Source organism: Citrobacter sp. CK195 (assembly GCF_030333365.1).
Taxonomy (GTDB): domain Bacteria; phylum Pseudomonadota; class Gammaproteobacteria; order Enterobacterales; family Enterobacteriaceae; genus Citrobacter_B; species Citrobacter_B koseri.
Window position 1 is genome coordinate 57,672 of record NZ_JAOWGB010000006.1, and the last position, 57,671, is coordinate 115,342.

Consider the following 57,671-nt stretch of genomic DNA (forward strand, 5'->3'; position numbering starts at 1 on the left):
CGCCCATGATGACCACGTAGCTTGGCAGAGCGACATACAGCGGATCGACGCCGAGCGCGGCAGCGGCTTCATGCATCGGTTTGGCGGCGTTCATCGCAAAGGACATCCCGGCGGAGAAAATACCGCACATCACCGCCAGCAGCAGACCTTTTTTCAGGTTGAACTCCTCGGCGGTGATCCCCATTTTGCGCTCTTTTAACTGCCCGGCGCGGGTGACGATGCCAACGCCGATCAGCGCCACCAGGACGCCCAGCAGCGTCATTCGTCCGCCTTCGGTATTGATCAGCACATCAAAGTTTCCATTGATGATGGGGGTCATCAGGGTGCCGACGATCAGCGTAATACCAATCGCGATGCCGATCCCCATCGACATGCCGAGATAGCGCATGGTCAGGCCGTAGTTAATATTACCGATGCCCCACATTGCGCCGAACAGAAATACGGGCAACAGGGTGGATAGGTTGAAGGAACTGTAATAGGCCCAGAAATCCGGGAGCAGCAGGGCGCTGATGGTCCAGGGCAGGATAAGCCAGGAGACAATCCCACCGATTGACCACATGGTTTCCCAGGACCATTGTTTAACTTGTTTGAACGGGGCATAAAAACAGGCTGCACTGGCCGCACCTATCAAATGCCAAAAGATACCCATCGTAATCGCGTTACTCATGACTTAATCCTCATCGTTTTTATTGCCGGTGTGACCCTCCCGACCTGATGAGTGTAAAAATTGCGCAGTTGATTAACCTTTTGAGGATTGCCGACATTTCTTCCTTCCTGGCAACCAGCACGTTATACGGGTGATTTGGCTCACATATTCAAGAACATAATGAAAAGTTATATCCTTATTAAAACTACGGCATTGATAAGCATTTTCAATATCATTTAATTAACTATAATGAACCAACTGCTTACGCGGCATTAACACTTCAGCCGCTCGACAATAATGGAGATGATTATGAGTTATACACTGCCATCCCTGCCGTACGCTTATGATGCGCTGGAACCGCACTTCGATAAGCAGACGATGGAAATCCACCATACCAAACACCATCAAACTTATGTCAACAACGCTAACGCGGCGCTGGAAAACCTGCCTGAATTCGCGAACCTGCCGGTTGAAGAACTGATCACCAAACTGGATCAGCTTCCGGCGGACAAAAAAACCGTACTGCGCAACAACGCGGGCGGCCACGCTAACCACAGCCTGTTCTGGAAAGGCCTGAAAAAAGGCACTGCTTTGCAGGGCGACCTGAAAGCGGCTATCGAACGTGATTTCGGTTCCGTTGATAACTTCAAAGCGGAGTTTGAAAAAGCGGCGGCAACGCGTTTCGGTTCCGGTTGGGCCTGGCTGGTGTTGCAGGGCGACAAACTGGCGGTTGTCTCTACCGCTAACCAGGACTCCCCGCTGATGGGCGAGGCCATTTCCGGCGTTTCCGGTTTCCCAATCCTGGGTCTGGACGTATGGGAACACGCTTACTACCTGAAATTCCAGAACCGTCGCCCGGACTACATCAAAGAGTTCTGGAACGTGGTGAACTGGGACGAAGCTGCTGCGCGTTTCGCGGCGAAAAAATAAGTCTTTTTGCCTGATGGCGCTGCGCTTATCAGGCCTACGAAGAGGATTTGTCGATTTGTAGGCCGGATAAGGCGTTAGCCGCCATCCGGCACAGAGTTACAATTTGTAGGCCGGATAAGGCATTAGCCGCCATCCGGCATTGAATTCAGCCCCCGCAGGCATAACCTGCGGGGGCTTTCTTTTAGGCGCTTTTGGGCTTGCCTGGTGTGACTTACGTCAAATTAAAAACATCAATCCATAAAAAATGAAACATAGTTTTGTTATGTGGTTGGGATCACTTTTATTGTTCGAATGAATGTCTATCGTTTCTTCATCAACGCGGGTGTGCCTCAAAGTAAGGCGCATTCGCCCATAAAAATTGCCCGTTTTTATGTCTACAGGTGAAGGAAATGCAGATTAAACGCACGATAGAAAAAGTCCCGGGTGGCATGATGCTCGTTCCGTTGTTCCTCGGCGCGCTATGCCACACCTTCGCGCCCGGCGCAGGGAAATACTTCGGCTCATTCACAAACGGTATGATCACCGGTACGGTGCCGATTCTGGCGGTCTGGTTCTTTTGTATGGGCGCGTCGATCAAACTGAGCGCCACAGGCACCGTGCTGCGTAAATCCGGGACGCTGGTGGTGACCAAAATTGCGGTTGCCTGGGTGGTGGCCGCTATTGCGTCACGCGTTATCCCGGAACATGGGGTGGAAGCGGGCTTCTTCGCCGGGCTGTCGACGCTGGCGCTGGTGGCCTCTATGGACATGACCAACGGCGGGCTGTATGCCTCCATCATGCAGCAGTACGGCACCAAAGAAGAGGCCGGGGCATTTGTCCTGATGTCGCTGGAGTCAGGGCCGCTGATGACGATGGTTATTCTGGGAACCGCCGGGATTGCCTCGTTTGAACCGCATGTATTTGTGGGGGCGGTATTGCCGTTCCTGATTGGTTTCGCGCTGGGGAATCTCGACCCGGAACTGCGGGAATTCTTCAGCAAAGCGGTACAGACGCTGATCCCGTTCTTCGCCTTCGCGCTGGGCAACACCATTGATTTGAGCGTGATTGCACAGACGGGCGTGCTGGGGATTCTACTGGGTGTGGCGGTCATTATTATCACCGGCATCCCGTTAATCATCGCTGACAAGTTTATCGGCGGCGGTGACGGTACGGCAGGTATTGCCGCCTCAAGTTCTGCGGGCGCCGCAGTAGCCACGCCCGTGCTGATCGCAGAGATGGTTCCGGCGTTTAAACCGATGGCGCCCGCCGCGACCTCGCTGGTTGCCACATCGGTTATCGTGACTTCGATTCTGGTGCCGATCATTACCTCAGTCTGGTCGCGGAAGGTGAAGGCCAGAGCGGCGGAAATCGATATTCGCGGTACGGTGAAATAAACCCGTTTTGCCGGATGACGGCTTATGCCTCATCCGGCGCTTCCGGTCAGAATTAACGGCCAAACACCTCATCAATTGTGCGACGCTCGTGCTCGTTCAGTTCTCCTCCCGCATTACGCGACACGCCGGTACAATAGCCGAACTTACGCGATACCACGGTTTTAATCGTGGTTACAAAATCCTCGCCAATCGCGTAAATGGACATAAACGTGCCGATTTTCTCCTGGATATCGCGCAACGTTTGCAAATCACCCTGCTTAAACGCCTCCCGCGCGCTGACAAACAGCTCCGGCATCACGTTGTTTAAGCCGGAAATAATGCCTGCGCCGCCTGCCAGCAGGTTGGGAATGTAATACTCGTCATAGCCGGAGAGCACGGCAAAATCGTCGCGTACCGCGCGGGTGGTCTGAATCATGCTGCGGGTATGGGACTGGCAGTCGACGGTATCTTTAATCCCGGCAAAATTCGGGAATTCGGCGGCAAGGGTCGCCACCAGATCCGGCGTTAAATCGCAGCCGGTGCGTGCCGGGAAATTGTAGGCGAACCATTTGCCGCTCAGGGCGTTGCCAAGCTGGCGGAAGTAGCTCAGAAGCTGCTTCGACGTCTGCCCGTAGTAATACGGTGGCAGAATCATCACCGCATCGTACCCGACGCGGTACGCTTCCTGCGCCATAAGCAAGATGTCGCCGGTGCAGGTGGAGGAGACATTGGCAACCATCTTCAGCGAACTCATCGCGCGGGCCTCGCGGATCAGCATCAGCCGCTCTTCCAGCGTGAAAGACGCAAATTCGCCAATGCTGCCCATCAGCAAAATAACATCAATGTTGGCCTCGGTAAGGCGTTTGAGATGCTGGCTCAGGCCGTTGAGATCGACTTTTCCGTCATTGTCCATCGGCGTAATGGAAGGACACCAGACGCCAGCAAACTGCGATTGTACTGTCACGTTGTTGACTCCTTATTATGAAATGGCGTTTCAAAATCACTTTAATTGATAGCACGTCTGCTGGCGCATCATGTGAACCCGGCTCTCATTTTGAGCGGCTGAGACAAAATAAATATGCTCTAATGAGGATTATTTGTCGGGAGAGGGAAGCTGATGCGATATCCGGTCGAGGTGTTTACGGGCAAAATTCGGGACTATGCGGGAAGTCGTCCCAGCGCCATTGCGAAAATCCAGGTTGATGGCGAGCTGATGCTTAACGATCTGGGCCTTGCCGGTGATGAGCAGGCAGAGACGAAAATTCACGGCGGGCCCGATCGCGCGCTGTGCCATTATCCCCGTGAACACTATCTGCACTGGGCGCGTCAATTCCCGGCGCAGGCGGATCTGTTTGTCGCGCCCGCGTTTGGCGAAAACCTTTCGACCGACGGTCTGACCGAGCAAAATGTTTTTATCGGCGATATTTTTCAGTGGGGAGAGGCGCTGATTCAGGTGACTCAGCCACGTTCGCCGTGCTTTAAGCTCAACTTCCATTTCGGCATTAGCGATATGGCGACGCAGATGCAGAACGCCGGGAAAACCGGCTGGCTGTACAGCGTTATCGCGCCGGGGCAGGTATCGGCGGATGCGCCGTTAATTCTGGCGTCGCGCGTCAGCGATGTGAGCGTACAGGAGGCGATTGCGATAGCCTGGCATATGCCGTTTGACGACGGCCAGTATCATCGTTTGCTGTCGGCGGCGGGGTTATCGAAAAGCTGGACCAGAACGATGCAGAAGCGCCGTTTGAGCGGCAAAATTGAAGATCAGTCACGACGTTTACGTGGATGATGTAATGCCCGATGGCGCTGCGCTTATCGGGCCTACAGCGTGCGGTTTCCGTAGGCCGGATAAGGCGTTTACGCCGCCATCCGGCGTAACGCCCGATGGCGCTGCGCTTATCGGGCCTACAACGTGCGGTTTCCCGTAGGCCGGATAAGGCATTCACGCCGCCATCCGGCGTAATGCCCGATGGTGCTGCGCTTATCGGGCCTACAGCGTGCGGTTTCCGTAGGCCGGATAAGGCGTTCACGCCGCCATCCGGCACCACAGCGAGACTTAAGAACGCTTATACAACGGCAGCCAGATCACCAGCCGTAAGCCGCCCAGCGGACTGTCTTCGGCTTTCACCCAACCGCGATGCTGCTGGATCGCGGTCTCAACGATGGCCAGCCCCAACCCTGTTCCGCCGGACTCCCGATCGCGCGCTTCATCGGTACGATAAAACGGGCGGAAGATCTGTTCGCGGTCTTCAGGGCTAACGCCCGGGCCATCGTCATCAACCGTTATCGTAATGCCGTCTTTATCCACCGCGAAGCCGACTTCAATCTTCGTGTGTGAATAGCGCAGGGCGTTACGGACAATGTTCTCCAGCGCGCTTTCCAGGGTGCTAGGGTTGCCGTATAACGGCCACGGCCCCGGCGGGAAGTTCACCGTTAACGATTTGCCCATCTGCTCGGCTTCGAAGGCGGCGTTATCCAGCACGTCTCCCCACAAATGATTGGCTTTCATCGTTTCGCTGACCAGCGCGTTTTTCTGTTGATTACGCGACATCACCAGCAGGTCGTTGATCATGCTGTCCAGCCGCTGCGCTTCGGTCTCGATGCGCTCCAGCTCTTTACTCTCGCCGCTACGACGACGCAGCAGCGCGGTGCCCAGTTGCAGACGCGTAAGCGGAGTGCGTAGCTCGTGCGAGATATCCGACAGCAGACGCTGCTGCGTGGTCATCATACGTTCCAGCGCAGTCACCATCTGGTTAAAGCTGGCGCCAGCCGCAAGAAATTCCTGCGGGCCTGCTTCCAGTTCTGGATGTTGTCGCAGATTACCCTGAGCCACTTCGTCCGCCGCATTTTTCAACTTACGCGCCGGTTTCGCCAGGCTCCAGGCCAGCCAAAGCAACAGAGGCGAACTGACCAGCATGGTGACGATCAGCAACAAGAGCGGGCGGTCAAACAGCAGATTAATAAAATCGGATTGGGAGCTGCTGGCCGGTCGAATCAGATAAAGCTGGTAGTTATCTTCCCCGTCTCTGACAGAGAACGGGCCTACCATCTCAACGCGGCCATATTTCTTCTTCTGCGGATGATCGGCGTTATCCGCCTGACCAATAAAGTTACGAATGATCTGCATTTCGCTGCGTTCTGCGCCGATCACGCGTCCTTCAGTGGTCACAAGCAATAACCGCTGTCCTGGCGGCGCCCACTTGTCGATCGCACGGAACAGGCGACGCCACCACATTAAATCGTTGGGTGGATCGTTCGCGAGTTCAGCTTCTACATGTTGCTCAATCATCAACCCCTGGCGCTGTTCGCTGTCCAGTAGCTCGGTCATCTGGCGTGAGTCGAGCTTGGGTAACATCAATACCAACATCAGCACCAGCGCCAGCGTCAACCAGAAGATGGCAAAGATGCGCGCGGTTAAACTGCCTATCATGAAGCGGAAACCATCAAATAACCGCGACCACGCAGGGTTTTAAACCACGGGTGCCCGTCTTTACGCTCCGGCAGCTTACGACGCAGGTTGGAGATATGCATGTCGATCGCGCGGTCGAACGGCGTCAGGCGTTTACCCAGCACTTCCTGGCTCAAATGTTCACGCGAAACCACCTGGCCGAGATGCTGCGCCAGCAGATAGAGCAGGGTAAATTCGGTGCCGGTTAACTCCAGGGTTTGACCATCGAAGCTGGCCTCCTGGCGACCCGGATTGAGGCTTAACGCATCCACTTCCAGCGTCGGTGAGCCATTGTCGTTATTCTGCTGCTGTTCGCTCCAGTGCGAGCGGCGCAGAATCGCACGGATACGCGCGACCAGTTCACGGTCGTTAAACGGTTTAGGTAAATAATCATCCGCGCCCAGCTCAAGGCCGAGTACGCGATCCAGTTCGCTGCCGCGCGCGGTCAGCATAATGACAGGGGTCTGGTGTGTCTGGCGAAGCGCTTTCAACGTATCAATACCGTTTTTCTTCGGCATCATGACATCGAGCAAAAGTAAATCAATGCTGTCGTCCAGAAGCTCAAGCGCCTGCTCCCCGTCATGGGCAACCAGCACATTGAAGCCTTCCATTTCGAGCAGCTCCTTTAACAGGGAAGTTAGCTCTCGGTCATCATCAACTAACAGGATTTTATTCATTGTTTAAGTACCTCCGAGGCAGAAATTACGTCATCAGGCGTCGCTAATCCATGACTTTACGTTGTTTTACACCCCCTGACGCATGTTTGCAGCCCGAATCGTAAACTGTCTCTCGTTGAATCGCGACAGAAAAGATTTTGGGAGCAAGTGATGCGCAAAGTTACCGCTGCCGTCATGGCCTCAACGCTGGCACTCAGTCCTTTAAGCCACGCTGCTGAAGTCGTTACAGGCGATAACTGGCATCAAGGTGAAGGACTTACGCAGCGCAGTACGCAGAGCCATATGTTCGACGGCATAAGTTTAACCGAACATCAGCGTCAACAGATGCGAGATCTGATGCAGCAGGCAAGACACGAACAGCCTCCTGTTAATGTTAGCGAAATGGAGACAATGCATCGCCTTGTCATCGCAGAAAAATTTGATGAAAACGCTGTGCGCGCTCAGGCAGAAAAAATGGCGCAAGAACAGGTTGCCCGTCAGGTCGAAATGGCCAGGGTTCGCAACCAGATGTATCGCCTGTTAACGCCGGAGCAGCAAGCGGTTTTAAATGAGAAGCATCAACAACGAATGGAGCAACTGCGCGATGTGGCGCAATGGCAAAACGGCTCCTCGTTGAAGTTATTGAGTAGTAGCAACTCACGTTCCCAGTAACAAACCCTGTTTTCCTTGCCATAGACACCATCCCTGTCTTCCCCTCCATGATGGAGGGGTTTTTTTTGTCCAAAATTTGTCATCCGGTTATTGCCTTACTGTTTTACTCCATCCGTTATACTACCGGCATGGAAAGGCAGGAGTGTTTATGAATCAAACCTATGGGCGACTGGTCAGCCGGGCGGCAATTGCCGCGACAGTGATGGCGTCACTGTTACTTTTGATCAAAATTTTTGCGTGGTGGTACACCGGGTCGGTGAGTATTCTGGCTGCGTTGGTTGACTCGCTGGTGGATATTGCCGCGTCGCTGACTAACCTGTTAGTGGTGCGCTATTCGCTGCAACCGGCGGATGATGAACACACCTTTGGACACGGCAAGGCAGAGTCGCTGGCGGCGCTGGCGCAGAGCATGTTTATTTCCGGCTCGGCGCTGTTTCTGTTTTTGACCGGTATTCAGCATCTGATTACCCCTACGCCAATGAACGAACCGGGCGTCGGGGTCGTGGTGACGCTTATCGCCCTGGTTTGTACGATTATTCTGGTCACGTTTCAGCGTTGGGTTGTGCGCAAGACGCAAAGTCAGGCAGTACGGGCAGATATGCTTCATTATCAGTCTGATGTTATGATGAACGGAGCGATTCTCGTTGCGCTTGGGCTGGCCTGGTATGGCTGGCATCGCGCGGACGCCTTGTTTGCGTTGGGAATCGGCATCTATATTCTATACAGCGCACTACGTATGGGGTATGAGGCAGTGCAGTCGTTACTGGATCGCGCGCTGCCCGATGAGGAACGTCAGGAAATTATTGATATCGTGACATCGTGGCCGGGCGTCAACGGTGCTCACGATCTTCGCACGCGGCAGTCAGGGCCGACCCGCTTTATTCAGATTCATTTGGAAATGGAAGATAATCTGCCGCTCGTTCAGGCGCATCTGGTGGCTGAACAGGTAGAGCAGGCGATTTTGCGGCGTTTTCCGGGTTCGGATGTCATTATCCACCAGGACCCCTGTTCAGTCGTACCCAGGGAAGGCAAGAGGTTTGAGCTTTCGTAATTCGTTGTAAAAAAGTGAGCAAGGCCAGCATTTTGTGTATAAATTACCGCCGTTTGGCCTGACCTGAATCAATTCAGCAGGAAGCGGTTGTTATACTATCTGCATATTCGTTGGATCATCCCGATGTGCAGTAACAGTATCGGCTTCCGGCAACAGATTTCATTTTGCATTCCAAAGTTCAGAGGTAGTCATGATTAAGAAAATCGGTGTGTTGACAAGCGGCGGTGATGCGCCTGGCATGAACGCAGCAATCCGTGGTGTTGTACGCGCAGCGTTGACGGAAGGACTGGAAGTAATGGGTATTTATGATGGCTACCTGGGTCTGTATGAAGACCGTATGGTTCAGCTCGACCGTTACAGCGTGTCCGACATGATCAACCGTGGCGGTACTTTCCTCGGTTCCGCGCGCTTCCCGGAATTTCGCGATGAAAATGTTCGCGCAGTGGCTATCGAAAACCTGAAAAAACGTGGCATCGACGCGCTGGTTGTTATCGGCGGTGACGGTTCCTATATGGGTGCAAAACGTCTGACTGAAATGGGCTTCCCGTGCATCGGTCTGCCGGGCACGATCGACAACGACATCAAAGGCACTGACTACACCATCGGCTATTTCACCGCGCTGGGTACGGTAGTGGAAGCGATTGACCGTCTGCGTGACACCTCTTCCTCTCACCAGCGTATTTCCATCGTTGAAGTGATGGGGCGTTACTGCGGCGACCTGACCCTGGCGGCGGCTATCGCTGGGGGCTGTGAGTTTGTTGTGGTGCCGGAAGTGGAATTCAGCCGTGACGATCTGGTTGCGGAAATCAAAGCGGGCATCGCGAAAGGTAAAAAACACGCGATTGTCGCGATCACCGAACATATGTGTGACGTTGATGAACTGGCGCACTACATCGAGAAAGAGACTGGCCGTGAAACGCGTGCGACCGTACTGGGTCACATCCAGCGTGGCGGCTCTCCGGTGCCTTACGACCGTATTCTGGCTTCCCGTATGGGCTCATATGCCATTGAACTGCTGCTGGAAGGCTTTGGCGGACGTTGTGTGGGCATCCAGAACGAACAACTGGTTCACCATGACATCATCGACGCTATCGAAAACATGAAGCGTCCGTTCAAAGGTGACTGGCTGGATTGCGCTAAAAAGCTGTACTGATCGTTGTGTGTATTGTGCCGGGTGGCGGCTTCGCCTTACCCGGCCTACAACAGTACGGCCTGTAGGCCGGATAAGGCGCTAGCCAGCATCCGGCAATATCCTTCATTTATTCCCTCAAGTTATAGCCAATCTTTTTTTATTCTTTAATGTTTGGATTCCTTTCTGGCACGCTTTACTCATCACAACACTACATAAGAGAGCTGGGCGATGAATAAATGGGGCGTGGGGTTAACATTATTGCTGGCATCGACCAGCGTTCTGGCGAAGGATATTCAGTTACTTAACGTGTCTTACGATCCAACGCGCGAGCTGTACGATCAGTACAACAAAGCGTTTAGCGCGCACTGGAAACAAGAAACGGGCGACAACGTGGTGATCCGTCAGTCGCATGGCGGTTCCGGTAAGCAGGCGACGTCAGTCATTAACGGTATTGAGGCCGATGTGGTGACGCTGGCGCTGGCTTATGACGTTGATGCCATTGCAGAGCGCGGCCGTATCGACAAAAACTGGATCAAACGTCTGCCGGACAACTCCGCGCCGTACACGTCCACCATCGTCTTCCTGGTGCGTAAAGGCAATCCGAAGCAAATCCATGACTGGAACGACCTGGTAAAACCGGGCGTGTCGGTGATTACGCCGAACCCGAAAAGCTCTGGCGGCGCACGCTGGAACTATCTGGCTGCGTGGGGATACGCCCTGCACCACAATAACAACGATCAGGCCAAAGCGCAGGACTTCGTAAAAGCGTTATTTAAGAACGTGGAAGTGCTGGATTCTGGCGCGCGCGGTTCAACCAACACCTTTGTTGAGCGTGGGATTGGCGACGTGCTGATCGCCTGGGAGAACGAAGCGCTGTTGGCGACGAACGAACTGGGCAAAGATAAATTTGAAATCGTGACGCCGAGCGAATCAATTCTTGCAGAACCGACCGTCTCCGTGGTGGATAAAGTCGTGGAGAAAAAAGGGACGCAAGCCGTGGCGGAAGCCTATCTGAAGTATCTCTACTCGCCGGAAGGGCAGGAAATTGCGGCGAAAAACTTCTATCGCCCACGCGACCCTGAAGTGGCGAAGAAATATGAAAATGCATTTCCGAAGCTGAAACTCTTCACCATTGACGAGGAGTTTGGCGGGTGGACGAAAGCGCAGAAAGAGCATTTCTCTAATGGCGGTACGTTCGACCAAATCAGCAAACGCTAATGTAAATTGCTTTTCCAGCCCGGTGGCATCGTGCGACCGGGCTTTTTTATTTGTCATCATTTTGCGTTACTCTTGCACGTCAATAAGAGACAGGGAATGAGTAATGAAAAAAACAGGTTATTTTTTGCTGGCGGTTGTGATTGTTGCCGCCGTCGCGGGCATTGGCTACTGGAAGCTGGCCGCTAATCCGAACGCATTGCGGGATATTGTTCTGCAACAATGCGTACCGAACCAACTGCAACAGCAAAATCCTGCGCCATGCGCTGAAGTGAAACCGGATGCCGGGTATGTCGTGTTTAAAGATCGTAATGGCCCGTTGCAGTATCTGCTGATGCCGACGTACCGCATCAACGGTACGGAAAGCCCGCTGCTGGTGGAGCCCTACACGCCGAACTTCTTCTGGCTAGCCTGGCAGGCGCGCAGCTTTATGAGCCAAAAGTACGGCAAAGATATTCCAGACAGCGCCATTTCGCTGGCGATTAACTCACGCTCCGGGCGGACGCAAAACCACTTTCATATCCACATCTCCTGCCTGCGCCCTGATGTGCGAGCGAAACTGGATGATAATCTGGCGAAAGTGAGTACCCGATGGCTGCCGCTGCCGGGCGGATTGCGCGGGAATGAATATCTGGCGCGTCGGGTGACGGAAAGCGAGCTGGCGCAACGCAGCCCGTTCATGATGCTGGCGGAAGAAGTGCCGGATGCGCGTGAGCACATGGGCAGCTATGCGCTGGCGGTGGTGCGCCAGAGCGACGACTCTTTTGTTTTGCTGGCGACGCAGCGCAACCTGCTGGCGTTTAACCTCGCTTCCGCTGAGGAAATTCAGGATCATCAATGTGAGATTTTGCAGTAACCCCACCTAATCTGGCGTTTACTCCACCTGCCTGTCTCCGTATTCTTGTTGAAAAAAACAACAGGAGACAGGCATGTCGCTCTGGCTTACACACCCTCTGTTCATTCCTTCGCTGGTGGTCGGCGTGACCATTCTGCTCTGGGCAACCTCGCTGTTGCCGGAGTTTATTACCGCGCTGCTGTTCTTTACCGTGGCGATGGTGGCGAAGATCGCGCCGCCGGACGTCATTTTTGGTGGTTTTGCCTCGTCGGCTTTCTGGCTGGTTTTTAGCGGTTTTGTGCTGGGGGTGGCGATCCGCAAAACAGGGCTGGCAGACAGGGCGGCGCGCGCCTTATCCGCCAGACTGACTGACTCATGGCCGCTGATGGTGGCAAGCGTGGTGCTGCTCAGCTATGCGCTGGCGTTTGTGATGCCGTCCAATATGGGGCGTATCGCGCTGCTGATGCCCATTGTCGCGGCGATGGCGAAACGTGCCGGGATTGCCGATGGCACGCGCGCCTGGTACGGACTGGCGCTTGCGGTGGGCTTTGGAACCTTCCAGCTCTCCGCGACCATCCTGCCTGCTAACGTACCTAACCTGGTGATGAGCGGGGCGGCGGAAGGCTCGTACGGCATCCACCTGAACTATCTGCCGTATCTTCTGCTGCATACGCCTGTTCTGGGCTGGTTGAAAGGTGCGCTGTTAATCGTCCTTATTTGTTGGCTGTTTCCCGGTAAACCGCATGCGCCTCGCGACCTGACGCCGCCTGCGCCGATGAGCCGTGCGGAGAAACGGCTGGCGTGGATGCTGGCGGTGGTGCTGGCGATGTGGGTCAGCGAAAGCTGGCACGGTATTGGCCCGGCGTGGACCGGGCTGGCGGCGGCGGTGATCACGCTGTTGCCGCGCGTGGGGTTTATCAACGGGGAAGAGTTTTCCAGCGGCGTGAATATCCGCACCTGTATTTATGTGGCAGGCATTCTGGGGCTGGCGATCACCGTGACGCAAACCGGCATTGGCAATGCGGTGGGCGAGGCGCTGCTGCATGTCATGCCGCTGGACCCGGAAAAGCCCTTCACCAGTTTCCTGGCGCTGACCGGCATTACCACCGCGCTGAATTTTATTATGACGGCGAACGGCGTTCCGGCGCTGTATACCACGCTGGCGCAGAGTTTTTCCGACGCAACCGGTTTTCCGCTGCTGTCGGTGATCATGATTCAGGTATTGGGATACTCCACGCCGCTGCTGCCGTATCAGGCATCGCCGATTGTGGTGGCGATGGCATTAGGGAAAGTCCCGGCAAAACCAGGCATGACGCTGTGTCTGGCGCTGGCGCTGGCAACGTATCTGGTGCTGTTGCCGTTGGATTACATGTGGTTTAGTTTACTGGGGCGTTTGTAAAAAAAGCCCGGTGGCGTTAACGCTTACCGGGCCTGTGATTTTATGTGGCGGGGTAAGCGCACACGCCACCCGCCACAACAGCATTAAGCTTGTTTAGCCGCTTCCGCTGCTTTAACGATCACCGCGAACGCGTCAGCTTTCAGGGAAGCACCGCCAACCAGCGCGCCGTCGATGTCCGGCTGAGCGAACAGTTCTGCCGCGTTAGCTGCGTTTACGGAACCGCCGTACTGGATGATCACTTGCTCAGCGATTTTCGCGTCAGCTTTGGCGATATGGTCACGGATGAATTTGTGAACAGCCTGCGCCTGCGCCGGAGTGGCGGATTTGCCAGTACCGATCGCCCATACAGGTTCGTAAGCGATAACCACGCCTTCAAACGCCGCAGCGCCCTGAGTTTTCAGTACCGCATCGATCTGACGAGCACAGACTTCTTCAGTTTTGCCGGCTTCGTTTTCTGCTTCGGTTTCACCGATGCACAGAACCGGAGTCAGACCCTGCTCTTTCAGCACGGCGAATTTCTTCGCGATCAGCTCGTCAGACTCTTTGTGGTAAGTACGACGCTCAGAGTGGCCGATGATGATGTACTGCGCGCCGATATCCTTCAGCATTTCAGCAGAAGTTTCACCGGTGAATGCGCCAGACAGGTTCAGGTCAACGTTCTGCGCGCCCAGAATGATGTGGCTACCGGCAGCGGCGTGTTTCGCCATGTCGATATACATTTCCGGCGGTGCAATCGCAACTGCACAGCCAGCAACGCCAGCCAGTTCTTTACGCAGGTTAGCCACCAGCTCGTTTACCATGTGGCGGCTGCCGTTCAGTTTCCAGTTACCCATCACTAAAGGATGTCGCATTTCATTTCTCCACGCTTTGTCAGCGAATTAAGGAAGATGGCCGCCCTTCAGGGACGGCATGGTCTGTGAAACAGTATAGAGATCCCTCCCTCGAAAGGCTTTGCTTTTTGTCACTTAATTCAGCCCTTCCAGATTCTCCGATAGCGCTAGCTTAATCGGTTCAACAGCGAAGGTCAGCCCTTTTTCCCCGTTGTCTGCGACAACATAGCGAATCGCGCCTTCCGTTTCAGCGTAGTAGTGCTTATTCTTGCCCGCTGTGAGTAATTTTTGCAGTTTTTGCTGGCTTTGCTCTTTTGTCAGAAGCGGGGCGACGGTGCGGATCACCGCCGCCATGTATTCCTGCGCTTTGGCTTTGGCGGCTTTTTGCTCGGGCCCCTGAATGGGAAGCCAGGTAATCTGCATACTTTTGATTTTTAACGTACCGCGCTCCAGCGCCGTTGAGGCGTACAGATTTTCATTGATCTTGCTGGCGGCGCGGGTCAGGTTCGCCCTGTCGCGGCTGCTGTCGATAGCACGAAATTCGTTCAGTGGAAGCCGGGGATTTTGCTGATTAAAGTTTTCGCGAAACTGGCTGATGGAGAGATCAAACGTCGGCGCGCCAGCCAGCAGGTAGGGCGCGGTCGTCGCAGACGGCGATGCCTCCGCCAGCACCGTTGTGCTCGCAGTTATGGCGGAAAACAATAATAAAAACAGTGTACACCCTGGCTTCATCAATCTTACCTTTCGTTAGGACTGCTCACGATTAAAACGATAACTGTCGGGCTTGTCAAAAGGGTAAACTGACAGCGAAGGCAATAATAAAGGAACTTACATGACCATACAGCAGTGGTTATTCTCATTTAAAGGGCGTATTGGACGCCGTGATTTCTGGATCTGGCTCGGTTTCTGGTTTGTCGGCATGCTGGTGCTGTTTTCGCTGGCGAGCAAGAACTTACTCGATATCCAGACGGCGGCATTTTGTCTGGTGTGTCTGCTCTGGCCCACGGCGGCGGTCATGGTTAAGCGTTTGCATGACCGGGGGCGCTCCGGCCTGTGGGCGTTATTGATGATTCTGGCGTGGATGCTGCTGGCCGGAAATTGGGTGATGTTGCCGGGAATGTGGCAGTGGGTCGTGGGGCGCTTTGTCCCGACGCTCATTCTGGTCATGATGTTTATCGATCTGGGGGCGTTTGTCGGCACTCAGGGCGAGAATAAGTTCGGCAAAGAAACGCAGGATGTGAAGTTTAAAGCAGAGCCTCAGGCAGGCGATAAACCGTAGGCCGGATAAGGCGTTTATGCCGCTATCCGGCAGAGCGCCCGGTGGCGCTGGCGCTTACCGGGCCTGCAACCGTGCTTACCAGTAGTGCTCAGCGGTCATGTGCCCAGGACGACGACGCAGGTGTTTGGTCATGTGCCGGGTCTCCTTCAGCAGCTGTTGCGTATCACGCACCATCTGCGGATTTCCGCACAGCATCACATGGCTGGTCTCGGTGTCCATCGGTAAACCGACCGCCGCTTCCAGCGCGCCGCTTTCAATCAGCGCGGGGACGCGCCCGGTAAGCGAGCCTGCGATGGTTTCCCGACTGACGACAGTTTGAATGCGCAGCTTGCCTTCGTAGCGCTTTTGCAATTCCAGCATTAACGGCAGGTAACTTAAATCAGCGGCGTAACGCGCGGCATGCACCAGTACCAGGTTGTTAAAGCGCTCCAGGTCTTTACCGAGTTGCAGAATCGACAAATAAGGGCCAATGGCTGTTCCGGTCGCCAGCATCCACAGGGTGTCGCAGTCAGGCACTTCATCCAGAACAAAGAACCCCGCCGCTTCACTCACCACCTGTACTTCATCGCCAGGTTTAAGCGCCGCCAGACGTGGGCTGAGTTTGCCTTCGGGAACCGTCACCAGGTAAAACTCTAAATCGGGATTATCGGGCGCATTCACATAGGAATAGGCGCGTTGTACGCGTTCGCCATCGATCTCCAGTCCGAGCTTGGTAAACTGGCCTGCGGTGAAGGGATGAACGGGGGCGTGAACGGTCAGACTAAACAGGGCGTCGGTCCAGTACTGTACCTTCGTGACTTTTCCTGTTACCCAATCTGCCATGATCTTCTCCTGTCTGCTGCAATACCCTTATCTTCGTTCGTTGAACGAAAGATTTCCAGCCCCGAAGGGCCGGAAGGCTCAATCGAACAAATCAGTTACAGGATATGCGCCTGCACATCCGGGTCTTTGCGATCCAGATAGTGGATGGACTGAATACGGCGGATAGTGCGCGATTTGCCGCGAATCAGCAGCGTTTCGGTGGTAGCGATATTGCCTTTGCGGCTAATCCCCTCCAGCAGATCGCCTTTGGTGATCCCGGTGGCGGAGAAGATGACGTTATCGCTGCGCGCCATTTCGTCCAGACGCAGCGCTTTACCGGCGTCAATGCCCATAGCTTTACAGCGTGCCAGCTCCTGCTCGCCAATGCGGCGGTTCTCTTCGCTGTCGCCTTTGACGTCGTGACGCGCCAGCAGACGGCCCTGCATGTCGCCATCCAGCGCACGAATCACCGCTGCGGAGACAACGCCTTCCGGCGCGCCGCCAATGCCGTACAGCACATCCACTTCACTGTCTGGCATACAGGTCAGAATAGAGGCCGCCACGTCGCCATCAGGAATAGCGAATACGCGCACGCCAAGCTGCTGCATCTCTGCAATCACCGCGTCATGACGCGGTTTGGCCAGAATCGTAACCGTCAGTTCGCTGAGCGGTTTGCTGAGGGCGGCTGCGATGTTACGCAGGTTGTCCGCCAGCGGCAGATTCAGGTCGATAGATCCTTTAGCGCCCGGCCCGACGATCAGTTTTTCCATGTACATATCCGGCGCGTTGAGGAAACAGCCTTTGTCGCCGACCGCCAGAACTGCCAGCGCGTTCGCCTGGCCCATCGCCGTCATACGGGTGCCTTCGATAGGGTCGACGGCGATATCTACCGCATCGCCACGGCCGGTGCCGACTTTCTCACCGATAAACAGCATGGGCGCTTCATCAATCTCGCCTTCGCCGATGACAATGGTGCCGTCAATATTGACCTGGTTGAGCATAATACGCATGGCGTTTACCGCCGCGCCGTCAGCGGTATTTTTGTCGCCGCGTCCCAGCCATTTATAGCCAGCCAGCGCCGCCGCTTCCGTTACGCGGGAAAATTCGATGGCAAGTTCTCGTCTCATAGCAAACTCGTAGCAGAAAGGAATGGCGCGAAGTGTAGCACAGGGGAGGGGGCAATCTGAAGGAAGTGTTCACATATTGTAAACAGTAAAATACCATGCTATGGTGTTCACATAATGTAAACGGATGGAACGAACGCAAGATGCACGTCATTTCAAAAGAACCTTTTGAGGAAGCGGCAAAGCGATATCCCAACGATTCGTTAGCCATACGGGCGCTGTATCGCTTAATGCGTGAAACTGACTTCTCTTCTCCGACTGAGATGAGAACTCTGATACCGAGCCTGGACAATTTTAAGTACCGGAACAAATGGTGGGTTCTGGATGTGGGAGGCAACAACTTGAGGGTTATCGCCTACATCAATTTTGTGAATAAACGCTTCTATGTGAAGCACATCAGCACCCACGCTGAATATGACAAGTTGACCCGCTATTACAGGGAGAACAAATAATGAATACCGACACAGCAAAAGCCATTGAAGCAACCAAACAACTCGTCGCCGCTGTTCCTTTCCTGGGGGGCAGCTCTTCAGAGAGCGATTACCGTGAAGCGCTGTCTCTGGTGGATTATCTGATCGAGAACGACGATGAGAACCCGCTCATTGACTTCCTGGCGAGCAAAATTGCTGACTATGAGGATAACAGCGACCGTTTCGCTGAGTTCAATAAAGATATCGTTGAAATGCCGGTTGGCGTGGCGCTGCTACGTACTCTGATTGACCAGTACAAGCTGTCCTACTCAGACCTGAAAGAGGAGATCGGTTCAAAGTCGCTGGTGAGTCAGATCTTATCTGGTCAGCGCTCTCTGACTATCGCTCACATTAAGGCACTCTCTGCTCGCTTCGGTGTGAAGCCAGAGTGGTTTCTTTAAACCGTGTCTTACATTCGAGTAATACCGCTCTTTTGGAGTGGTATTACTCTATGGTAATCAAATTATAATAAGTACCTGTAGGCCGGATAAGCGAAGCCGCCATCCGGCATGTCAGTATTACTCTTCGTGGTCTTCCCACGCCAGGGCGCGTTTGACCGCTTTTTTCCAGCCGCTGTAACGGAAGTTACGCTCGGTGGTTTCGATGCCTGGACGGAATTCACGCTCGATGACCGCTTTTTCCTGCAACTCATCCAGGTTCTGCCAGTAACCCACCGCCAGACCTGCCAGATACGCCGCACCCAGCGCCGTCACTTCGCGCACTTCCGGGCGCTCAACGCGCGTACCAAGAATGTCTGACTGGAACTGCATCAGGAAGTTGTTGGCAACCGCGCCGCCGTCAACGCGCAGGGCGTGCAGGCGAATACCGGAGTCCGCCTGCATCGCTTCCAGCACGTCACGCGTCTGGTAAGCGATTGATTCCAGCGTTGCACGGATGATGTGGTTGGAGTTTACGCCACGGGTCAGACCGAAGATGGCGCCGCGCGCATACGGGTCCCAGTACGGCGCGCCCAGACCGGTAAAGGCCGGAACAACATATACGCCGTTGGTGTCTTTCACTTTGGTAGCGAAATATTCAGAGTCGAATGCGTCGCTGATGAGTTTCATCTCATCACGCAGCCACTGAATGGATGCGCCAGCCATAAACACCGCCCCTTCCAGCGCGTAGTTCACTTCGCCGGTCGGGCCGCAGGCGATGGTGGTCAAAAGTCCGTTTTCGGACTTAACCGCTTTCTCGCCGGTGTTCATCAGCATAAAGCAGCCGGTGCCGTAAGTGTTTTTCGCCATCCCCTCTTTGACGCACAGCTGGCCGAACAGCGCCGCCTGCTGGTCACCGGCGATCCCGGCGATTGGAATACGCGTGCCGCCTTTACCCCCGATGTTCGTCTGGCCGTACACTTCTGAAGAACGACGCACTTCCGGCAGCATGGCGCGCGGGATATCCAGCGCATCCAGCATTTTGTCATCCCAGTCCAGGGTATGGATGTTGAACAGCATGGTACGTGAAGCGTTGGTGTAATCCGTGACGTGTACGCGTCCCTGCGTCATTTTCCAGATAAGCCAGGTATCCACCGTACCGAACAGCAGTTCACCGCGACGTGCGCGCTCACGGGAGCCTTCTACGTGATCGAGAATCCACTTCACTTTGGTGCCGGAGAAGTACGGGTCAATCACCAGACCGGTGTTGTTGCGGATGTAATCTTCCATGCCGTCACGCTTCAGGCGTTCGCAGATTTCGGCGGTACGGCGGCACTGCCAGACAATCGCGTTATAAATCGGTTTGCCGGTTTCACGTTCCCAGACGATGGTGGTTTCACGCTGGTTAGTAATACCGATTGCTGCGATCTGATCGGAACTGATGTCTGCTTTCGCCAGCACTTCAACCAGCGTTGAGCTTTGGGTGGCCCAGATTTCCATTGGGTCGTGTTCTACCCAGCCTGCTTTCGGGTAGATTTGCTCAAATTCACGTTGCGACACGCTAACGATATTCGCATCGTGATCCATCACGACGGCGCGGGAGCTGGTGGTGCCCTGGTCGAGCGCAACGATATATTTTTTCTCAGTCATAATTTTTTTGTCCCGTAGTCACATTACAGCGAAGCTTTTTGTTGTGCGGTAGTGGTGGTGTCCTTCTCTTCAACCACGCAAGTATCACACGGCAAATGGCGGCCAATCAGTTTACGATAGGCGAATGCGCCCAGAATGGCGCCCGCAATCGGGCCGAACATCGGCACCAGGAAGTAAGGAATATCCTTACCGCCAGTCAAGGCAACGTTCCCCCAGCCAGCGAGCCAGGCGAACAGTTTCGGGCCGAAGTCACGCGCCGGGTTCATCGCAAACCCGGTCAGCGGCCCCATAGAGGCGCCAATTACTGCGATCAGTAAACCAATGAGCAGAGGAGCCAGTGGGCCGCGCGGCACGCCGTTACCATCATCGGTCAGCGCCAGAATAAGCCCCATCAGAATAGCGGTAATTACCATCTCAACCGCGAAGGCTTGCACAAAATTGATATGTGGATTTGGATATGTTGAGAAAGTGCCAGCCAGATCAACACTTTCGATACTGCCACGGACGATGTGGTGCGTTTGTTCAAAATCAGCGAAAAGATTGTAGTAAAGCCCGTAAACTAATGCCGCTGCGCAAAACGCGCCGGCAACTTGAGAAATGATAAAAGGAACAACTTTGCGTTTGTCGAAACAGGCAAACAGCCACAGTGCGATTGTTACGGCTGGATTTAAATGTGCGCCGGAGACACCTGCTGTCAGGTAGATAGCCATCGCCACCCCCAGACCCCAGATGATACTGATTTCCCACTGACCGAAAGTAGCACCTGCTACTTTAAGAGCAGCGACACAACCCACACCGAAGAAAATCAACAACCCAGTACCGAGAAATTCAGCAATGCACTGGCCTTTTAAGGTTGATGTTTGACTCATAATCGGATCCTGAAGAGAGTTTAATGTTTATTGTTTGCGAAGAGGTCACTGACGCCTTCGATGCCTGTAGGCATACTGTTAATTTATCGTTAACGAGCAAAAACGAGAAATATCGAAATCAAAATGTGTGTACTGCGTCAATAAAATGAGCGTTATCGCGCCATGAAGCGCGTTTTACGACAAACCAGGAGTGTGAGCTGAATCATTTCATTAACCAATATGTTAACACTTTAGAGTTATGTGAGTTATGTCACCAGGACAAGGATGAAAAGTGTTGCAAACCGCAATCTACGCGGTATGTCGCTGGACAGGGATGGCGCGGCTTCATACAATCGGCACTATATATTGTGCGCGTTTACGTGAAGCGTCGCCTTGCAATTCAGGAGAGGTATGGCCATGTCATTAGAAGTGTTTGAGAAACTGGAAGCAAAAGTACAGCAGGCGATTGATACCATTACGCTTTTGCAGATGGAAATCGAAGAGCTGAAAGAAAAGAACAACAGCCTGGCGCAGGATGTACAGTCTGCTCAGGATCAGCGTGAAGAACTGGAGCGTGAGAACAACCATCTGAAAGAACAGCAGAGCGGGTGGCAGGATCGTTTGCAGGCGCTGCTGGGTCGTATGGAAGAAGTCTGAGCCGTAGCAGTGTTGGCTGCGCTCAGCGTTGTAGGCCGGATAAGGCGTAAGCCGCCATCCGGCACTGCAATATCGCCTGATGGCGCTACGCTTATCAGGCCTACAGTCGGCATCGTTTATGAGCGGCAACGCAATAAAAAAGGCACCTTACGGTGCCTTTTTTGATCACTCGATATCAAGTGGGTCTTCGGAGAGGATTATCCCGGTATTGTCGGCGTAGAGATGATCGCCGGAGAAGAAGGTCACGCCGCCAAAATTGACGCGGACGTCGCTTTCCCCAATTCCTTCACCTGCGGCGCCTACCGGAATCGCGGCAAGCGCCTGGATGCCGATATCCAGCTCTTCCAGATCGTCTACCTGACGCACCGCGCCGTAGATGACCAGCCCTTCCCATTCATTCTGCGTAGCCAGACGCGCCAGTTCGGCGTCGACCAGCGCGCGACGGACAGAACCACCGCCATCGACCAGCAGAATGCGACCACGGCCATTCTGTTCGAGCAGATCGTAGAGCAACCCGTTGTCCTCGAAACATTTTACCGTGATGATTTGTCCGCCAAACGACGACCGCCCTCCAAAGTTAGAGAACAGTGGTTCCACGACGTTGACATCTTCCTGGTAGATGTCACAAAGCTCGGAAGTATCGTATTTCATAGGCTTAACGTTCAGTTGCTGCGAGAATTTTTAGTATATCGCGCTATGCGTACTGTTTGCAAAATCATCAATTGTTCATTGATATTTGTCAGTTAAACCGCCCACTGGCTTAAGAAAATCCCGACGACAAACAGCAGGTTAGTCAACAACGCGGCTTTAACGGTACGTTCCAGCATCGGGCGCATCGCAGCGGGTTCCATTTCGCGCATCACATAACGCGCCTGTTTAATCAGTAACGGTGCGGCCAGGATGAACAGCCATCCCCACAGGCTTTGCAGCGAAATCAGGTTAAACAGCGCCAGGCAGACCAGTGAACCCATCAACAGGCAGGCGTGATAACGACGTGCGTTAACCGCGCCTAAACGTACCACCAGCGTGTTTTTACCGTTTTCTTTATCGCTGTTGATATCGCGCAGATTGTTGATGTTGAGCACGGCGGTCGCCAGCAGTCCGCAGGCGGTAGCAGGTAAGATAAGCGCAGGAATGAGCGTATGCGCCTGTAGATACCAGCTGCCCATTACGCTGAGCCAGCCAAAGAACACCAGCACGGAAATGTCGCCCAGACCAATATAGCCGTAAGGACGGTTCCCGACGGTGTAGGTAATCGCGGCGATAATCGACAGGCCGCCCAGCACCAGGAATCCGACAAAATCCGCCAGCGTATGACATGCGACAGCCACCAGCGCGAGACCGGAGAGGCAAATCAGCGCCACGGTAATGATCAGCGCCCGCTTCATCTCCTGCCGGGTGATCACCCCTTTTTGCATCCCGCGCAGCGGCCCGATGCGGTCAGGCTTATCACTGCCTTTGACGGCGTCGCCATAATCGTTGGCAAGGTTCGATAAGATTTGCAGCAGCCCGGCGGTGATCAACGCCAGCAGCGCAACCAGGGGATCGAAGTACCCTTGCCACCATGCCAGCGCTGTACCGACGATGATTGCCGCAAACGCGAGCGGCAGCGTTTTCGGTCGTAAACTTTCCAGCCAGGCCTGGGAGCGGCTAATTTGTTGTTGTTCAGTCATATTTAGCGCCAATAAAAATGGGGCTTTTCAGCCCCATCAACAGTGATGAAAATGCATTGAACGCGATTATAGGATAAAACGACTCAGATCTTCATCTGCGACCAGCGCATCCAGATGTTTGCTCACATATTCCGCATCAATTGTTATGCTCTGACCATTCAGATCGCTGGCGTCATAGGAGATATCTTCCATCAGACGTTCCAGAACGGTATGCAGACGACGCGCACCGATGTTTTCGGTGGTTTCGTTTACCTGCCATGCCGCTTCGGCAATGCGTTTGATGCCGGACTCGGTAAACTCGATGTCCACGCCTTCAGTCGCCATCAGCGCTTTGTACTGAACGGTAACGGACGCGTTCGGCTCGGTGAGAATACGTTCGAAATCTTCCGTCGTCAGCGCTTTCAGCTCAACGCGAATCGGCAGACGCCCCTGCAACTCAGGGATCAGATCAGATGGTTTCGCCACCTGGAACGCGCCGGAGGCGATAAACAGGATGTGGTCGGTTTTCACCATACCGTGCTTGGTAGAGACGGTGCAGCCTTCTACCAGCGGCAGCAGATCGCGCTGTACGCCTTCGCGGGAAACGTCCGGGCCAGAGGATTCGCCGCGTTTACAGATTTTGTCGATTTCGTCGATAAACACGATCCCGTGCTGTTCAACGGCGTCGATGGCTTCCTGTTTCAACTCTTCCGGGTTCACCAGTTTGGCCGCTTCTTCTTCAATCAACAGCTTCATCGCGTCTTTGATTTTCAGCTTACGCGGTTTTTGTTTCTGGCCGCCCAGGTTCTGGAACATGGACTGCAACTGGCTGGTCATCTCTTCCATTCCCGGAGGCGCCATAATTTCAACGCCCATCGGTGCGGCTGCGAGATTGATCTCAATTTCTTTATCGTCGAGTTGGCCTTCACGCAGTTTTTTGCGGAATGCCTGGCGCGCGGCGGACGGCTCTTGCTGTTGCTCAGCCTGACCCCAGTTATTTTTCGCTGGAGGGATCAGCGCGTCGAGAATACGCTCTTCCGCCATTTCTTCTGCGCGGTAGCGGTTTTTCTCAATAGACTGAACGCGCACCATCTTGATCGCGGAGTCGGTCAGGTCGCGGATAATGGAATCCACTTCTTTACCCACATAACCGACTTCGGTGAATTTTGTCGCTTCAACTTTGATGAACGGCGCGTTGGCCAGTTTTGCCAGGCGACGCGCGATTTCGGTTTTACCTACGCCGGTCGGGCCGATCATCAGAATATTTTTTGGCGTCACTTCATGGCGCAGCTCTTCGTTGAGCTGCATGCGGCGCCAGCGGTTACGCAGAGCAATCGCCACGGAACGCTTGGCGTTGTCCTGGCCAATGATGTGCTTGTTCAGTTCGCTGACGATTTCGCGTGGGGTCATTTCAGACATGGGAGATCCTTACGCTTTAGACGGTAATTCTTCAATGGTGTGGAAGTGGTTGGTGTAAATGCAGATATCGCCTGCAATATCCAACGCCTTTTCAGCAATTTCGCGGGCGCCCAGCTCGGTATTTTCTAGCAGTGCGCGTGCCGCAGCCTGGGCGTAGGGACCACCGGAGCCGATAGCAATCAGATCATTTTCCGGCTGTATGACATCGCCATTACCCGTGATGATCAGTGAAGCGGTTTCATCTGCGACGGCCAGCAGCGCTTCGAGCTTGCGTAGCATACGGTCGGTACGCCAGTCTTTCGCCAGTTCAACGGCGGCTTTGACCAGGTGGCCCTGATGCATTTCCAGTTTACGCTCAAACAGTTCGAACAGCGTGAATGCGTCTGCCGTTCCCCCTGCAAATCCCGCAATGACTTTATCGTTGTACAGACGGCGAACTTTCTTCACGTTGCCTTTCATTACGGTATTGCCCAGTGTGGCCTGACCATCACCGGCGATTACCACATGGCCGTTACGGCGTACGCTTACTATTGTTGTCACGAGCAGACCCCTTGGTTACAAATGCAGAATACAGGCCCCGCACGCGGTACGGGGCATAATGCAAATATAAATGGGGGGGATTTTGGGGGTTTCAACCCCCGGAGGCGAGTCGAATGCAGTTTGTGTGGCCCGCCATCTTCAGGCGGTTAAGGGTGCTGTCTGCATTCTCTTTGCCTTTGACTGGGCCGATGACCACACGATTCCACCCGTTGTTGGTGGTGATTTTGGAGTCAAAGCCTTCAAAAGCCAGCTGGGCACGCACGGTTTCCGCTTGCTCGGCGCCTTTGAAGGAGCCGCATTGCACCATCCAGCGACGTTCATCTTTCTTCTCTGCCGTCTGTTTTGGCGCTTCAGGTTCACGCGCGATCGGCGCGGCCTGCTGCGTTTTAGGCTGAGAAGTCGTGGTGTGCGCAGGCGTCTGCAACAGGTCCTGATAAGGCTGCTGGGATGTCGTCTGCTTCGGCTGCTGAGTCTGGCGTGGCTGCTGTGCAGGCGCAGTCTGCGCCGTACGCGGTTGCTGCTGTGGCTGTTGGTACGGTTGCTCCGTCACGCGTGGCTGCGTACGCGGCTGTTGAACCGGCTGGGTGTTAGCCCACTGCTGCTGTTGTACCTGCTGCTGTGCCTGACGCTGGCGCTGCAATGTCTGCTGACGCTGTTCAGGCGTCTGTTCGTTCCACGGCACTTCGTTAAGCTGGGTCGGCTGCTGGCGCATATCCGCCTGCATTTGCGCCAGTAGCTGACGCTGCTCGCTGGTGAGCTGCTCCGGGTTCATCACTTCGCCGCCCGCAGAAGGCTCGGTTGGCGCACGCACGCCCGGCTGGCGGCTTTCCAGCTCTTTAATGTAGCGCCAGCGCTCTTCCGGCTTCGGCGGCAGCCCGTTGCCGGTCACTTTCTGGCTTTGCAGCGTTTCGGACTCTTCTTTTTTGTGATGAGTAATGAAGTACAGACCCCCGATAAAGGCCACAAGGACAGCCGCCGCAATAGCGACCATTGCGGGTGAAACCGCAGGCGTGTTGCGTTGCTTTTTCCGTGAGGTGCTCTTTTTGCGCCGCGAAGGTGCCGGTTGACCGCGACGTACATAATCTCGTTGTGCCACTATCGTTTCGCTGTATTTATTCGTTCGTCAGCCCGCCATGTTACTTAAGCGGCGGGCTTTTGACCAGATAGGTGAGTCTTAAAGGTTTAAGTTAAGGCTCGCGTCGAACCACGAATAATTAACTCGCAGTCCAGCAAGCGCGAGCCGCTGCTGACATTTTGCCCCTGTAACTGGTCGAGCAAGAGCAGCATTGCTTCGCGCCCGATATCGAAGCGCGGCTGTGAAACCGTCGTCAGAGGCGGGTCGCAAAATTCCGCCAGCGCAATGTTATCAAAGCCAATGATGGACAGATCGTCAGGGACTTTCAGACCATGACGCTTGGCCCAGGAGAGCGCGCCGAGCGCCATAACGTCGCTGTGACAGAACACGGCGGTCGGAGGCTGTGGAAGCGCAAGCAGCTGTTGCAGCGCGTGGCCGCCCGCCTCGTAGGTGAAATCGCCCCGGGCGATATAATGCGGGTCGACGGTAATGCCGCAGCGACGCAGCGCCTGCACATAGCCTTGCAGACGGTAGTGGCACAGCGGCATCTCCTCCGGCCCGGCAATGCATCCGATACGCTGGTGCCCCTGTTCATGCAGATAATTCACGGCGTTAAAGGCCGCAGTCAGGTTATCAATATGAACGGTAGGCAGCTCCAGCTCCGGCGCGAATTCGTTGGCCATCACCATCGGCGGCAGATTCCGTTGCTCTTCAATGCTGGCGTCGAACGGCAGACGTGAACCGAGCAATAACATGCCATCAATTTGTTTGGTGATGATCAAATTGATAAAGGTCTTCTCTTGCTGATTCTGGTGCGCGCAGTCACCAATCAACACCAGATATCCGTGGCTTGCGGCGGTAACCTCAATGCCCCGGATGATTTCACTGAAAAAGGGATCACAAATATCCGGGACGATCACCAGGATGGTGCGTGATTCATTTCGTTTGCTATTTCGCCCCATTGATTGCGGTAAATATCCCACCTCCATCGCCGCCTGTTCAACCCGGTTACGGGTCGACTGGGAGACTTTATCCGGGTTCATTAACGCACGGGACACGGTTGCTGTTGAGACTTTCGCCTTCATAGCAACATCTTTCATTGTAGCGGCAGCAACCTGTTTCTTCGGTTTCACACTCTCTCCTCGCCTGGGAAATCAGGCGCAGAACTATCCTTGTTTAACTCACATCGAAAACATTTTTATCAGATAGTTAATGGAAGCGGTTACAGAATTTTCATAAAAAGTGTGATGGATATTTAATTTTACGATCCGCCTCGCATCGTGACCCGTTATCCCTCAATGGGATCGACATCCAGCACCCATTTAACCTTGCGGGATTCGGGTAGCGTATTGATGAGCGCCAGCGTGCCGCTGACGATATGTTGCAGACGAATTCGCGACGGATGCTGCAACAAAATTTGCCAACGGTAGCGGCCGCCGCGTTTTGGCGCGAGCGCAGGCACCGGGCCTAATACCCAGAGCTTGTCATCCGCAAGCGGGCTGGCCTGAATCAGATTACGCAGCTGTTGCAGGAACACCGGCGCCTGCTGGTTGTTATGATCTTCCGCCCGCACAATCACATGGCTGGTCCACGGCGGAAGTTGCAGCGTTTGCCGCTCGGCCAGCGCCTGTTCAGCAAAAGCGTCATAGCCTTTGTGCAGCAAGGTTTGCAGCAAAGGGTGCTCTGGATGGTGGGTCTGCAATACCACCTCGCCCTGTTTTCCGGCGCGTCCGGCGCGGCCGGAAACCTGAGTGTAAAGCTGGGCAAAACGTTCCGCCGAACGGAAATCCGCCGAGAACAGCGCGCCGTCAACGTCCAGCAGCGCTACCAGGGTGACGTCCGGGAAATGGTGCCCTTTCGCCAGCATTTGCGTGCCGATCAAAATGCGCGCGCCGCCGCGATGGACTTCCGCCAGATGCTGCTCCAGCGCGCCTTTACGGCTGGTGGTGTCGCGGTCGATGCGCGAGACCGGCACGCCGGGAAAGAAGGGCGCCAACGCCTGCTCAAGCTGTTCTGTCCCTAACCCGACCGGCACCATATGCGTGGAGCCGCAGGAAGGGCACTGACGCGGTATCGGGCGCTGGCTGTCGCAATGGTGACAGCGCAGGTGGTGTTGCGCCTGGTGCAACGTGTAATAGTGATCGCAGCGCGGACATTCGGCAATCCAGCCGCAGTCGTGGCATAACAGCGCAGGAGCAAATCCCCGACGGTTAAGGAAGAGAATGACCTGGTTATCTGCCTGCAGGTGCTGATGCATACGGGCGATAAGCGCGGGAGCCAGCCCGGCCTGGATCTTCTGGCCTTTTAAATCCAGCACATGCTGGAGGGCAGGGCGTGCGTTGCCTGCCCGGCGCGTCAGGCGCAGCATGCGGTACTTTTTTTGTCGCACGTTGCATAACGTCTCCAGCGCCGGTGTTGCCGAGCCGAGAATAATCGGGATTTGTTCGCTGTGAGCGCGGTACACCGCCAGGTCGCGGGCGTGGTAACGCCAGCCTTCCTGCTGTTTATAGGAGCTGTCATGCTCTTCGTCGATCACAATGACGCCGAGGTTTTTAAACGGCGTAAACAACGATGAGCGGGTGCCGATGACAATCGCCGCCTCGCCGTTTTTGGCTTTCAGCCAGGCTGAGAGACGTTCGCTGTCATTTAACCCGGAGTGCAGAACTTCGACGGGGGCGTTGAAGCGCTCGCGAAAGCGGGCGATGGTTTGCGGCGTCAGGCCAATTTCCGGCACCATCACCAGCGCCTGTTTGCCCTGAGCGAGGACGTTTTCCAGTACGCTGAGATAGACCTCTGTTTTACCGGAACCCGTAACGCCCGCCAGCAGCCAGGCAGAAAAGCTGTCCGACGCGCTGTGGATGGCGCCAACGGCGGTGGCCTGTTCGGTATTGAGACGCAGCCGATCGCCACAGACGGCGTAATGAGTGCGCCAGTCGCTAAAGCCGGGCGTTTCGCTCGCCAGCTCGCACAGTCCTTTTTTACGCAGCGCCTGGAGCGCCGCGTCATTAAATTCAAGATCCGCCACCTGGTCGCGCCAGATCTTCCCCTGCCGCAGCGCGGCCAGCGCCTGTTGCTGTTTAGGCGAGCGCTTCAGGCTATTGAGATCGATAGCGTGGCCGTCTTCGGTGGCGAACCAGTACCACATCGGCGCGTTGCTGGCGGGTTTCCCCTGGCGCAGCAAAATCGGCAGAGCGTGAAACAGAACGTCACCCATTGGATGGTGGTAGTAATCCGCCGCCCAAAGCAGCAAACGCCAGACGGAGGGGGAAAAGACCGGCTCGCTGTCCAGTACCTCAACGACCGCTTTCAGTTCGTTAAGCGGCAGTTCGCTTTGCTCGCTGACCGACACCACAATCCCGACGCGTTCCTGCTGTTTGCCAAACGGCACGCGCACCCGACACCCGGCTTTGACGGTCATGCCTTCTGGCAAGAGATAGTCAAAGGTGCGGGGTAGCGGAACGGGCAAGGCAACGTGCGCGACGGGCATGTAATCATCCTGGCTGACTTGAATTCTGGCGGGTTAGTATACACATTGTGATGAGGGAGCGCGGATCAGTTTGCATACGCTGGTCAAATTCTGTATGATTCGCCGCCTTTGATACACATTTGTATCATCGACCTATACTATCAACATCGCGTGGTGTCTGGCGTTAGGGCTGGAAGAGCGACGCGGCCTTAAACCGAGGTTTCCCCATGAAAAAAGATATTCACCCGAAATACGAAGAAATTACTGCAAACTGCTCTTGCGGTAATGTCATCAAAATCCGCTCTACTGCAGGTCACGACCTGAACCTGGACGTGTGCGGTAAATGCCACCCGTTCTACACTGGCAAACAGCGTGATGTTGCTACCGGTGGCCGTGTTGACCGCTTCAACAAGCGTTTCAGCATCCCGGGCAGCAAATAAGTTATTGCTGTCAAAGAAAAAAGCGCCGAAAGGCGCTTTTTTTGTCTTTGCCTGATGGCGTTGACGCTTATCAGTACCTGCGGTACTGAATCCTTCCGCTGCTATCCGGCAAAAAAATCAATACTCCCACGTATCCGGGTCGATCCCCAGTTCACGCATGATGATTTTGGCCTCTTCCGGTATTTCATCACTGCGCTCTTTACGCAAGTCTTCATCGTTCGGCAATGGTTGCCCGGTAAAGGCATGCAGAAACGCTTCACACAGCAGTTCGCTGTTGGTGGCGTGACGCAGGTTGTTCACCTGACGACGCGTGCGTTCATCGGTGAGGATTTTTAACACCTTCAGAGGAATGGAAACCGTAATCTTTTTGACTTGCTCACTCTTCTTACCGTGCTCAGCGTATGGGCTGATATATTCGCCGCTCCATTCAGCCATGAGATACCTTTAATCTTCTCGTCATTAGTTAAGGGCCAGAATCGTCGTGCCTGGCCGTAATCCCGCATAGTTTACCGTACAGGCGATATCGTGACACGGGTTAAGCGTCTGTAGATGTGCGCTAATGCATATAATTTTAACGGCTATTTCCAGTTTGCTCAATCTATACGCAAAGAAGTTTAGATGTCCAGATGTATTGACGTCTATTGTAACAATGTTTACTCTGGTGCCTGACTTTTCACCGATTCAGCCCAGGAACTTCTCAACATGACGCGTAAACAGGCCACCATCGCAGTGCGTAGCGGGTTAAATGACGACGAGCAGTACGGTTGCGTTGTCCCGCCGATTCACCTTTCCAGCACCTATAACTTCACTGGTTTTAATGAACCTCGCGCCCATGACTATTCGCGACGTGGAAATCCGACGCGTGATGTAGTTCAGCGCGCGCTGGCGGAGCTGGAGGGCGGTACGGGCGCGGTGCTGACCAATACCGGGATGTCGGCCATTCTGCTGGTGACGACCGTGTTCCTGAAGCCGGGCGATCTGCTGGTGGCGCCGCACGACTGCTACGGCGGCAGCTATCGCCTGTTTGACAGCCTGGCGAAGCGGGGCTGTTATCGCGTGCTGTTTGTCGATCAAGGCGATGAGCAGGCGCTGAAAGCGGCGCTGGCGGAAAAACCGAAGCTGGTGCTGGTGGAAAGCCCCAGTAATCCGTTGTTACGCGTGGTGGATATTGCGAAAATCTGCCAGCTGTCGCGAGAAGCGGGCGCGGTGAGCGTTGTGGACAACACGTTTTTAAGCCCTGCGCTGCAAAATCCGCTGGCGTTGGGCGCCGATCTGGTGTTGCATTCATGCACGAAATATTTAAACGGCCATTCGGATGTGGTGGCTGGCGTGGTGATTGCGAAAGATCCAGAGATTGTCACCGAACTGGCATGGTGGGCCAATAATATTGGCGTCACCGGCGGCGCGTTTGATAGCTATCTGCTGCTACGTGGGCTGCGTACTCTGGCGCCGCGAATGGACGTGGCTCAGCGCAATGCCCAGGCCATTGTGGACTATCTGCAAACCCAGCCGCTGGTGAAAAAACTGTATCATCCGTCGCTGCCGGATAATCAAGGGCACGAGATTGCCGCGCGCCAGCAAAAAGGTTTTGGCGCAATGTTGAGTTTTGAACTGGATGGCGATGAGCAGACGCTGCGTCGTTTCCTGGGCGGGCTGTCGTTGTTTACGCTGGCGGAATCCTTAGGGGGTGTTGAAAGCCTGATCTCCCACGCCGCAACGATGACACATGCAGGCATGGCGCCAGAAGCGCGTGCTGCCGCCGGAATTTCAGAGACGCTGCTGCGTATCTCCACCGGTATTGAAGATGGCGAAGATTTAATTGCCGACCTGGAAAATGGCTTCCGGGCTGCAAACAAGGGGTAAACATGAGTGTGATTGCGCAGGCAGGGGCGAAGGGTCGTCAACTGCATAAATTTGGTGGCAGTAGTCTGGCAGACGTGAAATGTTATCTGCGTGTCGCAGGCATTATGGCGGAGTACTCGCAGCCTGACGATATGATGGTTGTTTCCGCCGCCGGTAGTACCACCAACCAGTTGATTAGCTGGCTGAAGTTAAGCCAGACCGACCGCCTCTCCGCGCATCAGGTGCAACAGACGTTACGCCGCTATCAGAGCGATCTGATCAGCGGGCTGCTTCCCGCCGACGTTGCGGATGGTCTGATCAGCGCTTTCATTAGCGATCTGGAGCGTCTTGCCGCGCTGCTCGACAGCGGAGTGACCGATGCCGTTTATGCCGAAGTCGTCGGGCACGGCGAGATCTGGTCTGCGCGTCTGATGTCCGCAGTGCTGAATGAGCAAGGACTGGCGTCGGCATGGCTGGACGCGCGTGAGTTTTTACGCGCTGAACGCGCCGCGCAGCCGCAGGTAGATGAAGGTCTCTCTTACCCGTTACTGCAACAGTTGCTGGTGCAGCATCCGGGCAAGCGTCTGGTCGTTACCGGTTTTATCAGTCGCAGCAATGCGGGCGAGACGGTGCTGCTGGGCCGTAACGGTTCTGACTATTCCGCCACGCAAATTGGCGCGCTGGCGGGGGTTTCCCGTGTCACCATCTGGAGCGATGTGGCCGGGGTTTACAGCGCCGACCCGCGTAAAGTGAAAGATGCCTGCCTGCTGCCGCTGCTGCGTCTGGATGAAGCCAGCGAGCTGGCGCGTCTGGCCGCGCCGGTTCTGCACGCCCGTACCCTACAGCCGGTTTCCGGCAGCGATATCGATTTGCAGTTGCGCTGTAGCTACACGCCGGATCAGGGGTCCACGCGCATTGAACGCGTGCTGGCGTCCGGCACCGGGGCGCGTATCGTCACCAGCCATGATGACGTTTGCCTGATTGAGTTTCAGGTGCCCGCCAGCCAGGACTTTAAACTGGCCTGGAGAGACGTCGACCAGATTCTGAAACGGGCGCAGGTGCGTCCGCTGGCGGTTGGCGTGCATAACGATCGCCATCTGCTGCAATTCTGCTACACCTCTGAAGTCGCTGATAGCGCATTAAAAATTCTTGATGAAGCGGGCCTGCCGGGCGAATTGCGCCTGCGTCAGGGGCTGGCGCTGGTCGCTATGGTTGGCGCTGGCGTCACCCGTAACCCGCTGCACTGCCACCGCTTCTGGCAACAGCTGAAAGGCCAGCCGGTTGAATTTACCTGGCAGTCGGAAGAGGGGATCAGCCTGGTGGCCGTACTGCGCACCGGCCCGACCGAAAGCCTGATTCAGGGGCTGCACCAGTCTATTTTCCGCGCGGAAAAACGCATCGGCCTGGTGCTGTTCGGCAAAGGCAACATCGGTTCCCGCTGGCTGGAACTGTTTGCCCGCGAGCAGAGCACGCTCTCCGCGCGTACCGGGTTTGAATTTGTCCTGGCGGGCGTGGTGGATAGCCGTCGCAGCCTGCTGAACTACGAAGGGCTGGATGCCAGCCGTGCGCTGGCGTTCTTCAACGACGAAGCGATTGAGCAGGATGAAGAGTCGCTGTTCCTGTGGATGCGCGCTCACCCGTATGACGATCTGGTGGTGCTGGATGTCACCGCCAGCGAGCAACTGGCCGATCAGTATCTTGATTTCGCCAGCCACGGCTTCCACGTTATCAGCGCCAATAAACTGGCGGGGGCGAGCACCAGCGATAAATATCGCCAGATCCACGACGCGTTCGAAAAAACCGGGCGTCACTGGCTGTATAACGCGACCGTCGGCGCGGGCCTGCCGATCAACTATACGGTGCGCGATCTGATTGATAGCGGCGATGCCATTCTGTCGATCAGCGGGATCTTCTCCGGCACGCTGTCGTGGCTGTTCCTGCAATTTGACGGTTCCATACCGTTTACCGATCTGGTGGATCAGGCCTGGCAGCAGGGGCTGACCGAGCCGGACCCGCGCGTTGACCTTTCTGGTAAAGATGTGATGCGCAAGCTGGTGATTCTGGCGCGTGAAGCGGGTTACGACATCGAACCGGACCAGGTGCGCGTTGAATCGCTGGTGCCCACACACTGCGAAGAGGGATCTGTCGATCACTTCTTTGAAAATGGCGATGAGCTGAATGAGCAGATGGTACAGCGTCTGGAAGCCGCTCGTGAAATGGGGCTGGTGCTGCGCTACGTGGCGCGTTTCGACGCCAACGGTAAAGCGCGCGTTGGCGTTGAAGCGGTGCGCCCGGAACATCCGCTGGCGGCGCTGCTGCCGTGCGATAACGTCTTTGCCATCGAAAGCCGCTGGTATCGCGACAATCCGCTGGTGATCCGCGGGCCGGGAGCCGGTCGTGACGTCACCGCCGGGGCGATTCAGTCGGATATCAACCGCCTGGCGCAGCTGCTGTAGTGTTTGTTGCCGGATGGCGCTGCGTTTATCTGGTCTACGGAATATGTAGGCCGGATAAGGCAACGCCGCCACCCGGCGATTCACCGAGTTGCAAACACCTCTTTTGCGGCGAACAGACCGTTCAGCGCAGCCGGAAAACCGGCATAAACCGCCATCTGCATTATCACTTCGATAATTTCCTCCTGCGTTAACCCCACATGTCGCGCGGCGGCAATATGTACCTTCAACTGCGGCGTAGCGTTGCCCAGCGCGGTTAACGCGGCGACGGTTGCGATTTCCCGACTGCGTAAATCCAGCCCTGGCCGGGAATAGATATCGCCAAACGGAAATTCGATCAGATAGCGGGCAAAATCTGGCGCAATGTCTTGCAAACTTTCGATCACCGCATCGCCACCCTTGCCATCCACCTGTTGCAGCATTTTCTGACCGGTAATAAAGCGTTCTGAATGCATAGTGTATTCCTCGTTTGTCTGGAGTCTGTGGCGTGAGGATAGGGGGTGCGGAATGATTTGGATAATACCGTTTCCGTGATACTTTTTCGGTATGACAACATCCCCTCTGCACTCTCTGGATATCCGCCTGCTACGCTACTTTGCCGTGGTGGCGGAAGAGAACAATATGAGCCGCGCGGCACAGCGACTGTTTATGTCGCAACCGCCGCTGAGCCGCCATATTCGCCAGCTTGAAGAACGCCTGGGGGTGACGCTTTTTGTCCGTCATACTCGTGGACTTACGCTGACGGATGAGGGTCTGCGCGCGCTGGAAATCGTCCGCCCGCTGCTGGCGCAGCAGGACAAAACGTATGCTGCGCTGAATCAACTGGCGCAAACCGGCGCGCAATCGCTGCGTTTAGGGCTGAGCACCGCGTTTGAGCAGGGGATTTTTGCCCCCCTGGAGGCGCAGCTGAACACGCGTGTGGAGAGGCTGCATATTGTGCGTCATGGTTCGCCTGAACTGGTACGCCAGGTGCGTCGGGGGAAACTGGATGCGGCGCTGGTGGCGCTGCCGCTTGAGGCCACAGGGTTAAGCGTCACGCCGCTCGACTGGCAAGAACCGTTGATTGCCGCATTACCCTCCGTCTGGCCGGAAGCTAGCCTGACGTCGCTCTCCTTAACTGCGCTTAACCACCGCCCGCTGTTCTGGTTCAAACGGGAACGTAATCCGGCCTTTTTTGACTACACCCGACACATTTTCCGTCGCGCTGGTTACGCCCCCTCCTGCCTTGAAGAACCGCTGGAACATGATGTGCTGCTCGCGCGAATCGCCCACGGCGATGGCCTGAGTTTGCTCCCGGGCTCGTTTGCCGCTATTCAGCGCCAGGGCGTGATATTCCGCGCACTTAGCGACACTGAATTACGTATTCGTGCCGGGCTGGTGATGCTGCCTGAGAACGCTGTACGGTTGCGGTGGTTAAATACGCTTGCGATGCAATCCTTCATCATTTCGGACTGATTTGAATTTTTTTCACGTTGTCTGAGTATTCCTCACCTTTAACAGTGATTTTTCTGTTGACGGCATCCCACTTTTCGGTCATTTTTACATCCAGACGTCTAAACGGATAGATGTTCACAACACAACATATAATGACATGCGATTGATGAGGTAAGGTATGAGCTTTTTTCACGCCAACCAGCGGGAAGCCCTGAATCAGAGCCTGGCGGAAGTTCAGGGTCAGATTAATGTTTCGTTCGAGTTTTTCCCGCCGCGCACCAGTGAAATGGAGCAAACCCTGTGGAACTCTATCGATCGACTGAGCAGCCTGAAACCGAAGTTTGTCTCCGTGACCTACGGCGCCAACTCCGGTGAGCGCGACCGTACGCATAGCATCATCAAAGGCATTAAAGAGCGTACGGGCCTGGAAGCCGCGCCGCACCTGACCTGCATCGACGCCACCCGCGATGAACTGCGTACCATTGCCCAGGATTACTGGAATAACGGTATCCGCCATATTGTTGCCCTGCGCGGCGACCTGCCGCCGGGGAGCGGCAAGCCGGATATGTATGCCGCTGACCTGGTCAGCTTACTGAAAGAGGTTGCCGATTTTGATATCTCCGTCGCCGCTTACCCGGAAGTCCACCCGGAAGCGAAAAGCGCGCAGGCGGATCTGCTCAACCTGAAACGCAAAGTCGATGCTGGCGCTAACCGCGCAATTACCCAGTTTTTCTTCGATGTGGAAAGCTACCTGCGTTTTCGCGATCGCTGCGTCTCTGCGGGCATTGATGTCGAAATTATTCCGGGCATTCTGCCGGTCTCCAACTTTAAGCAGGCGAAGAAATTCGCTGATATGACTAACGTGCGCATTCCGGCGTGGATGTCACAGATGTTTGACGGCCTGGATGACGATGCGGAAACCCGCCAGCTGGTCGGGGCGAATATCGCGATGGACATGGTGAAGATCTTAAGCCGTGAAGGCGTGAAAGATTTCCACTTCTACACCCTGAACCGCGCTGAAATGAGTTACGCCATTTGCCACACGTTGGGTGTGCGGCCCGGCCTGTAACATGATTAGCCCTCTTCGGAGGGCTTTTTTATGCACATTTTGATCTGACGCCTGATACATAAATTTAAAAGATATTAGCTATCGAATCTGTGGGTTATTTCAACTATATCTTATCGTTGGTGATGTATATCGTAACGATAACACTGTAGAGGGAGCATATAGATGAGCATGTCTGACGATACCCATAATTCATTGTCTACCGGGAAGTGCCCTTTCCATCAGGGCAGCCACGACCGTAGCGCGGGTGCTGGCACCAGCAGCCACGACTGGTGGCCTAACCAACTCCGTGTAGATCTTCTGAATCAACACTCCAACCGTTCGAACCCGCTGGGTGAGGACTTCGACTACCGCAAAGAATTTAGCAAACTCGACTATTCCGCCCTGAAAGGGGATCTTAAAGCTCTCCTGTCCGATTCTCAGCCGTGGTGGCCTGCGGACTGGGGTAGCTATGCCGGTCTGTTTATTCGTATGGCATGGCATGGCGCGGGCACTTATCGTTCCGTCGACGGGCGCGGCGGCGCCGGACGCGGGCAGCAACGTTTTGCACCGCTGAACTCCTGGCCGGACAACGTCAGCCTGGATAAGGCGCGTCGTCTGCTGTGGCCTATCAAGCAGAAATATGGCCAGAAAATCTCCTGGGCCGACCTGTTTATTCTGGCGGGTAACGTGGCGCTGGAGAACTCCGGTTTCCGTACGTTCGGTTTTGGCGCCGGGCGTGAAGATGTGTGGGAACCGGATCTTGATGTGAACTGGGGGGATGAGAAAGCCTGGCTGACGCACCGTCATCCCGAAGCGCTGGCGAAAGCGCCGTTGGGCGCCACCGAAATGGGGCTTATCTACGTTAACCCGGAAGGGCCGGATCACAGCGGTGAACCGCTTTCCGCCGCTGCGGCTATCCGCGCGACGTTCGGCAATATGGGCATGAACGACGAAGAAACCGTGGCGCTGATTGGCGGCGGTCACACGCTGGGTAAAACCCACGGTGCGGCGGCGGCGTCCCATGTTGGCGTTGATCCAGAAGCCGCGCCGATTGAATTGCAGGGGCTGGGCTGGAGCAGTGACTACGGCAGCGGCGTAGGCGGCGATGCGATTACCTCGGGTCTGGAAGTGGTCTGGTCGCAGACGCCGACCCAGTGGAGTAATTACTTCTTCGAAAACCTGTTCAAATACGAGTGGGTGCAGACGCGCAGCCCGGCGGGCGCGATCCAGTTCGAAGCGGTTGATGCGCCAGAAATCATTCCCGATCCGTTCGATCCGTCGAAGAAACGTAAACCCACCATGCTGGTGACTGACCTGACGCTGCGTTTCGATCCAGAATTCGAGAAAATTTCCCGTCGTTTCCTCAACGATCCGCAGGCGTTTAACGAAGCGTTCGCCCGCGCATGGTTCAAACTGACGCACAGGGATATGGGGCCAAAAGCGCGCTATATCGGGCCGGAAGTACCGAAAGAAGATCTGATTTGGCAGGACCCGCTGCCGCAGCCGGTATTTAATCCGAGCCAGGAAGACATCGTCAACCTGAAGGCCGCGATTGCCGCGTCCGGGCTTTCCGTCAGTGAACTGGTGTCGGTTGCATGGGCATCTGCGTCAACCTTCCGTGGCGGCGATAAACGTGGCGGCGCCAACGGCGCTCGCCTGGCTTTAGCACCGCAGCGAGACTGGGATGTGAACGCCGCTGCGGCGCGCGTTCTGCCGGTTCTGGAAGAGATTCAGAAATCGTCCGGGAAGGCATCTCTGGCCGATATCATCGTCCTTGCGGGCGTTGTCGGTGTGGAGCAGGCAGCAAGTGCGGCGGGCGTCAGCATCAGCGTGCCGTTCGCGCCAGGCCGTGTGGATGCACGTCAGGATCAGACGGATATCGAGATGTTTGAGCTTCTCGAACCGATCGCAGACGGCTTCCGTAACTATCGCGCACGGCTTGATGTGTCGACCACCGAGTCACTGCTGATTGATAAAGCGCAGCAACTGACGCTGACCGCGCCGGAGATGACGGCGCTGGTGGGTGGGATGCGCGTTCTGGGCGCTAACTTTGATGGCAGCCAGAATGGCGTGTTTACCGACCGCCCGGGCGTACTCAGCAATGATTTCTTTGTGAATCTGCTGGATATGCGTAACGAGTGGAAAGCGGCGGACGAATCGAAAGAGCTGTTCGAAGGCCGCGATCGCCTGAGTGGTGAGGTGAAATTTACGGCGACCCGTGCAGACCTGGTATTCGGTTCTAACTCGGTACTGCGTGCCCTGGCGGAAGTTTACGCCAGCAGCGATGCGCGTGAGAAATTCGTGAAGGATTTCGTCGCGGCATGGGTGAAAGTGATGAACCTGGATCGTTTCGATCTGCTGTAAGCCATCTCAGTAAAATGTGTAGGCCGGATGAGCGTCAGCGCCATCCGGCAAATAAAAAAAAGCCCGCACGAACTGCGGGCTTTTTGTCTCTCCTGACCGTTATTCCCACTCTTGCAGGAAACGCTGACCATACTGGTCGGCAACCAGCAGGGCGGCGTAAACCTGATCCGGCGTGGCGCCGCCAGGCATGTTGTGAATGGTTTCGCCTTCCGCGCAGGAGGCTTCCGCCACCGTGCGCATCTTCGCCGGAATGTCCTGCTTAATATCCAGTTGCGCCAGCGTGATCGGCAGGCCAACGGAATGGCACAACGCCGCAGCGGTTTCGATCTCTTCAACCGGCGCGTTTTCCAGTACCAGTTGCGTCAGCGTGCCGAACGCCACTTTCTCACCGTGATAGTAGTGATGCGCGTCTGGAATCGCCGTCAGGCCGTTATGTATGGCATGCGCCGCCGCCAGACCGCCGCTTTCAAAACCGACGCCGCTCAGGTAAGTGTTGGCTTCAATCACGCGTTCCAGCGCCGGCGTGACGACATGCTGCTCAGCCGCCAGCATGGCCTTTTCACCCTCTTCGATCAGCGTGTTATAGCACAACTCCGCCAGCGCGAGCGCCGCCTGTGTGCACTTGCCGCCCGCCATCGTGGTCGCGCCGCTGCGTGAACAGGCGCGCGCTTCAAACCAGGTCGCCAGCGCATCGCCGATACCGGCAGCCAGCAGACGTGCGGGCGCGCCCGCGACAATTTTGGTATCAACAATCACCATATTCGGGTTACGCGGCAGCATCAGATAGCGTTCAAACTCGCCTGCATCGGTGTAGATCACGGAAAGCGCGCTACAGGGGGCATCGGTAGAGGCGATGGTCGGCGCGATAGCGACCGGGACATCCATAAAGTGGGCCAGCGCTTTCGCGGTATCCAGCGTTTTGCCGCCGCCGATGCCGAGAACGGCGCCGCACTGCGCTTTATCTGCGACGATACGCAGACGATCGATTTCATTTTGCGAACATTCGCCGCCAAATGGCGCGATTTCCAGAGCCAGTCCGGCATCCTGGAAGCTTTTCTCCAGCGCGGATTGGGCAAAATTTAAGACAAACTTGTCTCCGACCACCAGCCAGCGTTCGGCCAGGGGTTTGAGATATTCTCCAAGACGTGTGATGACATCTGCACCCTGGATGTATTTACCAGGAGATTGAATAATGTGATCCATACTTTATTTCCCTCACAGGTTGATGTGGCCAAATGCGTTATTCCAGTCTTGCTCAAACTTCCCTATAGCTGACTCTACCGCAGGGGTATTGAGCATTTGTTGAGCTACATCTAAAGGAAGGGTGATTGCTTCGCATCCTGCGAGTAAGCAATCCAGCGCCTGACGCGGCGTTTTAAAGCTGGCGGCCAGTACCATGCTGCCCGGCGCATGCATCTCCAGCAAGGTTTGCAGTTCCTGCACCATACGGATGCCGTCGCCGCCCTGGGCATCAACCCGATTGACATACGGGGCGACGTATTTTGCGCCTGCCAGCGCCGCCAGCAAGCCCTGCGCTGCGCTGTAGACAGCCGTCCCCAGCGTCGTAATACCTTCTTTTTTGAGCTGTTTGATCGCCGCCAGACCTTCGGCAGTGACCGGAATCTTCACCACAATACCGGGAATGGCATTGCTCAGGCGTTTGGCTTCTTCCACCATTCCTTGCGCATCGCGGCTCATCGTCTGGGCAAATAGCGTTCCCTCTTCGCCGATGGCTTTTTGCAGGCAAGGCAGTACATCCCAGATGGATTCTTTACTCGCCGCCACAATGCTTGGGTTGGTAGTGACGCCAGCAACAGGGAAGATGCGCGCCAGACGTTCGACTTCCGCGACGTTCGCGGTATCCAGATAGAGTTCCATTTTGCTCCCTCTTAGAGTTCAAGTTCATGTTGCAACAGGCTGGCAATTGCCTCGGCAGATGCGGCGTTGACCAGCGCGTTGCGGAATTCTTCGTGCATAATGCGGCGGGCCAGGCGTGAGAAAATGCGCATATGCTGGTCGCCTGCGGCGTGTTTGTTGAGTGTCAGCATGATGATGAACTGCGCATCGTCATCGCCCCAGCGTACCGGCGCTTTCAGACGCGCTACGCTGATGGTGGACTGCTCAATGTGTTCAGATTTGCTGTGTGGAATGGCGAAGCTAAACCCTAACCCGGTGGAGAACACGGCTTCACGCGCCCACAGGTCGGCCTCCAGCTTGCGCGGGTAGCGACAGCGGCTTGCCAGCAGCAGGTTGTCGGTCATCCCCTTGATCACCTCTTCTTTGCTGCGCCAGTCGCTATCAAGCGTGATGCACTGGGCGGTGACCAGCGGTGCGTCCTGTTGGGACATGCGGAATTGCGCCAGCAGATGTTCCACTTCCAGCGAGGTGCGACAGGCCATCGCCTGATTCAGCAACTGGCGGCAGGCACGACTGTCGAGCTGCGCCATCCGCGCTTTAGCGGCAGGAATTGACGGGGCGCTCATGCTGATCTCGTCCAGCCCCAGACCGACCAGCAGCGGCAACACTGACCCTTTCGCGCCGAGTTCGCCGCACAGGCCAATCCATTTCCCCTGACGATGTACCGCCTGTACGGCGAAATCCAGCGCGCGCAGGAAGGCCGGATTCAGGCTGTTGTAGTGACGGGTGACTTTGGCGTTGTCGCGATCGACCGCCAGCAGATATTGCGTCAGGTCATTGCTGCCAATACTGAAGAAATCAATCTCTTCACAGCACTGGTCGATGATGAACATCACCGATGGCACTTCCAGCATGATGCCGAGGGGGATCTTCTCATCAAACGGGACGTGCTCGTTGCGTAACTGCTGTTTAGCCTCCGCCAGCTTCTCTTTGACCCACAGGATCTCTTCCATTGAGGAGATCATCGGGATCATGATTTTCAGGCTGCCGTGTGCGGAAGCGCGGAGGATCGATCGCAGCTGCGTGGTAAACAGCGTGGCGTACTCTTCATAAATACGTACGGCGCGATAGCCGAGGAACGGGTTGGCTTCCGCAGGAATGTTCAGATAATCAACGGGCTTGTCACCGCCGATATCCATCGTGCGCACAATAATGCTACGGCCCTGTGCGGACTCCAGCGCCTGGCAAAAAATGTTGTACAGCTCGTTCTCGCAAGGTGCGCTGGTTCTGTCCATATACAGCATTTCTGTACGGAACAGACCAACCGCTTCCGCGCCGTTGCCGAATGCCGCTTGCGCTTCGACGGAGTGCGCAATGTTGGCGGCCACTTCCATACGGATACCGTCGGCAGTGCGCGCTTGTTGGGTCAGCCAGATACGCTGTTGCTCGCGTAAAGCGTCCTGCACACGGGCTTCCTGTTGGTAGTAACGGGTGACGGGTTCATCTGGCGCAACGACAATCGCACCGGCGTTGCCGTCGATATAGACCGTCTGGTGCAGCCACGGCGTTAGCGCCTCAATATCCACGCCAACCAGCGTGGGAATGTTGAATGAGCGGGCAAGAATAACCGTGTGCGAAGTCGTACCGCCGCTTTTTAACAACAAGCCTTTGAGGAACGTTTTGTCCAGTTCGAGGAACTGGCTTGGGGTGAGTTCATCGGCCATACAGACGGTGGGTTGGGTCAGTTTGCCTGGCGCCGGGAAGCGTTGTTCGCCATAAATTTGTTGCAGGAGCTGGAAGCAGACGTCGCGTACGTCCAGCGCGCGTTCCTGTAAATAGCGGCTGCTGGAACGGGCAAACTCATCACAAAAGTGTCCGGCGCTTTCGACTATCGCCTGCGCACAGCTTAAACCGCGCGCAACGCCTGCCAGCAAATGTTGGCGCAGGGAGGTGTCGCCAGCCAGCGAACGGTGGGCTTCCAGAATAGCGCTGGTGGCGCCGTCGCTGTCGAGCTGGCGGAACGCAATATTCTTTATCAGCAGCGTTAAGCCGTTATCCAGCGCAGATTGCTCGGTCTCTATATCACTGGCAGCAGGGAGTTCGCCGAGCGTATTGAGATCCAGCGAGGAGAGCTGCGTCAGAACGCCGCCCGCGCTGCCGGCGCAGACGGCGCGGGCGCGAAAAAACAGCGGGTTCAGGTTTGTCAGCGACGTCGGAAGCGGCTCCAGCTCACTGTTTTTGATCTCCGCCAGAGGCGCATCGCAAAGGGGGAATTCATCGCGCAGCCATTGGCTCAGGCGCTGGTGGGCATCCTGTTCGTCCGTACCCGAAATCAATAACTGACAGGCGTCGCCTGCCAGCGTGTCGGTGCCAATCAGCGCCAGCGCGCTTTTGGCGTTGCCTTTACGGTCGGTGCGCAGGTTATGCCACTCAATGTGTGAGGTAAAGGTATTGCACAGCGTCTCAACGTGGCTTGCCGGGCGGGCGTGTACGCCATTGGGCAGCTCACAGGTAAATTCCACAATCAGGGCCATTGCCTTTCTCCCATAACGATTTTCTGGCTACAGGATAAAAGGGCGTTGCCGCATAGTGCCATGTGACAAAACTGCCAAACACTGGACAAATGTAACATACACGTCAAATTGCGAGACACTTCACAAGTAGGAGTGCGGCATCTTATTTCTGAGGTTTGATAAGTTATGAGGCGGATCGCATTTTTGTACTGATATTACAAAAATCCAGTAAATGGCCTTTTTATCCACTGTCTGCGCCGCGTTGGATTGCCTATTGTTTGCCACAACAACGTTATGGATAGGGGCCTGAAGCGGCCCGGGAGCGACTTATGAAAGAGTTGGTGCAGATCCTGAAAAACACCCGTCAACATCTGATGACCGGTGTTTCGCATATGATCCCCTTCGTCGTAGCCGGTGGGATCTTGCTGGCGGTTTCCGTCATGCTGTATGGCAAAGGCGCTGTTCCCGATGCCGCGACCGATCCTAATCTCAAGAAGCTTTTTGATATTGGCGTCGCAGGGCTGACGCTGATGGTGCCTTTTCTCGCCGCCTATATTGGCTACTCCATTGCTGAACGTTCCGCGCTGGCGCCTTGCGCGATCGGCGCCTGGGTGGGCAACAGCTTTGGCGCCGGGTTCTTTGGCGCGCTCATCGCCGGGATTATCGGCGGTATCGTCGTGCATTATCTGAAGAAAATCCCGGTGCATAAGGTATTGCGCTCGGTGATGCCTATCTTCGTTATCCCTATCGTCGGCACCTTCATTACCGCAGGCATCATGATGTGGGGGCTGGGCGAACCGGTTGGCGCGTTAACCACCAGCCTGACCCAATGGCTGCAAGGAATGCAGCAGGGCAGCATCGTGCTGCTGGCGGTCATCATGGGGCTGATGCTGGCCTTCGATATGGGCGGCCCGATTAACAAAGTGGCCTACGCCTTCATGCTGATTTGCGTGGCGCAGGGTGTATACAGCGTGGTGGCGATTGCTGCGGTGGGTATCTGCGTTCCGCCGCTGGGTCTGGGCCTGGCAACGCTGGTTGGTCGTAAGAACTTCTCTTCTGAAGAACGTGAAGCCGGTAAAGCCGCGCTGGTAATGGGCTGCGTTGGGGTCACGGAAGGTGCGATTCCCTTCGCCGCCGCCGATCCGCTACGCGTGATCCCATCCATTATGGTTGGCTCTGCCTGTGGTGCGGTAACGGCTGCGCTGTTTGGCGCGCAGTGTTATGCCGGCTGGGGCGGGCTGATTGTTCTGCCGGTTGTGGAAGGCAAGCTGGGTTATATCGCGGCAGTCGCTGTCGGGGCGGTAGTGACGGCAATCTGCGTTAACGTGCTGAAAAGTCTGGCGCGTAAGAAAGTGTCTCAGGTTGATGAGAAAGAAGACGACCTGGATTTAGAGTTTGAGATGAATTAAGTGAGGAATGAGCCATGACGAAGATTATCGCAGTAACAGCATGTCCTTCTGGTGTCGCACACACCTATATGGCGGCCGAAGCGCTGGAAAGCGCGGCCAAAGCGAAAGGCTGGGAAGTCAAAGTCGAGACCCAGGGCTCGATTGGTCTGGAAAACGAACTGACTGCGGCGGATGTAGCGGATGCGGATATGGTGATTCTGACCAAAGATATAGGCATCAAGTTTGAGGAACGCTTTGCGGGTAAAACCATTGTCCGCGTCAACATCAGCGATGCGGTAAAACGCGCCGATGCCATTATGAACAAAATTGACGCGCATCTTTCGCAAATTGCTTAACGTTAGAATGCCCGATGGCGCAAGCTTATCGGGCCTACGATGTTAATCCCCGTAGGCCCGATAAGGCGCTCACGCCGCCATCCGGCAACAAGCTTGCCTACAGGAGTTCCTCATGACGAATCGTACCCAGCGCCTTAAAGCCGCACTTTTCCAGAATAACCGTGAAATTTCGCTTGAGCGCGCGCAGCTGTATACCGCCAGCTATCAGCAGACAGAGGGAGAGCCGGTCATATTGCGCCGCGCTAAAGCGACGGCGTATATCCTTGAGCATGTTGAAATTTCGATTCGTGATGAGGAGTTGATTGCCGGGAACCGCACGGTGAAACCGCGGGCGGGGATTATGTCGCCGGAAATGGATCCGTACTGGTTACTTAACGAGTTAGAACAGTTCCCGACGCGTCCGCAGGACCGTTTTGACATCAGCGAGGACGATAAGCGCCTCTACCGCGAGGTGCTGTTCCCGTACTGGGAAAAACGGTCGATGAAGGATTTCATCAACGGTCAGATGACCGATGACGTGAAAGCCGCCGTCAGCACGCAGATTTTTAGCGTTAACCAGACGGATAAAGGGCAGGGGCACATTATTATTGATTACCCGCGGCTGTTGAATCACGGTCTGGGTGAACTGGTGGCGCAAGTGCGGCAACACTGCCAGCAGCAGCCGGACAATCACTTTTACCAGGCGGCGTTGCTGCTGCTGGAGGCTTCGCAAGGCCACATTCTGCGTTACGCGATGCTGGCGGAGAAAATGGCGGAAAGCTGCCTGGATGCGCGTCGGCGTCAGGAGTTGCTCACCATTGCCGCGAACTCCCGACATAACATGCAGTACAAGCCGCAAACCTTCTGGCAAGCGTGCCAGCTGTTCTGGTACATGAACATCATTCTGCAATATGAGTCTAACGCCAGCTCGCTCTCGCTGGGGCGTTTTGACCAGTATATGCTGCCGTTTTATCAGGCATCGCTGAGCCAGGGCGAAGACCCGGCATTTTTAAAAGAACTCCTCGAATCGCTGTGGGTAAAATGTAACGACATCGTGCTGTTACGTTCGACCAGCAGCGCACGCTATTTCGCCGGATTCCCGACCGGTTACACCGCATTGCTTGGGGGATTGACGGAGAACGGACGCAGTGCGGTGAACGTGCTCTCTTTTCTCTGTCTTGACGCGTACCAGAATGTGCAGTTGCCGCAGCCGAACCTTGGCGTGCGTACCAATGCGCTGATTGACACGCCCTTCCTGATGAAAACAGCGGAGACGATTCGCCTCGGCACCGGTATTCCGCAGATCTTTAATGATGAAGTGGTTGTGCCTGCGTTCCTGAACCGGGGTGTTTCGCTGGAGGACGCCCGTGATTACGCGGTAGTGGGGTGTGTGGAGCTGTCGATTCCGGGCAGAACCTACGGCCTGCATGACATCGCCATGTTCAACCTGCTGAAAGTGATGGAAATCAGCCTGTATGAGAATGAAGGAAACCACGCGCTGACGTACGAAGATCTGTTGGCGTATATTCGCGCCAAAATCAGCCATTACATTACGCTGATGGTGGAAGGCAGTAATATTTGCGATATCGGCCACCGTGACTGGGCGCCGGTACCGCTGCTTTCCTCGTTTATCAGCGACTGCCTGGATAAAGGCCGTGATATTACCGATGGCGGCGCGCGTTATAACTTCTCTGGCGTACAGGGGATTGGCATTGCTAATCTGAGCGACTCCCTGCACGCGTTAAAAGGGCTGGTATTTGATCAGCAACGTTTACGTTTCGATGAGCTGCTGGCGGTGTTAAAGGCGAACTTTGCGACGCCGGAAGGTGAGCGAATTCGTGCCCGGCTGATTAACCGCTTCGAGAAATACGGTAATGATATTGATGATGTGGATAACATCAGCGCTGAACTGCTGCGCCATTACTGTAAAGAGGTGGAGAAATATCAGAACCCGCGCGGTGGGCAATTTACACCGGGTTCATACACTGTCTCCGCGCATGTGCCGCTGGGTTCGGTGGTGGGGGCGACGCCGGATGGCCGTTTTGCCGGGGAACAGCTGGCAGACGGCGGGTTGTCGCCAATGCTCGGCCAGGATATGCAGGGGCCGACGGCGGTGCTGAAATCAGTAAGTAAACTGGATAACACGCTGCTTTCTAACGGTACGCTGCTCAACGTGAAGTTTACGCCCGCGACGCTGGAAGGTGAGGCCGGCTTGCGCAAACTGGCGGATTTTCTGCGCGCCTTTACCCAGCTTAAGCTACAGCATATTCAGTTTAACGTGTTGAATGCGGATACATTGCGTGAAGCGCAATTGCGCCCGCAGGATTTCGCCGGGCTGGTGGTGCGCGTGGCGGGTTACAGTGCCTTCTTTGTCGAGCTGTCGAAGGAGATCCAGGATGACATCATTCGCCGCACCGCGCATCAGCTGTAAGAATCTGGAAACGAGCTCTGATGATGTCGCACGTATTTTCAACATTCAGCGTTATTCGTTGAATGACGGGCAGGGAATCCGTACGGTGGTCTTTTTTAAAGGCTGCCCGCATACCTGTCCGTGGTGCGCCAATCCAGAATCTATTTCTCCACGCATCGAAACGGTGCGGCGGGAGAGTAAATGTCTGCACTGCTCGCCCTGCTTGCGTGATGCGGATGAGTGTCCTTCCGGGGCATTTGAACGTATCGGGCGCGATATTACGCTGGATGAACTGGAACGCGAGGTGATGAAAGACGAACTCTTTTTTCGCACCTCCGGCGGCGGCGTCACGCTTTCTGGCGGTGAAGTATTAATGCAGGCGGCGTTTGCTACACGGTTTTTGCAACGTCTGCGACGTTTCGGCATTTCCTGCGCGATTGAAACCGCAGGCGATGCGCCTGCCAGTCGGTTGCTACCGCTGGCTAAAGCGTGTGATGAAGTGCTGTTTGATTTAAAGATTATGGAGCCGCGCCGGGCGCATGAGGTGGTCAAAATGAATTTACCACGCGTGCTGGATAACCTGCGTTTACTGGTAAACGAGGGGATTACGGTCATCCCCCGTTTGCCGTTGATTCCGGGCTACACGCTCAACGTTGAGAATATGCAGCGAGCGTTAGCAGTGTTGCTATCGTCAGGGATTAATCAGGTGCACCTGCTACCGTTTCATCAGTATGGTGAAGCGAAATACCGTCTGCTTGGGCAGCCGTGGGCAATGAAAGATGTGCCTGTACCCTCGCCGCAAGAGGTGGCGGAAATGCAGGCGTTGGCAGAGCGAGCCGGGTTTCTGGTCACTGTGGGAGGTTAATATGACAGTCTCAACTGCACGCTATCTGGTTGCCGTTACCGCCTGCGTCAGCGGCGTGGCGCATACCTATATGGCTGCCGAACGCCTGGAGAAGCTCTGCCAGCAGGAAAAATGGAACATTAAAATTGAAACCCAGGGGGCGCTGGGCACGGAAAATCGCTTAACGGAGGAGGATATCAACCGGGCAGATGTTGTGTTGCTGATTACGGATATTGAACTGGCGGGCGCGGAGCGTTTTGTTCAGAGTCGGTATGTTCAGTCAGGAATTAACGCCTTTCTTCGCGAACCTCAGCGGGTGATGAGCGCCGTGCGTAAACTGCTCACTGCGCCGCAGCATACGCATCTTATTCTGGAGTAGCCTTCTTTTCCGTCAACTGGCTGTGGTACTGCCGACGATATTCTGACGGCGAACGCTCCGTATTTTTACGAAACAGGCGGCAGAAATAGTTGCTGTCGACAAATCCACAGGTGTGAGCCACTTCTTTGACTTTCAGATCGTAACCCTTCAGCAGCGTTTTCGCGTGTTCCAGCCGTGTGTGATTCAGATATTCGTTAAAGCCGATAGCGCCTGTTTTTTGAAACAGATGAGAAAGGTAGTTTGGCGAAATATAAAACGCCTGCGCCACCGATTCGCGGGTGAGCGGGGAAGCGTAACGCTCATCGATATAGTTGCGAATCGCTTCAAAAAGCGCCTGACTCCGTGACGCCGTCTGGATTTGGCTGCCCAGCAGATCGCGGCAGTGGCTCAACAGGCTGGCGACAATTAATCGGGCCGTCTGCTGTTCCTGCGGCTGCATCTGCATTTCATTGAGCGTTTGCAGCAGGAAGGAGCCAATACGTGGGCCTCGACGTGCGACATGCTGCTTCGCAAGATTCTGATATTGTTTGCCGTCCCAGTGAACAACGCTGAAACCTAATTGCTGCTTGCCGAACAGGATGCTGAGCGTGGTGACGGGCGTTTGCCACTGCGGGAAGTTCCAGCTGCCTGCCGGAACATACAGAACGTCGCCAGCGATGAGCGTCACGGGCGCGGCCGGGATGCCTGTATCGGTGAACTCCCCCTCCAGCACCATCTCCAGACGTGGAAAATCAACCTGATACGCCAGTTCGGGCGCCGTACCGCTGGTATTGGCGAAAAAAACCTGCCGCAGCGCCATAGGGCCGTTAATTAGACGGGAGAGAAGGTGGCTGACGTCATGGTACATGTTGATCCCTTGCAGAGCGCAGACAGAGGAGACAGTAACGTTGAACGTAAACCGCCTCAAGCGATAATTGCCGGATGGCGGTACACGGGTTATGCATTTTGTAGGCCGGATAAGCGTCAGCGCCATCCGGCGATGCCGTTACTGATTTCCGACATGATCCCCGTAAGGCAGGGTATCGTAATCAATCAACGCGTTTTTCTTATACGGGTTGCCAATCCAGCGCGTGATCGCCTTAAACTGCGGGCTGGTGATGGAGCGCGTCGGGTCGAACCCGTCGTAGGTCAGCCCCGCTAAGTCGGACCAGGTATGGATAAGTTCAGAGCTGCTGTACTTGCGATCAACATACGCAGAGAGATCGCGCGGGTGTGCGGCCTGCCACTTTTCTGACGTCCATAACAGGAACGGCACCGTATACATATGACGCGTAGGGTTGTCTTCGTTACGTCCCTGCGTTTTGTGCGGCGGCGTGTCATACACTTCTTCACCGTGATCGGAGAAGTAGAGCAGAAAACCGTTCGGGTCAGTCGCTTTATAGTCCTTAATCAGGCTGGCGACGACATGGTCGTTATACAGATTCGCGTTATCGTAATCGTTATAAATATCCTGTTCGTCTTCGCTCACGCCCGCAGGGATATGATCGGTTTGACCGTCAAATTTTCCCTGATTCTCCGGGTAGCGGAATTTGTATTTGATATGTGTTCCCAGCAGGTGAACGATAATAAATTTCTTCGGTGCCGGGTCGGCCATCACGTCTTTAAAGGGCGCCAGAACGTTGGTGTCATATTCCCGCGCGCTTTGAGTACGCTGCTGATTCATATAAAACTGCTTGTCGGTCTGTTTCGAGAATACGGTCAGCATCGTATTACGCGCGGTCATCGTCTGCTGATTGGTGATCCAGAACGTCTTATAACCTGCCTGTTTCATCATGTTCATCAGCGACGGTTTCGTCAGATACAAGTCCGGGTTCTTTTCATTGGCGAAGGTCAGCGCCTGTTGCAGAATTTCAATCGTGTATGGCCGGGAGGTGACGACGTTATTGAATACGGTCAGACCCGGATCGCTTTTATGCAACGCGTCCAGCTCTGGCGTGGTTTCACGCGGATAACCGTACAGACTCATGCGACCACGCTGGGTTGACTCGCCGATAACCAGCACTAACGTACGCGGCGCATCACCGGAGTTATCTTTAAAATTCGTTAACGGAGGCAGCGCGTTGTTCTCGTTAAGCAGACTATTCAGCGACGTGAGTTGCTGATTATATTGATAATAGCCATTGATAAACTGCCACGGCGCAGCGGGTTCCATACGCGAGGCGAGGCCGCCTAATGTCTGCTCAAACGGCTTATGTTTGATAAACGTCCCGACGGCGATCGGATGCAGAATAAGGCCGTATAACAATACAAAGGAGACTAACCAGCGCCACGGCGCGGGAATATATATTGGCTTTAAACGCGTCCACAGCAGGATTGCCACGGCGGTATAGGCCAGGGCGATAAGGATAATCTTCAGACTGAAATACTGGCTCAAGTACTCGCTGGCTTCGTTCGCGTTTGTTTCAAACATGACATACAGAACGCTTTGCGAGAATTCCTGCCCGTAAATGACATAATAACTGAGCGCCGCCAGCGAAGAGGCCCAGAGTACAACGCCAATAACGGCGGCAATCGCGCGGGTATGACGGGGAAATAAAAATACCGGGATCAGCCAGAGCGAACTGAAAAGCAGTGAGTCACGCAGCCCGTTGGTGCCGCTATAGCCGCTGATGCAAATAACGGCCTGAAGTAATGTAGAGAAGAACCAAAAATAGAGTAACGCCCAGCCAAGGGCTTTCCAGCTAAACGAAGGTTTAGCAGATGTGTGTGTGAAGAACATATATGAAGCCTGTTTTTATTCGAGTCGCCAACGTAGCGACAAATCATTAAGAGAACCTTAAGTATGGCGATGCCAGTGACCTATTCTTGTTGATGGCGTATTCAGCAGAGTGAACAAAACGCAGGCAGGAATATATTGAAAAACAGGCGATTATTACAGAAATATTTCAAAGCCCTCTCGCCCGGGCGGGCGAGAGGGGATATGACGATGCGTGTGGGTTAGCCGGTATTACGCATCCCCGCAGCCACGCCCGCAATCGTGACCATCAGCGCCTGTTCGACGCGCGGGTCTGGATCTTTGCCTTGCTCTTCTGCAAGACGGGAACGGTGTAAAAGTTCCGCCTGCAACACGTTCAGCGGGTCGGTATACACATTCCTTAACTGGATAGACTCGGCAATCCACGGCAGGTCGGCCATCAGATGGGAATCGTTGGCAATCGCCAGCACCACTTTGATGTCCTCTGCCAGCAGGTTGCGTAACTCTTCACCCAGTGGCCACAGCGCTTTTTTGACCAGGCGTTGATCGTAGTATTCCGCCAGCCACAGGTCGGCTTTAGAGAACACCATCTCCAGCATGCCGAGGCGCGTGGAGAAGAACGGCCAGTCGCGGCACATGGCTTCCAGTTCGCTTTGCTTGCCATCTTCAACGACTTTTTGCAGCGCGGTGCCCGCACCCAGCCAGGCCGGGAGCATCAGGCGGTTTTGCGTCCAGGCGAAGATCCAGGGAATGGCGCGCAGGGATTCAACCCCGCCTGTCGGGCGACGTTTTGCCGGGCGCGAACCGAGCGGCAATTTGCCCAGTTCCTGTTCTGGCGTTGCGGAACGGAAGTACGGGACGAAGTCTTTATTCTCGCGGACATAGCCGCGATACAGGTCGCAGGAGATCACGGACAGCTCGTCCATGATATGACGCCACGAATTTTTCGGCTCCGGCGGCGGCAGCAGGTTGGCTTCCAGAATCGCGCCGGTGTACAGAGACAGGCTGCTGATGGTGACTTCAGGCAGGCCGTACTTAAAGCGGATCATCTCACCCTGTTCGGTCACGCGCAGGCCGCCTTTCAGGCTGCCCGGCGGTTGGGAAAGCAGTGCCGCATGAGCAGGCGCGCCGCCACGGCCAATGGAACCGCCGCGACCGTGGAACAGCGTCAGTTCAATTCCGGCTTTTTCACAGGTTTTGATCAGCGCGTCCTGAGCCTGATACTGCGCCCAGGAGGCGGCCATTACGCCTGCGTCTTTCGCCGAGTCAGAGTAGCCAATCATGACCATCTGTTTGCCCTGAATAAAGCCGCGATACCAGTCGATATTCAGCAACTGGGTCATTACCGCGTCGGCGTTGTTCAGGTCGTCCAGCGTTTCGAACAGCGGCGCAACCGGCATGGCAAAGCTAATCCCGGCTTCTTTCAACAACAGATGCACGGCCAGCACGTCGGACGGCGTTTTCGCCATAGAGATAACGTAAGCGGCGATGGAACCCAGCGGCGCTTCGGCAATCACTTTACAGGTCTCAAGCACTTCGCGGGTGTCGTCGCTCGGTTCCCACTGACGAGGCAGCAGCGGACGCTTGGAGTTGAGTTCGCGGATCAGGAAAGCCTGTTTATCGGCTTCGGACCAGCTTTCATAATCGCCGATGCCCAGATAACGCGTCAGCTCGCCCAGCGCTTCGGTATGGCGGGTGCTCTCCTGGCGAATATCAATGCGCACCAGCGGCACGCCAAAGCATTTCACCCGGCGCAGGGTATCAAGCAGTTCGCCATTGGCGATGATGCCCATGCCGCACGCTTGCAGAGACTGATAACAGGCGTACAGCGGCTCCCACAACTGCTCGTTTTGCGTCAGCAGGCCAGCGGGTTTCGGCAGTTTCTCGCCTTTCAGACGCGCTTCCAGCCAGGCTTGCGTTGCCATCAGGCGGGAACGCAGGCTTTTCATCAGGTAGCGGTAAGGTTCTGATGCGCCTTCTTCGCCGACCAGCGCCAGCAGTTCCGGCGTGGCGTCGACCATCGACAGCTCAGAAATCAGAACCTGAATATCTTTCAGGAACAGATCGGTGGCTTTCCAGCGGCTCAACAGGAGAACGTGGCGGGTGACATCAGCCGTTACGTTCGGGTTGCCGTCACGGTCGCCGCCCATCCAGGAGGTGAAACGCACCGGAACAAAATCCACCGGCAGTTTGTAGCCCAGATGCTCTTCCAGTTGTTCGTTCAACTCACGTAGATAATTTGGCACCCCTTCCCACAGGCTGTTTTCAACCACCGCAAAGCCCCATTTGGCTTCGTCGACCGGACTTGGGCGGTTTTTACGGATTTCATCCGTATGCCAGGACTGGGCGATCAGCTGGCGCAGACGGCGCATGAGCTGATTACGTTCGTAATCCGCGATCTCTTTGTTATCGAGCTGCTTCAGACAGGCGTTGACTTCGCCCATTTTGTGAATCAGCGTGCGGCGAGTGATCTCGGTAGGGTGTGCGGTCAGTACCAGTTCCAGAGATAACGACTCCACCGCGTTTTTGATGGTGGCTTCGTCGAGATTGGGTTGATCTTTCAGTTTACGCAGGGTGCGGGCAATCACTTCCGGGTTGCTGGCAGCTTCGCCCTGCGGCGAAATGCTGTGGTACTGCTCGGCGGTATTGGCCAGGTTCAGGAACTGACTAAACGCACGGGCAACAGGCAGCAGCTCGTCGTTGGACAGATTCTGTAGCGTGGTGAGCAACTCCTGGCGATTCGCTTCATTGCCAGCGCGAGATGATTTAGACAGCTTACGGATTGTTTCTACGCGATCAAGAATGTTCTCTCCCAGCGCATCCTTGATGGTTTCTCCCAGCACTTTGCCGAGCATACTGACATTACTACGCAACGCGGAATATTGTTCGTTCATATGATCCCAGACACCCCATCTGTTTTGAATATGTCCTGTATCTTTCGCGTCACAGCGGCGTTGGCTGCAACGTGAAATCTTTCGGACTTTAATTTTTTACATCACTTCTTATCTTTATAAAGCCACGTAAAACACCTGACGTCAATTGCTGCGAAATCGGTTCAGCAAACGAATAAATGACGGGAATTTACGTAATTTAATTCACATCGAATCAAATAAGCGTTGCTTATGGAAATGTTAATAAATCACCTCACTTACCACTAAAGGGTTAGCGAGGTGATAAGCAGTTAATGCCAGCAGAAATGATGGACAACCTGCGTAATCAGATCGCGGGTTGGCTTGATAAAACGCGTTTCCAGATATTCATCCGGCTGGTGCGCCTGATTAATCGAACCCGGGCCAAGCACCAGCGTTGGGCACAAGGTCTGGATAAACGGCGCTTCGGTGCAGTAGTTCACCACTTCGGTTTGCGCGCCCAGCAGTTTCTCGACCACTTCCACCAGTTGGTGGTCAGGCGGACATTCGTAGCCGGGAATCGGCGGATGCAGTTCGGACACCGTCAGACGGCCCGGCCAGCGTTCGCTCACGGGCGCCAGCGCATCGTTGAGCAATCCGTTGAGATCGTTCAGCGTCATGCCCGGCAGCGGGCGAATATCCATATGCAACTCGCAACAGGCGCAGATACGGTTCGCGGCGTCGCCACCGTGAATGTGGCCCAGGTTTAATGTCGGATAGGGAACGGTAAACGCCGCGTAGTGATAACGTTCTTTCAGGTCATCGCGCAGCTGCATGATGCGGCCAATGGCGTCGTGCATCAGCTCAATGGCGTTAACCCCGCGCGCTGGATCGCTGGAGTGGCCCGATTGCCCCAGAATGCGGATGGCGTTTGAAATATGGCCTTTGTGCGCGCGCACCGGTTGCAGGGACGTTGGTTCACCGATGATCGCGCAGTCCGGGCGCAGGGCGGTGGTTTCAGCGAAATAGCGCGCGCCCGCCATGCTGGTCTCTTCATCGGCGGTAGCCAGAATATACAGCGGTTTTTTCAGCGTCGTCACATCCACGTCACGCAGGGCATCGAGGATAAAAGCAAAGAAGCCTTTCATGTCCGCCGTACCCAGCCCGTAGAGCTTGTTATTGTGCTCGGTCAGCGTGAACGGATCGCGCGTCCAGCGTCCGTCGTCAAAGGGAACGGTATCGGTATGGCCCGCCAGCAACAAACCGCCAGCACCCTGTCCGGTGCTTGCCAGCATATTGAATTTATTGCGCGTACCGGGGACTGCCTGGACCTCAACCTTGAAGCCCAGATCTTTAAACCAGTCTGCCAGCAGAGTGATTAAAGACGCATTACTTTGATCGAGCGCTTCTTCGGTAGCGCTAATCGACGGTGTGGCAATCAGAGCGCGGTAAATCTCGATAAATGGCGGTAAAGTGTTTTTCATTGTTGACACACCTCGGGTCATGATAGTATCAATATTCATGCATTATTTGTGAATAAAAATACATTAACGTTGAGCGTAAGAAAACCCACCAACTGTAAGGTGAAGTTGTTACGGCTTAACCAGGCAACCAGACATAAGAAGGTGAACAGCCCCGATGTTGAATACGCTGATTGTGGGTGCCAGCGGTTACGCTGGCGCAGAGCTTGTGACCTATGTAAATCGTCATCCTGATATGACCATAACCGCTTTAACCGTCTCAGCGCAAAGCAATGATGCAGGAAAGCTAATCTCTGATTTACATCCGCAGTTAAAAGGCATTGTCGATCTGCCATTGCAGCCAATGTCTGATATTAGCGAGTTCAGCGGCGGGGTGGATGTGGTGTTTCTCGCCACCGCGCATGAAGTGAGCCACGACCTGGCCCCGCAGTTCCTGAATGCGGGCTGTGTTGTGTTTGATCTCTCCGGTGCGTTCCGGGTTAATGATAGCGCCTTCTACGAAAAATATTATGGCTTTACCCATCAGCACCCTGAGCTGCTGGAACAGGCGGTGTATGGCCTGGCGGAGTGGAGCGCGGACAAGCTAAAAGAAGCGAATCTGATTGCGGTGCCGGGATGCTATCCGACGGCGGCGCAATTGTCGTTAAAACCGCTGATTGACGCAGGCCTGCTGGATCTCAACCAGTGGCCGGTCATTAACGCAACCAGCGGCGTGAGCGGCGCCGGGCGTAAGGCGGCGCTTTCGAACAGTTTCTGTGAAGTCAGCCTGCAACCGTATGGCGTCTTTACCCATCGTCATCAGCCGGAAATCGCCACCCATCTGGGGGCTGAGGTTATTTTCACGCCGCATCTGGGGAACTTCCCGCGCGGGATTCTGGAAACGATCACCTGCCGCCTGAAAGCTGGCGTTACCCATACTCAGGTGGCGCAGGCGTTGCAGCAGGCGTATGGCGACAAGCCGCTGGTGCGGCTATATGACAAGGGCGTTCCGGCGCTGAAGAATGTGGTCGGGCTGCCGTTCTGCGATATTGGCTTTGCCGTTCAGGGCGAGCACCTGATCGTGGTGGCGACCGAAGATAACCTGTTGAAAGGCGCAGCGGCGCAGGCTGTGCAGTGCGCAAATATTCGTTTCGGCTTTGCTGAAACGCAGTCTCTTATTTAAGGGTGCAATGATGAATCCATTAATTATCAAGCTGGGCGGCGTATTACTGGATAGCGAAGAGGCGCTGGAGCGTCTGTTTACCGCGCTGGTCAATTACCGCGAGTCGCATCAGCGTCCGCTGATTATCGTGCACGGCGGCGGCTGTGTTGTGGATGAGCTGATGAAACAGTTAAATTTGCCGGTGAAAAAGAAAAATGGCCTGCGCGTGACGCCCGCCGATCAGATTGACATCATCACCGGCGCGCTGGCGGGAACCGCCAATAAAACCTTGCTGGCGTGGGCGAAAAAACACCATATCGCGTCCGTTGGCCTGTATCTCGGCGACGGCGATAGCGTAAAAGTGACCCAACTCGATGAAGAGCTGGGCCACGTTGGACTGGCGCAGCCAGGTTCGCCTAAGCTGATTAACACGCTGCTGGAAGGCGGCTTCTTGCCGGTGGTCAGTTCCATTGGCGTGACCGAAGAAGGGCAACTGATGAACGTCAATGCCGATCAGGCGGCGACGGCGCTGGCGGCAACGCTGGGGGCGGATCTGATCCTGCTTTCTGATGTAAGCGGTATTCTGGATGGCAAAGGTCAGCGTATTGCCGAGATGACGGCGGCCAAAGCGGAACAGCTGATCGATCAGGGCATCATTACCGACGGCATGATTG

The 57,671-nt window shown here is 55.2% G+C and carries 52 protein-coding genes and 2 pseudogenes (2 of these 54 cut by a window edge); 28 read left to right on the forward strand and 26 right to left on the reverse strand.

From position 1 onward, the window contains the following. Positions 1–667, reverse strand: partial view of an L-rhamnose/proton symporter RhaT gene (rhaT, locus tag OGX93_RS00300; RefSeq protein ID WP_012133892.1) — the 5' portion only. It extends 368 nt beyond the left edge of the window; only the first 667 of its 1,035 coding nucleotides appear in the window; it begins with the start codon at positions 665–667; the stop codon falls past the left edge of the window. 288 nt (positions 668–955) lie between these two features. Between rhaT and sodA the strand changes: the two genes are divergently transcribed. After that, the gene (sodA, locus tag OGX93_RS00305; RefSeq protein ID WP_024130664.1) at positions 956–1,576 is read left to right on the forward strand and encodes a superoxide dismutase [Mn]; all 621 of its coding nucleotides are present in this window, start codon (positions 956–958) and stop codon (positions 1,574–1,576) included. A 389-nt stretch (positions 1,577–1,965) separates the two neighbouring features. Then, on the forward strand, positions 1,966–2,949 hold the full coding sequence (gene kdgT / locus OGX93_RS00310) for a 2-keto-3-deoxygluconate transporter (protein WP_012133890.1): 984 nt from the start codon (positions 1,966–1,968) through the stop codon (positions 2,947–2,949). A 52-nt stretch (positions 2,950–3,001) separates the two neighbouring features. Here the strand turns inward: kdgT and OGX93_RS00315 are convergent, their stop codons facing one another. After that, positions 3,002–3,892, reverse strand: coding sequence for a dihydrodipicolinate synthase family protein (locus tag OGX93_RS00315; RefSeq protein ID WP_024130663.1), 891 nt, complete (start codon positions 3,890–3,892; stop codon positions 3,002–3,004). A gap of 153 nt (positions 3,893–4,045) precedes the next feature. On the opposite strand from OGX93_RS00315, the gene yiiM reads away from it, so the two are divergent. The 3 genes and pseudogenes from yiiM to OGX93_RS22315 all read left to right on the forward strand — a co-directional run. Continuing rightward, positions 4,046–4,717, forward strand: coding sequence for a 6-hydroxyaminopurine reductase (yiiM, locus tag OGX93_RS00320; RefSeq protein ID WP_049009552.1), 672 nt, complete (start codon positions 4,046–4,048; stop codon positions 4,715–4,717). Positions 4,718–4,808: 91 nt separating this feature from the next. Next, positions 4,809–4,887: pseudogene (locus OGX93_RS22310) on the forward strand (hypothetical protein); the annotation flags it as partial. After that, positions 4,888–4,986: pseudogene (locus OGX93_RS22315) on the forward strand (hypothetical protein); the annotation flags it as partial. Here the strand turns inward: OGX93_RS22315 and cpxA are convergent. Continuing rightward, positions 4,985–6,358 carry an envelope stress sensor histidine kinase CpxA gene (gene cpxA / locus OGX93_RS00325; RefSeq protein WP_012133887.1) on the reverse strand — a complete coding sequence of 458 codons (1,374 nt, stop codon included), beginning with the start codon at positions 6,356–6,358 and terminating at the stop codon, positions 4,985–4,987. The pseudogene OGX93_RS22315 and the gene cpxA overlap by 2 nt on opposite strands. Continuing rightward, positions 6,355–7,053 (reverse strand): envelope stress response regulator transcription factor CpxR, encoded by a 699-nt coding sequence (cpxR, locus tag OGX93_RS00330; protein ID WP_012133886.1) that lies wholly within the window; start codon positions 7,051–7,053, stop codon positions 6,355–6,357. The genes cpxA and cpxR overlap by 4 nt, the downstream gene beginning before the upstream one ends. A gap of 150 nt (positions 7,054–7,203) precedes the next feature. On the opposite strand from cpxR, the gene cpxP reads away from it, so the two are divergent. The 6 genes from cpxP to OGX93_RS00360 all read left to right on the forward strand — a co-directional run bounded on the left by cpxP (position 7,204) and on the right by OGX93_RS00360 (position 13,336). Further along, positions 7,204–7,704, forward strand: a complete 501-nt coding sequence (gene cpxP / locus OGX93_RS00335; RefSeq protein ID WP_012133885.1) for a cell-envelope stress modulator CpxP — start codon at positions 7,204–7,206, stop codon at positions 7,702–7,704. A gap of 148 nt (positions 7,705–7,852) precedes the next feature. Next, positions 7,853–8,755: a CDF family cation-efflux transporter FieF gene (gene fieF / locus OGX93_RS00340; protein WP_049011792.1), complete on the forward strand. Its 903-nt coding sequence runs from the start codon at positions 7,853–7,855 to the stop codon at positions 8,753–8,755. A gap of 190 nt (positions 8,756–8,945) precedes the next feature. Next, a complete protein-coding gene (gene pfkA / locus OGX93_RS00345; protein WP_012133883.1) occupies positions 8,946–9,908 on the forward strand; it encodes a 6-phosphofructokinase in 963 nt (320 codons plus the stop codon). 207 nt (positions 9,909–10,115) lie between these two features. Then, complete coding sequence (gene sbp / locus OGX93_RS00350) at positions 10,116–11,105, forward strand: sulfate/thiosulfate ABC transporter substrate-binding protein Sbp (protein ID WP_012133881.1); 990 nt, start codon at positions 10,116–10,118, stop codon at positions 11,103–11,105. 103 nt (positions 11,106–11,208) lie between these two features. Next, positions 11,209–11,958: a CDP-diacylglycerol diphosphatase gene (locus OGX93_RS00355; protein ID WP_115615274.1), complete on the forward strand. Its 750-nt coding sequence runs from the start codon at positions 11,209–11,211 to the stop codon at positions 11,956–11,958. A 73-nt stretch (positions 11,959–12,031) separates the two neighbouring features. Continuing rightward, a complete protein-coding gene (locus tag OGX93_RS00360; RefSeq protein ID WP_058668379.1) occupies positions 12,032–13,336 on the forward strand; it encodes an SLC13 family permease in 1,305 nt (434 codons plus the stop codon). Between the two features lie 83 nt (positions 13,337–13,419). Here OGX93_RS00360 and tpiA read toward each other — a convergent pair whose 3' ends face one another. Together tpiA and OGX93_RS00370 are read right to left on the reverse strand one after the other, a co-directional pair. Beyond that, on the reverse strand, positions 13,420–14,187 hold the full coding sequence (tpiA, locus tag OGX93_RS00365; protein WP_024130662.1) for a triose-phosphate isomerase: 768 nt from the start codon (positions 14,185–14,187) through the stop codon (positions 13,420–13,422). Positions 14,188–14,301: 114 nt separating this feature from the next. Beyond that, the gene (locus OGX93_RS00370) at positions 14,302–14,898 is read right to left on the reverse strand and encodes a YiiQ family protein (protein WP_047459831.1); all 597 of its coding nucleotides are present in this window, start codon (positions 14,896–14,898) and stop codon (positions 14,302–14,304) included. Positions 14,899–14,998: 100 nt separating this feature from the next. On the opposite strand from OGX93_RS00370, the gene OGX93_RS00375 reads away from it, so the two are divergent. After that, on the forward strand, positions 14,999–15,445 hold the full coding sequence (locus OGX93_RS00375) for a DUF805 domain-containing protein (RefSeq protein WP_104867937.1): 447 nt from the start codon (positions 14,999–15,001) through the stop codon (positions 15,443–15,445). 75 nt (positions 15,446–15,520) lie between these two features. Here OGX93_RS00375 and fpr read toward each other — a convergent pair whose 3' ends face one another. Both fpr and glpX read right to left on the reverse strand, forming a co-directional pair. Further along, positions 15,521–16,267: a ferredoxin--NADP(+) reductase gene (gene fpr / locus OGX93_RS00380; protein ID WP_012133874.1), complete on the reverse strand. Its 747-nt coding sequence runs from the start codon at positions 16,265–16,267 to the stop codon at positions 15,521–15,523. 95 nt (positions 16,268–16,362) lie between these two features. Continuing rightward, positions 16,363–17,373 (reverse strand): class II fructose-bisphosphatase, encoded by a 1,011-nt coding sequence (gene glpX, locus OGX93_RS00385; RefSeq protein ID WP_012133873.1) that lies wholly within the window; start codon positions 17,371–17,373, stop codon positions 16,363–16,365. 140 nt (positions 17,374–17,513) lie between these two features. On the opposite strand from glpX, the gene OGX93_RS00390 reads away from it, so the two are divergent. Further along, entirely contained in the window at positions 17,514–17,822 is a 309-nt protein-coding gene (locus OGX93_RS00390) for a type II toxin-antitoxin system HigB family toxin (RefSeq protein ID WP_047459826.1), read from the forward strand. Then, the gene (locus OGX93_RS00395) at positions 17,822–18,241 is read left to right on the forward strand and encodes a helix-turn-helix domain-containing protein (RefSeq protein ID WP_047459823.1); all 420 of its coding nucleotides are present in this window, start codon (positions 17,822–17,824) and stop codon (positions 18,239–18,241) included. The genes OGX93_RS00390 and OGX93_RS00395 overlap by 1 nt, the downstream gene beginning before the upstream one ends. A gap of 117 nt (positions 18,242–18,358) precedes the next feature. Here OGX93_RS00395 and glpK read toward each other — a convergent pair whose 3' ends face one another. Together glpK and OGX93_RS00405 are read right to left on the reverse strand one after the other, a co-directional pair. After that, complete coding sequence (gene glpK, locus OGX93_RS00400; RefSeq protein ID WP_012133870.1) at positions 18,359–19,867, reverse strand: glycerol kinase GlpK; 1,509 nt, start codon at positions 19,865–19,867, stop codon at positions 18,359–18,361. A gap of 23 nt (positions 19,868–19,890) precedes the next feature. Then, positions 19,891–20,736, reverse strand: coding sequence for an MIP/aquaporin family protein (locus OGX93_RS00405; RefSeq protein ID WP_012133869.1), 846 nt, complete (start codon positions 20,734–20,736; stop codon positions 19,891–19,893). 390 nt (positions 20,737–21,126) lie between these two features. Between OGX93_RS00405 and zapB the strand changes: the two genes are divergently transcribed. Next, a complete protein-coding gene (gene zapB / locus OGX93_RS00410; protein WP_286448800.1) occupies positions 21,127–21,372 on the forward strand; it encodes a septal ring assembly protein ZapB in 246 nt (81 codons plus the stop codon). Positions 21,373–21,537: 165 nt separating this feature from the next. Here the strand turns inward: zapB and rraA are convergent, their stop codons facing one another. From rraA to priA, 7 genes are all read right to left on the reverse strand, one after another. Next, entirely contained in the window at positions 21,538–22,023 is a 486-nt protein-coding gene (gene rraA, locus OGX93_RS00415) for a ribonuclease E activity regulator RraA (protein ID WP_012133864.1), read from the reverse strand. A gap of 92 nt (positions 22,024–22,115) precedes the next feature. Then, complete coding sequence (menA, locus tag OGX93_RS00420; protein ID WP_047459819.1) at positions 22,116–23,045, reverse strand: 1,4-dihydroxy-2-naphthoate polyprenyltransferase; 930 nt, start codon at positions 23,043–23,045, stop codon at positions 22,116–22,118. 66 nt (positions 23,046–23,111) lie between these two features. Next, positions 23,112–24,443, reverse strand: coding sequence for an ATP-dependent protease ATPase subunit HslU (gene hslU / locus OGX93_RS00425; RefSeq protein ID WP_012133861.1), 1,332 nt, complete (start codon positions 24,441–24,443; stop codon positions 23,112–23,114). 9 nt (positions 24,444–24,452) lie between these two features. Further along, on the reverse strand, positions 24,453–24,983 hold the full coding sequence (gene hslV, locus OGX93_RS00430) for an ATP-dependent protease subunit HslV (protein ID WP_012133860.1): 531 nt from the start codon (positions 24,981–24,983) through the stop codon (positions 24,453–24,455). 91 nt (positions 24,984–25,074) lie between these two features. Then, entirely contained in the window at positions 25,075–26,079 is a 1,005-nt protein-coding gene (ftsN, locus tag OGX93_RS00435; RefSeq protein WP_024130660.1) for a cell division protein FtsN, read from the reverse strand. Positions 26,080–26,165: 86 nt separating this feature from the next. Beyond that, positions 26,166–27,191, reverse strand: a complete 1,026-nt coding sequence (cytR, locus tag OGX93_RS00440) for a DNA-binding transcriptional regulator CytR (protein WP_012133858.1) — start codon at positions 27,189–27,191, stop codon at positions 26,166–26,168. Between the two features lie 155 nt (positions 27,192–27,346). Beyond that, positions 27,347–29,545, reverse strand: a complete 2,199-nt coding sequence (priA, locus tag OGX93_RS00445; RefSeq protein WP_047459815.1) for a primosomal protein N' — start codon at positions 29,543–29,545, stop codon at positions 27,347–27,349. A 206-nt stretch (positions 29,546–29,751) separates the two neighbouring features. Here priA and rpmE point away from each other — a divergent pair, with 206 nt between their 5' ends. Then, positions 29,752–29,964, forward strand: coding sequence for a 50S ribosomal protein L31 (gene rpmE / locus OGX93_RS00450; protein WP_024130659.1), 213 nt, complete (start codon positions 29,752–29,754; stop codon positions 29,962–29,964). Positions 29,965–30,081: 117 nt separating this feature from the next. Here the strand turns inward: rpmE and metJ are convergent, their stop codons facing one another. Then, positions 30,082–30,399 (reverse strand): met regulon transcriptional regulator MetJ, encoded by a 318-nt coding sequence (gene metJ / locus OGX93_RS00455; protein WP_012133855.1) that lies wholly within the window; start codon positions 30,397–30,399, stop codon positions 30,082–30,084. 267 nt (positions 30,400–30,666) lie between these two features. Between metJ and metB the strand changes: the two genes are divergently transcribed. Continuing rightward, positions 30,667–31,827 (forward strand): cystathionine gamma-synthase, encoded by a 1,161-nt coding sequence (metB, locus tag OGX93_RS00460; RefSeq protein WP_047459810.1) that lies wholly within the window; start codon positions 30,667–30,669, stop codon positions 31,825–31,827. 2 nt (positions 31,828–31,829) lie between these two features. Continuing rightward, complete coding sequence (metL, locus tag OGX93_RS00465) at positions 31,830–34,262, forward strand: bifunctional aspartate kinase/homoserine dehydrogenase II (RefSeq protein ID WP_047459806.1); 2,433 nt, start codon at positions 31,830–31,832, stop codon at positions 34,260–34,262. A gap of 80 nt (positions 34,263–34,342) precedes the next feature. Here the strand turns inward: metL and OGX93_RS00470 are convergent, their stop codons facing one another. Further along, positions 34,343–34,714 carry a carboxymuconolactone decarboxylase family protein gene (locus OGX93_RS00470; RefSeq protein WP_012133851.1) on the reverse strand — a complete coding sequence of 124 codons (372 nt, stop codon included), beginning with the start codon at positions 34,712–34,714 and terminating at the stop codon, positions 34,343–34,345. Between the two features lie 91 nt (positions 34,715–34,805). Between OGX93_RS00470 and OGX93_RS00475 the strand changes: the two genes are divergently transcribed. The 3 genes from OGX93_RS00475 (at position 34,806) to katG (ending at position 39,105) form a co-directional block, all read left to right on the forward strand. Next, positions 34,806–35,714 (forward strand): LysR family transcriptional regulator, encoded by a 909-nt coding sequence (locus OGX93_RS00475; RefSeq protein WP_112001493.1) that lies wholly within the window; start codon positions 34,806–34,808, stop codon positions 35,712–35,714. Between the two features lie 157 nt (positions 35,715–35,871). Next, positions 35,872–36,762: a methylenetetrahydrofolate reductase gene (gene metF / locus OGX93_RS00480; protein ID WP_286487710.1), complete on the forward strand. Its 891-nt coding sequence runs from the start codon at positions 35,872–35,874 to the stop codon at positions 36,760–36,762. 162 nt (positions 36,763–36,924) lie between these two features. Then, entirely contained in the window at positions 36,925–39,105 is a 2,181-nt protein-coding gene (gene katG / locus OGX93_RS00485) for a catalase/peroxidase HPI (protein ID WP_112001494.1), read from the forward strand. A gap of 99 nt (positions 39,106–39,204) precedes the next feature. On the opposite strand, the gene gldA is transcribed toward katG, so the two are convergent. From gldA to ptsP, 3 genes are read right to left on the reverse strand one after another with little or no spacing between them, the layout of a single operon-like run. After that, a complete protein-coding gene (gene gldA / locus OGX93_RS00490; protein ID WP_012133847.1) occupies positions 39,205–40,308 on the reverse strand; it encodes a bifunctional L-1,2-propanediol dehydrogenase/glycerol dehydrogenase in 1,104 nt (367 codons plus the stop codon). A gap of 12 nt (positions 40,309–40,320) precedes the next feature. Continuing rightward, entirely contained in the window at positions 40,321–40,983 is a 663-nt protein-coding gene (gene fsa, locus OGX93_RS00495; protein WP_286448801.1) for a fructose-6-phosphate aldolase, read from the reverse strand. A gap of 11 nt (positions 40,984–40,994) precedes the next feature. Further along, positions 40,995–43,496: a phosphoenolpyruvate--protein phosphotransferase gene (gene ptsP, locus OGX93_RS00500; RefSeq protein WP_286448803.1), complete on the reverse strand. Its 2,502-nt coding sequence runs from the start codon at positions 43,494–43,496 to the stop codon at positions 40,995–40,997. Positions 43,497–43,804: 308 nt separating this feature from the next. Between ptsP and OGX93_RS00505 the strand changes: the two genes are divergently transcribed. The 5 genes from OGX93_RS00505 to OGX93_RS00525 all read left to right on the forward strand — a co-directional run bounded on the left by OGX93_RS00505 (position 43,805) and on the right by OGX93_RS00525 (position 48,831). Next, positions 43,805–44,884 (forward strand): PTS fructose transporter subunit EIIC, encoded by a 1,080-nt coding sequence (locus OGX93_RS00505; protein ID WP_012133843.1) that lies wholly within the window; start codon positions 43,805–43,807, stop codon positions 44,882–44,884. A gap of 14 nt (positions 44,885–44,898) precedes the next feature. Beyond that, positions 44,899–45,219, forward strand: a complete 321-nt coding sequence (locus OGX93_RS00510; protein WP_024130658.1) for a PTS fructose-like transporter subunit IIB — start codon at positions 44,899–44,901, stop codon at positions 45,217–45,219. Between the two features lie 112 nt (positions 45,220–45,331). After that, positions 45,332–47,629: a formate C-acetyltransferase gene (locus tag OGX93_RS00515; protein WP_286448805.1), complete on the forward strand. Its 2,298-nt coding sequence runs from the start codon at positions 45,332–45,334 to the stop codon at positions 47,627–47,629. Then, positions 47,595–48,473 carry a [formate-C-acetyltransferase]-activating enzyme gene (locus tag OGX93_RS00520; protein ID WP_286448807.1) on the forward strand — a complete coding sequence of 293 codons (879 nt, stop codon included), beginning with the start codon at positions 47,595–47,597 and terminating at the stop codon, positions 48,471–48,473. Before OGX93_RS00515 ends, OGX93_RS00520 begins: the two co-directional genes overlap by 35 nt. 1 nt (position 48,474) lies before the next feature. Further along, on the forward strand, positions 48,475–48,831 hold the full coding sequence (locus tag OGX93_RS00525) for a PTS fructose-like transporter subunit IIB (RefSeq protein ID WP_153257999.1): 357 nt from the start codon (positions 48,475–48,477) through the stop codon (positions 48,829–48,831). Here the strand turns inward: OGX93_RS00525 and OGX93_RS00530 are convergent. The 4 genes from OGX93_RS00530 to argE form a co-directional block, all read right to left on the reverse strand. Next, complete coding sequence (locus OGX93_RS00530) at positions 48,818–49,678, reverse strand: AraC family transcriptional regulator (protein WP_012133838.1); 861 nt, start codon at positions 49,676–49,678, stop codon at positions 48,818–48,820. The genes OGX93_RS00525 and OGX93_RS00530 overlap by 14 nt on opposite strands. Before the next feature lie 138 nt (positions 49,679–49,816). Then, entirely contained in the window at positions 49,817–51,550 is a 1,734-nt protein-coding gene (locus tag OGX93_RS00535; protein ID WP_058668391.1) for a phosphoethanolamine transferase CptA, read from the reverse strand. Between the two features lie 218 nt (positions 51,551–51,768). Next, on the reverse strand, positions 51,769–54,420 hold the full coding sequence (ppc, locus tag OGX93_RS00540) for a phosphoenolpyruvate carboxylase (protein ID WP_071259486.1): 2,652 nt from the start codon (positions 54,418–54,420) through the stop codon (positions 51,769–51,771). Between the two features lie 287 nt (positions 54,421–54,707). Then, a complete protein-coding gene (gene argE / locus OGX93_RS00545; protein ID WP_286448809.1) occupies positions 54,708–55,859 on the reverse strand; it encodes an acetylornithine deacetylase in 1,152 nt (383 codons plus the stop codon). A gap of 154 nt (positions 55,860–56,013) precedes the next feature. Here argE and argC point away from each other — a divergent pair, with 154 nt between their 5' ends. Beyond that, entirely contained in the window at positions 56,014–57,018 is a 1,005-nt protein-coding gene (gene argC / locus OGX93_RS00550; RefSeq protein ID WP_012133834.1) for an N-acetyl-gamma-glutamyl-phosphate reductase, read from the forward strand. 7 nt (positions 57,019–57,025) lie between these two features. After that, positions 57,026–57,671, forward strand: partial view of an acetylglutamate kinase gene (gene argB / locus OGX93_RS00555; RefSeq protein WP_012133833.1) — the 5' portion only. The gene runs 131 nt beyond the window's last position; the window shows 646 of its 777 coding nt (coding positions 1–646); the start codon lies at positions 57,026–57,028; its stop codon lies beyond the right edge, outside the window.

Bases quoted from the DNA above. Each gene is read 5' to 3' on its own strand.
- sodA (WP_024130664.1), top strand. From the start codon at position 956: ATGAGTTATACACTGCCATCCCTGCCGTACGCTTATGATGCGCTGGAA.
- kdgT (WP_012133890.1), top strand. From the start codon at position 1,966: ATGCAGATTAAACGCACGATAGAAAAAGTCCCGGGTGGCATGATGCTC.
- yiiM (WP_049009552.1), top strand. From the start codon at position 4,046: ATGCGATATCCGGTCGAGGTGTTTACGGGCAAAATTCGGGACTATGCG.
- cpxA (WP_012133887.1), bottom strand. From the start codon at position 6,358: ATGATAGGCAGTTTAACCGCGCGCATCTTTGCCATCTTCTGGTTGACG.
- cpxR (WP_012133886.1), bottom strand. From the start codon at position 7,053: ATGAATAAAATCCTGTTAGTTGATGATGACCGAGAGCTAACTTCCCTG.
- cpxP (WP_012133885.1), top strand. From the start codon at position 7,204: ATGCGCAAAGTTACCGCTGCCGTCATGGCCTCAACGCTGGCACTCAGT.
- fieF (WP_049011792.1), top strand. From the start codon at position 7,853: ATGAATCAAACCTATGGGCGACTGGTCAGCCGGGCGGCAATTGCCGCG.
- pfkA (WP_012133883.1), top strand. From the start codon at position 8,946: ATGATTAAGAAAATCGGTGTGTTGACAAGCGGCGGTGATGCGCCTGGC.
- sbp (WP_012133881.1), top strand. From the start codon at position 10,116: ATGAATAAATGGGGCGTGGGGTTAACATTATTGCTGGCATCGACCAGC.
- OGX93_RS00355 (WP_115615274.1), top strand. From the start codon at position 11,209: ATGAAAAAAACAGGTTATTTTTTGCTGGCGGTTGTGATTGTTGCCGCC.
- OGX93_RS00360 (WP_058668379.1), top strand. From the start codon at position 12,032: ATGTCGCTCTGGCTTACACACCCTCTGTTCATTCCTTCGCTGGTGGTC.
- tpiA (WP_024130662.1), bottom strand. From the start codon at position 14,187: ATGCGACATCCTTTAGTGATGGGTAACTGGAAACTGAACGGCAGCCGC.
- OGX93_RS00370 (WP_047459831.1), bottom strand. From the start codon at position 14,898: ATGAAGCCAGGGTGTACACTGTTTTTATTATTGTTTTCCGCCATAACT.
- OGX93_RS00375 (WP_104867937.1), top strand. From the start codon at position 14,999: ATGACCATACAGCAGTGGTTATTCTCATTTAAAGGGCGTATTGGACGC.
- fpr (WP_012133874.1), bottom strand. From the start codon at position 16,267: ATGGCAGATTGGGTAACAGGAAAAGTCACGAAGGTACAGTACTGGACC.
- glpX (WP_012133873.1), bottom strand. From the start codon at position 17,373: ATGAGACGAGAACTTGCCATCGAATTTTCCCGCGTAACGGAAGCGGCG.
- OGX93_RS00390 (WP_047459826.1), top strand. From the start codon at position 17,514: ATGCACGTCATTTCAAAAGAACCTTTTGAGGAAGCGGCAAAGCGATAT.
- OGX93_RS00395 (WP_047459823.1), top strand. From the start codon at position 17,822: ATGAATACCGACACAGCAAAAGCCATTGAAGCAACCAAACAACTCGTC.
- glpK (WP_012133870.1), bottom strand. From the start codon at position 19,867: ATGACTGAGAAAAAATATATCGTTGCGCTCGACCAGGGCACCACCAGC.
- OGX93_RS00405 (WP_012133869.1), bottom strand. From the start codon at position 20,736: ATGAGTCAAACATCAACCTTAAAAGGCCAGTGCATTGCTGAATTTCTC.
- zapB (WP_286448800.1), top strand. From the start codon at position 21,127: ATGGCCATGTCATTAGAAGTGTTTGAGAAACTGGAAGCAAAAGTACAG.
- rraA (WP_012133864.1), bottom strand. From the start codon at position 22,023: ATGAAATACGATACTTCCGAGCTTTGTGACATCTACCAGGAAGATGTC.
- menA (WP_047459819.1), bottom strand. From the start codon at position 23,045: ATGACTGAACAACAACAAATTAGCCGCTCCCAGGCCTGGCTGGAAAGT.
- hslU (WP_012133861.1), bottom strand. From the start codon at position 24,443: ATGTCTGAAATGACCCCACGCGAAATCGTCAGCGAACTGAACAAGCAC.
- priA (WP_047459815.1), bottom strand. From the start codon at position 29,545: ATGCCCGTCGCGCACGTTGCCTTGCCCGTTCCGCTACCCCGCACCTTT.
- rpmE (WP_024130659.1), top strand. From the start codon at position 29,752: ATGAAAAAAGATATTCACCCGAAATACGAAGAAATTACTGCAAACTGC.
- metJ (WP_012133855.1), bottom strand. From the start codon at position 30,399: ATGGCTGAATGGAGCGGCGAATATATCAGCCCATACGCTGAGCACGGT.
- metB (WP_047459810.1), top strand. From the start codon at position 30,667: ATGACGCGTAAACAGGCCACCATCGCAGTGCGTAGCGGGTTAAATGAC.
- metL (WP_047459806.1), top strand. From the start codon at position 31,830: ATGAGTGTGATTGCGCAGGCAGGGGCGAAGGGTCGTCAACTGCATAAA.
- OGX93_RS00470 (WP_012133851.1), bottom strand. From the start codon at position 34,714: ATGCATTCAGAACGCTTTATTACCGGTCAGAAAATGCTGCAACAGGTG.
- OGX93_RS00475 (WP_112001493.1), top strand. From the start codon at position 34,806: ATGACAACATCCCCTCTGCACTCTCTGGATATCCGCCTGCTACGCTAC.
- metF (WP_286487710.1), top strand. From the start codon at position 35,872: ATGAGCTTTTTTCACGCCAACCAGCGGGAAGCCCTGAATCAGAGCCTG.
- katG (WP_112001494.1), top strand. From the start codon at position 36,925: ATGAGCATGTCTGACGATACCCATAATTCATTGTCTACCGGGAAGTGC.
- gldA (WP_012133847.1), bottom strand. From the start codon at position 40,308: ATGGATCACATTATTCAATCTCCTGGTAAATACATCCAGGGTGCAGAT.
- fsa (WP_286448801.1), bottom strand. From the start codon at position 40,983: ATGGAACTCTATCTGGATACCGCGAACGTCGCGGAAGTCGAACGTCTG.
- ptsP (WP_286448803.1), bottom strand. From the start codon at position 43,496: ATGGCCCTGATTGTGGAATTTACCTGTGAGCTGCCCAATGGCGTACAC.
- OGX93_RS00505 (WP_012133843.1), top strand. From the start codon at position 43,805: ATGAAAGAGTTGGTGCAGATCCTGAAAAACACCCGTCAACATCTGATG.
- OGX93_RS00510 (WP_024130658.1), top strand. From the start codon at position 44,899: ATGACGAAGATTATCGCAGTAACAGCATGTCCTTCTGGTGTCGCACAC.
- OGX93_RS00515 (WP_286448805.1), top strand. From the start codon at position 45,332: ATGACGAATCGTACCCAGCGCCTTAAAGCCGCACTTTTCCAGAATAAC.
- OGX93_RS00520 (WP_286448807.1), top strand. From the start codon at position 47,595: ATGACATCATTCGCCGCACCGCGCATCAGCTGTAAGAATCTGGAAACG.
- OGX93_RS00525 (WP_153257999.1), top strand. From the start codon at position 48,475: ATGACAGTCTCAACTGCACGCTATCTGGTTGCCGTTACCGCCTGCGTC.
- OGX93_RS00530 (WP_012133838.1), bottom strand. From the start codon at position 49,678: ATGTACCATGACGTCAGCCACCTTCTCTCCCGTCTAATTAACGGCCCT.
- OGX93_RS00535 (WP_058668391.1), bottom strand. From the start codon at position 51,550: ATGTTCTTCACACACACATCTGCTAAACCTTCGTTTAGCTGGAAAGCC.
- ppc (WP_071259486.1), bottom strand. From the start codon at position 54,420: ATGAACGAACAATATTCCGCGTTGCGTAGTAATGTCAGTATGCTCGGC.
- argE (WP_286448809.1), bottom strand. From the start codon at position 55,859: ATGAAAAACACTTTACCGCCATTTATCGAGATTTACCGCGCTCTGATT.
- argC (WP_012133834.1), top strand. From the start codon at position 56,014: ATGTTGAATACGCTGATTGTGGGTGCCAGCGGTTACGCTGGCGCAGAG.